46 protein-coding genes (1 of these 46 running past the window's edge) are annotated in these 44,018 nt (G+C 70.5%); 15 read left to right on the top strand and 31 right to left on the bottom strand.

Going from position 1 to position 44,018, the window contains the following annotated elements; genetic code table 11:
* The 5 genes from IE096_RS28730 to IE096_RS28750 form a co-directional block, all read right to left on the bottom strand.
* Positions 1-211, bottom strand: partial view of a TetR/AcrR family transcriptional regulator gene (locus IE096_RS28730; RefSeq protein WP_189456637.1) — the beginning only. 437 nt of this gene lie to the left of the window's left edge; the window shows 211 of its 648 coding nt (coding positions 1-211); it begins with the start codon at positions 209-211; its stop codon lies off the left edge, out of view.
* Positions 212-477: 266 nt separating this feature from the next.
* Entirely contained in the window at positions 478-1,815 is a 1,338-nt protein-coding gene (locus tag IE096_RS28735; protein ID WP_189456639.1) for a dicarboxylate/amino acid:cation symporter, read from the bottom strand.
* Between the two features lie 164 nt (positions 1,816-1,979).
* The gene (locus IE096_RS28740; protein WP_189456641.1) at positions 1,980-2,270 is read right to left on the bottom strand and encodes a DUF4229 domain-containing protein; all 291 of its coding nucleotides are present in this window, start codon (positions 2,268-2,270) and stop codon (positions 1,980-1,982) included.
* 71 nt (positions 2,271-2,341) lie between these two features.
* Complete coding sequence (gene mqnE, locus IE096_RS28745) at positions 2,342-3,505, bottom strand: aminofutalosine synthase MqnE (RefSeq protein ID WP_189456643.1); 1,164 nt, start codon at positions 3,503-3,505, stop codon at positions 2,342-2,344.
* Positions 3,506-3,564: 59 nt separating this feature from the next.
* Entirely contained in the window at positions 3,565-4,020 is a 456-nt protein-coding gene (locus IE096_RS28750) for an Lrp/AsnC family transcriptional regulator (RefSeq protein ID WP_126914801.1), read from the bottom strand.
* A gap of 138 nt (positions 4,021-4,158) precedes the next feature.
* Here IE096_RS28750 and IE096_RS31915 point away from each other — a divergent pair, with 138 nt between their 5' ends.
* Positions 4,159-4,293, top strand: a complete 135-nt coding sequence (locus tag IE096_RS31915) for a hypothetical protein (RefSeq protein ID WP_268248362.1) — start codon at positions 4,159-4,161, stop codon at positions 4,291-4,293.
* On the opposite strand, the gene IE096_RS28755 is transcribed toward IE096_RS31915, so the two are convergent.
* The gene (locus IE096_RS28755) at positions 4,290-4,982 is read right to left on the bottom strand and encodes a UbiX family flavin prenyltransferase (RefSeq protein ID WP_229820672.1); all 693 of its coding nucleotides are present in this window, start codon (positions 4,980-4,982) and stop codon (positions 4,290-4,292) included. The genes IE096_RS31915 and IE096_RS28755 overlap by 4 nt on opposite strands.
* A gap of 483 nt (positions 4,983-5,465) precedes the next feature.
* On the opposite strand from IE096_RS28755, the gene IE096_RS28760 reads away from it, so the two are divergent.
* Positions 5,466-6,347: a hypothetical protein gene (locus IE096_RS28760; RefSeq protein ID WP_189456646.1), complete on the top strand. Its 882-nt coding sequence runs from the start codon at positions 5,466-5,468 to the stop codon at positions 6,345-6,347.
* 61 nt (positions 6,348-6,408) lie between these two features.
* On the opposite strand, the gene mqnP is transcribed toward IE096_RS28760, so the two are convergent.
* Positions 6,409-7,305: a menaquinone biosynthesis prenyltransferase MqnP gene (mqnP, locus tag IE096_RS28765; protein ID WP_189456648.1), complete on the bottom strand. Its 897-nt coding sequence runs from the start codon at positions 7,303-7,305 to the stop codon at positions 6,409-6,411.
* Positions 7,302-8,753 carry a menaquinone biosynthesis decarboxylase gene (locus tag IE096_RS28770; protein WP_189456650.1) on the bottom strand — a complete coding sequence of 484 codons (1,452 nt, stop codon included), beginning with the start codon at positions 8,751-8,753 and terminating at the stop codon, positions 7,302-7,304. The genes mqnP and IE096_RS28770 overlap by 4 nt, the downstream gene beginning before the upstream one ends.
* 87 nt (positions 8,754-8,840) lie before the next feature.
* Between IE096_RS28770 and IE096_RS28775 the strand changes: the two genes are divergently transcribed.
* Complete coding sequence (locus IE096_RS28775; RefSeq protein ID WP_126914806.1) at positions 8,841-9,122, top strand: PLD nuclease N-terminal domain-containing protein; 282 nt, start codon at positions 8,841-8,843, stop codon at positions 9,120-9,122.
* 25 nt (positions 9,123-9,147) lie between these two features.
* Here the strand turns inward: IE096_RS28775 and IE096_RS28780 are convergent, their stop codons facing one another.
* From IE096_RS28780 to IE096_RS31655, 9 genes are all read right to left on the bottom strand, one after another.
* The gene (locus IE096_RS28780; RefSeq protein WP_189456652.1) at positions 9,148-9,666 is read right to left on the bottom strand and encodes an SRPBCC domain-containing protein; all 519 of its coding nucleotides are present in this window, start codon (positions 9,664-9,666) and stop codon (positions 9,148-9,150) included.
* Between the two features lie 84 nt (positions 9,667-9,750).
* Complete coding sequence (gene ccsB / locus IE096_RS28785; protein WP_189456654.1) at positions 9,751-10,833, bottom strand: c-type cytochrome biogenesis protein CcsB; 1,083 nt, start codon at positions 10,831-10,833, stop codon at positions 9,751-9,753.
* Entirely contained in the window at positions 10,830-12,632 is a 1,803-nt protein-coding gene (resB, locus tag IE096_RS28790; protein ID WP_189456655.1) for a cytochrome c biogenesis protein ResB, read from the bottom strand. Before resB ends, ccsB begins: the two co-directional genes overlap by 4 nt.
* Positions 12,633-12,635: 3 nt before the next feature.
* Positions 12,636-13,400, bottom strand: coding sequence for a cytochrome c biogenesis CcdA family protein (locus IE096_RS28795; RefSeq protein WP_229820679.1), 765 nt, complete (start codon positions 13,398-13,400; stop codon positions 12,636-12,638).
* 37 nt (positions 13,401-13,437) lie between these two features.
* Positions 13,438-14,064 carry a TlpA family protein disulfide reductase gene (locus tag IE096_RS28800; RefSeq protein ID WP_189456657.1) on the bottom strand — a complete coding sequence of 209 codons (627 nt, stop codon included), beginning with the start codon at positions 14,062-14,064 and terminating at the stop codon, positions 13,438-13,440.
* 23 nt (positions 14,065-14,087) lie between these two features.
* Positions 14,088-15,521 carry a polysaccharide deacetylase family protein gene (locus IE096_RS28805; protein WP_229820673.1) on the bottom strand — a complete coding sequence of 478 codons (1,434 nt, stop codon included), beginning with the start codon at positions 15,519-15,521 and terminating at the stop codon, positions 14,088-14,090.
* 195 nt (positions 15,522-15,716) lie between these two features.
* Positions 15,717-16,364: a histidine phosphatase family protein gene (locus tag IE096_RS28810; RefSeq protein WP_189456712.1), complete on the bottom strand. Its 648-nt coding sequence runs from the start codon at positions 16,362-16,364 to the stop codon at positions 15,717-15,719.
* A 32-nt stretch (positions 16,365-16,396) separates the two neighbouring features.
* Positions 16,397-17,722, bottom strand: coding sequence for a glutamate-1-semialdehyde 2,1-aminomutase (hemL, locus tag IE096_RS28815; protein ID WP_189456660.1), 1,326 nt, complete (start codon positions 17,720-17,722; stop codon positions 16,397-16,399).
* A 4-nt stretch (positions 17,723-17,726) separates the two neighbouring features.
* Positions 17,727-17,990, bottom strand: coding sequence for a hypothetical protein (locus IE096_RS31655; protein ID WP_229820674.1), 264 nt, complete (start codon positions 17,988-17,990; stop codon positions 17,727-17,729).
* Between the two features lie 30 nt (positions 17,991-18,020).
* Here IE096_RS31655 and IE096_RS28820 point away from each other — a divergent pair, with 30 nt between their 5' ends.
* The 5 genes from IE096_RS28820 (at position 18,021) to IE096_RS28840 (ending at position 21,082) form a co-directional block, all read left to right on the top strand.
* Complete coding sequence (locus IE096_RS28820) at positions 18,021-18,458, top strand: hypothetical protein (RefSeq protein ID WP_229347866.1); 438 nt, start codon at positions 18,021-18,023, stop codon at positions 18,456-18,458.
* A gap of 37 nt (positions 18,459-18,495) precedes the next feature.
* On the top strand, positions 18,496-18,846 hold the full coding sequence (locus tag IE096_RS28825) for a YnfA family protein (RefSeq protein ID WP_189456662.1): 351 nt from the start codon (positions 18,496-18,498) through the stop codon (positions 18,844-18,846).
* Positions 18,847-18,914: 68 nt separating this feature from the next.
* Positions 18,915-19,667 carry an SDR family NAD(P)-dependent oxidoreductase gene (locus IE096_RS28830; protein ID WP_189456664.1) on the top strand — a complete coding sequence of 251 codons (753 nt, stop codon included), beginning with the start codon at positions 18,915-18,917 and terminating at the stop codon, positions 19,665-19,667.
* A gap of 83 nt (positions 19,668-19,750) precedes the next feature.
* A complete protein-coding gene (locus tag IE096_RS28835; RefSeq protein ID WP_189456665.1) occupies positions 19,751-20,161 on the top strand; it encodes a VOC family protein in 411 nt (136 codons plus the stop codon).
* A gap of 117 nt (positions 20,162-20,278) precedes the next feature.
* Positions 20,279-21,082: an LAGLIDADG family homing endonuclease gene (locus tag IE096_RS28840; RefSeq protein ID WP_189456667.1), complete on the top strand. Its 804-nt coding sequence runs from the start codon at positions 20,279-20,281 to the stop codon at positions 21,080-21,082.
* A gap of 47 nt (positions 21,083-21,129) precedes the next feature.
* On the opposite strand, the gene IE096_RS28845 is transcribed toward IE096_RS28840, so the two are convergent.
* Positions 21,130-22,323, bottom strand: a complete 1,194-nt coding sequence (locus IE096_RS28845) for an RtcB family protein (protein WP_189456669.1) — start codon at positions 22,321-22,323, stop codon at positions 21,130-21,132.
* Between the two features lie 184 nt (positions 22,324-22,507).
* On the opposite strand from IE096_RS28845, the gene IE096_RS28850 reads away from it, so the two are divergent.
* Positions 22,508-23,353, top strand: coding sequence for a hypothetical protein (locus IE096_RS28850; protein WP_189456671.1), 846 nt, complete (start codon positions 22,508-22,510; stop codon positions 23,351-23,353).
* A gap of 138 nt (positions 23,354-23,491) precedes the next feature.
* Positions 23,492-24,211 (top strand): DUF3558 domain-containing protein, encoded by a 720-nt coding sequence (locus tag IE096_RS28855; protein WP_189456673.1) that lies wholly within the window; start codon positions 23,492-23,494, stop codon positions 24,209-24,211.
* Positions 24,212-24,282: 71 nt separating this feature from the next.
* Here the strand turns inward: IE096_RS28855 and lysS are convergent, their stop codons facing one another.
* Positions 24,283-26,001: a lysine--tRNA ligase gene (gene lysS / locus IE096_RS28860; RefSeq protein WP_189456675.1), complete on the bottom strand. Its 1,719-nt coding sequence runs from the start codon at positions 25,999-26,001 to the stop codon at positions 24,283-24,285.
* Positions 26,002-26,160: 159 nt separating this feature from the next.
* Here lysS and argS point away from each other — a divergent pair, with 159 nt between their 5' ends.
* Complete coding sequence (gene argS / locus IE096_RS28865; protein ID WP_189456677.1) at positions 26,161-27,915, top strand: arginine--tRNA ligase; 1,755 nt, start codon at positions 26,161-26,163, stop codon at positions 27,913-27,915.
* Positions 27,916-27,919: 4 nt separating this feature from the next.
* On the opposite strand, the gene IE096_RS28870 is transcribed toward argS, so the two are convergent.
* The 6 genes from IE096_RS28870 to IE096_RS28895 form a co-directional block, all read right to left on the bottom strand.
* On the bottom strand, positions 27,920-28,351 hold the full coding sequence (locus tag IE096_RS28870) for an ATP-binding protein (protein WP_126914822.1): 432 nt from the start codon (positions 28,349-28,351) through the stop codon (positions 27,920-27,922).
* A gap of 285 nt (positions 28,352-28,636) precedes the next feature.
* Positions 28,637-29,629: a porphobilinogen synthase gene (gene hemB / locus IE096_RS28875; RefSeq protein WP_189456679.1), complete on the bottom strand. Its 993-nt coding sequence runs from the start codon at positions 29,627-29,629 to the stop codon at positions 28,637-28,639.
* Positions 29,626-31,275 (bottom strand): bifunctional uroporphyrinogen-III C-methyltransferase/uroporphyrinogen-III synthase, encoded by a 1,650-nt coding sequence (locus tag IE096_RS28880; RefSeq protein ID WP_189456681.1) that lies wholly within the window; start codon positions 31,273-31,275, stop codon positions 29,626-29,628. The genes hemB and IE096_RS28880 overlap by 4 nt, the downstream gene beginning before the upstream one ends.
* Positions 31,272-32,243: a hydroxymethylbilane synthase gene (gene hemC / locus IE096_RS28885; protein ID WP_189456683.1), complete on the bottom strand. Its 972-nt coding sequence runs from the start codon at positions 32,241-32,243 to the stop codon at positions 31,272-31,274. The genes IE096_RS28880 and hemC overlap by 4 nt, the downstream gene beginning before the upstream one ends.
* Entirely contained in the window at positions 32,240-33,631 is a 1,392-nt protein-coding gene (locus IE096_RS28890) for a glutamyl-tRNA reductase (RefSeq protein ID WP_189456684.1), read from the bottom strand. Before IE096_RS28890 ends, hemC begins: the two co-directional genes overlap by 4 nt.
* Positions 33,628-34,410, bottom strand: a complete 783-nt coding sequence (locus tag IE096_RS28895; RefSeq protein WP_189456686.1) for a redox-sensing transcriptional repressor Rex — start codon at positions 34,408-34,410, stop codon at positions 33,628-33,630. Before IE096_RS28895 ends, IE096_RS28890 begins: the two co-directional genes overlap by 4 nt.
* Positions 34,411-34,758: 348 nt before the next feature.
* On the opposite strand from IE096_RS28895, the gene IE096_RS28900 reads away from it, so the two are divergent.
* From IE096_RS28900 to IE096_RS28915, 4 genes are all read left to right on the top strand, one after another.
* Positions 34,759-35,046, top strand: a complete 288-nt coding sequence (locus tag IE096_RS28900; RefSeq protein ID WP_373298219.1) for a glutaredoxin family protein — start codon at positions 34,759-34,761, stop codon at positions 35,044-35,046.
* 127 nt (positions 35,047-35,173) lie between these two features.
* The gene (locus tag IE096_RS28905) at positions 35,174-36,118 is read left to right on the top strand and encodes an HAD family hydrolase (protein WP_189456690.1); all 945 of its coding nucleotides are present in this window, start codon (positions 35,174-35,176) and stop codon (positions 36,116-36,118) included.
* A 464-nt stretch (positions 36,119-36,582) separates the two neighbouring features.
* Positions 36,583-37,383 (top strand): ECF subfamily RNA polymerase sigma factor, BldN family, encoded by an 801-nt coding sequence (locus IE096_RS28910; protein WP_126914830.1) that lies wholly within the window; start codon positions 36,583-36,585, stop codon positions 37,381-37,383.
* A 286-nt stretch (positions 37,384-37,669) separates the two neighbouring features.
* Positions 37,670-38,860, top strand: a complete 1,191-nt coding sequence (locus tag IE096_RS28915) for a DUF5667 domain-containing protein (RefSeq protein ID WP_189456692.1) — start codon at positions 37,670-37,672, stop codon at positions 38,858-38,860.
* Positions 38,861-38,930: 70 nt separating this feature from the next.
* On the opposite strand, the gene IE096_RS28920 is transcribed toward IE096_RS28915, so the two are convergent.
* The 6 genes from IE096_RS28920 to IE096_RS28945 all read right to left on the bottom strand — a co-directional run bounded on the left by IE096_RS28920 (position 38,931) and on the right by IE096_RS28945 (position 43,925).
* Complete coding sequence (locus tag IE096_RS28920) at positions 38,931-39,989, bottom strand: lysophospholipid acyltransferase family protein (protein ID WP_189456694.1); 1,059 nt, start codon at positions 39,987-39,989, stop codon at positions 38,931-38,933.
* Between the two features lie 14 nt (positions 39,990-40,003).
* Positions 40,004-41,050, bottom strand: coding sequence for an NAD-dependent epimerase/dehydratase family protein (locus IE096_RS28925; protein ID WP_189456696.1), 1,047 nt, complete (start codon positions 41,048-41,050; stop codon positions 40,004-40,006).
* 214 nt (positions 41,051-41,264) lie between these two features.
* Positions 41,265-41,363: a 30S ribosomal protein bS22 gene (locus tag IE096_RS28930; RefSeq protein ID WP_003948845.1), complete on the bottom strand. Its 99-nt coding sequence runs from the start codon at positions 41,361-41,363 to the stop codon at positions 41,265-41,267.
* A gap of 110 nt (positions 41,364-41,473) precedes the next feature.
* Complete coding sequence (locus IE096_RS28935; RefSeq protein WP_067299677.1) at positions 41,474-41,683, bottom strand: helix-turn-helix domain-containing protein; 210 nt, start codon at positions 41,681-41,683, stop codon at positions 41,474-41,476.
* A 128-nt stretch (positions 41,684-41,811) separates the two neighbouring features.
* The gene (locus tag IE096_RS28940) at positions 41,812-42,627 is read right to left on the bottom strand and encodes a phosphatase (RefSeq protein ID WP_189456698.1); all 816 of its coding nucleotides are present in this window, start codon (positions 42,625-42,627) and stop codon (positions 41,812-41,814) included.
* Between the two features lie 104 nt (positions 42,628-42,731).
* Positions 42,732-43,925: an acetoin utilization protein AcuC gene (locus IE096_RS28945; protein ID WP_229820675.1), complete on the bottom strand. Its 1,194-nt coding sequence runs from the start codon at positions 43,923-43,925 to the stop codon at positions 42,732-42,734.
* Between the last annotated feature and the right edge of the window lie 93 nt (positions 43,926-44,018).

Genomic DNA, 44,018 nt, shown 5'->3' on the forward strand with positions numbered 1-44,018 from the left:
CGGCCCGCACCGCGGCCTTCAGGGCCTCGGCCTCGCGGCGGACGCAGGCGCCGAAGAGGTCTTCCTTCGAGTTCAGATAGAGGTAGACCAGCGGCTTGGAGGCCCCGGCCAGTTCGGCGATCTCGTCCATGGACGCGGCGCGGTAGCCGCGCCGGGCGAAGACCTCCACCGCGGCGTCGAGCATCTGCCGCTCGCGCACCTCCCGTGGCATCCGCCGGATCTTTCCGGTGCCACGCTTGCGCTTCGGGGCCGGATCCTGCGGTGGCGGCGCCCCGCCCCCGGACCCGGTGGCGCCCTCCCGGGTGGTGTTCTCCGTGGCCCGTGGGGCCCTTGCGACCTGTGCGTTGCTCACGACCGTCACGACAAAAAATCCCTCCCCCCCGTCACACTACCGGCAGGTAATATCACGGGGAGGAGGGACGTCAAGGGCCGGGAACGAGCCTCCGGGGGGCCGTCCGGCCCTTTCCTGCCGGTCCGTCAGGCGGCGACGGGCGCGGTGCGGACCTCGGCGACGGGCTCGTCCTCCAGGTGGGAGCCGTCGGCCGTGTCGTAGGCGGCGCGGTCCAGGATCTTCTCCCGGGAGGCGACGATGATCGGGATCACCGACTGCCCGGCCACGTTCGTGGCGGTTCTCATCATGTCCACGATCGGGTCGATCGCCAGGAGCAGGCCCACGCCCGCCATCGGCAGGCCCAGCGTCGAGAGCGTCAGCGTGAGCATCACGGTGGCGCCGGTGAGGCCGGCGGTGGCGGCCGAGCCGATGACGGAGACGAAGGCGATCAGGATGTAGTCCTTGACCTCCAGCGGCACGTCGAAGACCTGGGCGACGAAGATCGCGGCGATGGCCGGGTAGATCGAGGCGCAGCCGTCCATCTTGGTCGTCGAGCCGAAGGGCACCGCGAAGGACGCGTACTCCTTGGGGACGCCGAGCCGCTCGGTGACCTTCTGGGTGAGCGGCATGGTGCCGACGGAGGAGCGGGAGACGAAGGCCAGCTGGATGGCGGGCCAGGCGCCCTTGAAGAAGCGCAGCGGGTTGACCTTGGCGACGGTCGCGAGCAGCAGCGGGTAGACGCCGAACAGCACGATGGCGCAGCCGACGTAGATGTCGGCGGTGAACGTCGCGTACTTGCCGAGCAGGCCCCAGCCGTAGGTGGAGATGGCGGTGCCGACCAGGCCGAGCGTGCCCAGCGGGGCGAGCTTGATGACCCACCACAGGGCCTTCTGCAGCAGCTCCAGCACGGAGTGGCTGAAGGTGAGGACGGGCTGGGCCTTCTCGCCGGTCTTGAGGATCGCGATGCCGACGACCACGGCCATGAAGACGATCTGGAGGACCTTCAGCTGGGTGAAGGGCGTGACGATGTCGGTGGGGATGATGCCGGTGAGGAAGTCGAGCCAGGAGCCGTGCTTCTTGGGCTCGGCGCCGTCGGCGGCGGTGAGGCCGGTGCCCGCGCCCGGGTCGGTGAGGAGGCCGATCGCCAGGCCGATGACGACCGCGATCAGCGACGTGATCATGAACCACATCAGGGTGCGGGTGGCCAGCCGGGCGGCGTTGGAGACGTTCCGCAGATTGGTGATCGAGACCAGGATCGCGAAGAACACCAGCGGCGCGATGACCAGCATCAGCAGCTGGACGAAGGTGTCACCGATCCTGCCCAGCGTGCTGCCGAGCCAGCCGATGTCACCGCTCTTGGCGGCCCAGCCGAGCAGGGCGCCCAGGGCGAGGCCGAGCAGGATCTGGGCCCAGAAGGGCACGCTGAATATGCGGGATATGCGCCCGCGCGAGGCGGCCGCCGTGGGGGACGGTGACGTCGACATGCGAATTACCGTAACACTCATGCTTTGAGCAACCCAAAGAACTTCTTTGAGGCGCACGCACATCAGAACGCGCCGGAACATGCCGGAACGCGCCTGCGCCCCGCGCCGGAACGGGAGTTCCGGCGCGGGGCGCAGGTAGAGGTATGTCGTATATGTGAGGAGTGTTACTGGACCGCGTCCTCCTGGCCCGCGTTCGCGGCCATCTTGGCCTTCGCGCGGTCCACCCGCTCCACGATCTGCTCGGACATGGCGTCCCGCTGCTTGCGCAGCAGGACCCAGCTCAGCGGCGCGGAGAGGATCAGGGCCAGCAGGATCATCCAGACGAGGTTGGAGTTGCCGACCCCGAGCGGGATGACGTGGACGTAGCACAGCACCCAGACCACGGCGAAGCAGCCGACCAGCAGGCCGAGCCGCAGGGCGGTGTAGCGGAGCGACGCGAACTTCTGGCTACTCACGGACGGGACCTTCTTCTCGACGACAACCGAAACGTGCAATTCCAGTAGTACAGCACGCCCAGAAGTGGATCTCAGACCCGCATCGGCTGCGGCGACTCCCGCAGCGAGGCGTCCGGACCCGGGTACTCACGGATGATCTCGTAGCGGGTGTTCCGCTCCACCGGGCGGAAGCCGGCGTCGCGGATCAGCTCCAGCAGATCGTCACGGGTGAGCTTGTTCGGCGTGCCGTAGTTGTCGGCGTCGTGAGTGATCTTGTACTCGACGACCGAGCCGTCCATGTCGTCCGCGCCGTGCTGGAGGGCGAGCTGGGCGGTCTGCACGCCGTGCATCACCCAGAAGACCTTGACGTGCGGGACGTTGTCGAACAGCAGCCGGGAGACGGCGAAGGTCTTCAGCGCCTCGGCGCCCGTCGCCATCGTGGTCCGCGCCTGGAGCCGGTTGCGGATCTTGCCGTCCTTCATGTCCACGAAGTCGTGCTGGTAGCGCAGCGGGATGAAGACGTGGAAGCCACCGGTCTCGTCCTGCAGCTCACGCAGGCGCAGCACGTGGTCCACGCGGTGGCGCGGCTCCTCGATGTGCCCGTAGAGCATGGTGCAGGGGCCCTTGAGGCCCTTGGAGTGGGCGAGGCGGTGGATGCGCGACCAGTCCTCCCAGTGGGTGTCGTGGTCGACGATGTGCTGCCGCACCTCCCAGTCGAAGATCTCCGCGCCGCCGCCGGTCAGCGACTCCAGACCGGCGTCGATCAGCTCGTCGAGGATCTCCTCGGCGGGCATCCCGGAGATCTTCTCGAAGTGCTGGATCTCGGTGGCGGTGAACGCCTTCAGGGAGACGTTCGGCAGCGCCTCCTTGAGCGCGCGCAGGGAGCGCGGGTAGTAGCGCCACGGCAGCGTGGGGTGGAGGCCGTTGACGATGTGCAGCTCGGTGAGGTTCTCGCTCTCCATGGCCTTGGCCAGGCGGACGGCTTCCTCGATGCGCATCGTGTACGCGTCCTTCTCGCCCGGCTTGCGCTGGAACGAGCAGTACGCGCACGACGCCGTGCACACATTGGTCATGTTGAGGTGGCGGTTGACGTTGAAGTGGACGACGTCGCCGTTCTTCTTCGTCCGGACGTGGTGCGCCAGACCGCCCAGCCAGGCCAGGTCGTCGGACTCGTAGAGGGCGATGCCGTCCTCGCGGGTGAGCCGCTCGCCCGCGTAGACCTTCTCCTCGAGCTCACGCTTGAGTCCAGCGTCCATGCGTCCGCCCTCTCCGATACATCCGATTTCGAGACCCCGTCGAGCCTACTCCCTGGGCCTCAGACGTCCTCGGGCAGCTCGCCCACGCGGTTCTCCCACTTGGTGGAGAGGACGATCGTGGTGCGGGTACGGCTGACGCCCTTGGTGCCGGAGAGCCGGCGGATGGTGCGCTCCAGCCCGTCCACGTCGCCGACCCGGACCTTGAGCATGTACGAGTCGTCGCCGGCGATGAACCAGCAGTCCTCGATCTCCTCCAGGTCGCGCAGCCGGCGCGCCACGTCCTCGTGGTCGGCGGCGTCCGAGAGCTGGATGCCGATCAGGGCGGTGACGCCCAGGCCCAGCGAGGCCGCGTTCACGGTCGCGCGGTAGCCCGTGATGACGCCCGCCGCCTCCAGCCGGTTGATCCGGTCCGTGACGCTCGGCCCCGACAGGCCGACCAGCCTGCCGAGCTCCGCGTACGACGCCCGGCCGTTCTCCCGCAGCGCCTGGATGAGCTGCCTGTCCACCGCGTCCATAGCCTGGCACCTTTCAATAATCAGCGAACTCGCCGGTTTCAGTGTAGAATCTAAGGCGTACGGGGTTCCAGACCCCGAAAATCTTTCACCAGATCAGCGAATCATCGACGATCCTTCGATCTCAGGAGTGAAGACCTCGTGTACTCGATCGAGATGGCCTACGCCCGCATGCGCGAGCTCCAGGACCTGGCCAACCGCTCGCGTGCCCACCAGTCCACCCCGGCTCCGCGCCTCGCGGCGAAGATCCGCCTGCCGCGCGCCAAGAAGCGCTAGCCCTCCCCACGAGCGCTCGCCCCACCGAGCTCTCCTTCCCAGCGGCGGTACAGCCGGTGCGGCACTTCCGCCGCGTCCAGCGCCCGCCCGGCGACGAAGTCCACCAGATCCTGGATGTGCGTCGCCCCCGCGTAGAACGCCGGCGAGGCGGGCAGCACCACGGCTCCCGCGTCGTCGAGCGCCACGAGCTGCCGGAGCGTCTGTCCGCTGAGCGGGGTCTCGCGCACCGCGACGATCAACGGCCGACGTTCCTTCAGCGTCACGCTCGCCACGCGCTGGAGCAGATCCTTCGACAGTCCCAGCGCCACTCCGGCCACACAGGCGGTGCTCGCCGGGACGATCAGCATCCCCTTGGCGGGGTACGAACCGGAGGACGGTCCGGCGGCGAGATCCCCGGCCGCCCAGTGGCGGACATCGGCCAGGGCCGCCTCGTCGACGGCGAAATGCTCCTTGCCGTCCGCGCCCAGCGCGAGCCAGCTCGCCAGGTCCCGCTGCCAGTGCCCGTCCCGGAAGCGGATCCCGGTCTCGTCCAGCAGCGTCAGCCGGGCGGCCCGGCTGACCACCAGGTCCACGGCCTCACCGGCGGCCAGCAGGCCGCGCACCACGGCGGCGGCGTAAGGCGTCCCGGACGCGCCGGAGACCCCGACCACCCAGGGCCGGCGTCGCGTCGTGTGTTCGTACGGCTCCACGGGATCGAGCCTATCCGGACACCGCGGGCGGTCCGCCCGCCGTCCCGGACGGGGCCCACCCGCCGCGCGTCTTGACGACGTCTTGGCGGAATAGTCCTTTGACATGCCTATTCGTCCTCGACTTAAGTGACCTTCATATAAACGGAACGGTCCAGGGGGAACGTCATTCACACCACGCGCAAGGGTCTGGCCGCCGCCGGCTGCGTCGCTCTCGTCGCCGCCGCCTCCGTCGCCTGCGACCCCACCGAGAAGCTGAGCCCCGAGGCGAAGGTCGAGCGGGCCTTCGACAAGCTGAGCGGCCAGAAGGCCGTCTCCGCCGACTTCGGCTTCGACGCCGGCGCCGACAAGCTCTACGAGGCGCTGAAGGGCGAGGACGACTTCCAGCGCTCCGACGCCGACACGCTGGCGAGCCTGCGGCTCTCCTTCGCGATCAGCAACGACAAGCCGCTCAAGGACGTCAAGGACGGCGACAAGAACGGTGCAGTGACGTTCAAGCTGGCCAAGAAGGACGCCGACAAGCCGCTCGTCGAGCTCCGCGGCGTGGCGCAGAAGATGTACGTGCGTGGCGACCTCAAGGCCATCGCCGAGCTCGGCGGGAAGAGCGAGAAGAGCAAGAGCGCCAAGGGCGCCAAGGGCAAGCAGGCCCTCGACGAGCTGCTGAAGAAGGCCGACCAGCTCCCGCCGTCCCTGGACGCCGTCAAGGGCGCCATCAAGGGCGACTGGGTCTCCCTGGACACCAAGTCCTTCGAGGAGTTCGGCAAGTCCTTCGGCAAGGACAAGGGCACCTCGGGCAAGGCGAACGGCTCGCTGAGCGACTCGCTCGACCCGAAGGCCCAGAAGCAGGCCCTGGAGGCCATGCGCAAGGCCCTCATGGACAACGCCAAGTTCGTCGACGCGGGCTCCAAGGACGGCGCCGACCACGTCAAGGTCACCGCCAACGCGAAGACGGTCGGCAAGCAGGTCGTCGAGGGCCTCAAGCCGCTCAAGGACAAGCTCGGCGACAAGCGCTTCGACAAGTTCTCCAAGTGGGAGGACGCCCCGGACAAGGACGTCACCGTCGACGTGGCCGTCAAGGACGGCATGCTCTCCGCCCTCTCCTTCGACGCCGCCAAGCTCGACAAGGAGGCCAAGGGCGAGCTGCCGGTGACCATCGGCTTCAAGGGCGGCTCCGAGAAGATCGAGGCCCCCTCCGGCGCCAAGGAGCTCAAGCCGCAGGACCTGATGGGCGCGGCCATGTTCGCCTTCATGGGCGGCGGCGGTCAGGGCGGCGGCGCGAAGAGCCCGTTCGGCAGCGACGCGAACAGCCCGTTCGGCGGCGGCCCCCTCGGGGGCGGCGCGCAGGACCCGTTCAGCAAGTCCGTCTGACAGCTCGTACCGACGCGAAAGGGCGGCCCACCGTGTTCGGTGGGCCGCCCTTCTGCTGTGTTCAGACCGTCAGGCCGCGCACCAGCAGGTCCAGCAGGGCGCACAGGAAGAGCGCGATGCCGATGAAGCCGTTCACGGTGAAGAACGCCCGGTTCAGCCGGGACAGATCGTGCGGCTTGACGATCGTGTGCTCGTAGAGGAACGCCACGGCGACGACGACCAGGCCCGTCCAGAAGAAGACGCCCGCGTGCGTCGCCAGCGCGTACCAGACCAGCAGCGCCGTGGTGACGACGTGACAGACCCGGGCCCCGTACAGGGCGGCCGGGATGCCGAAGCGGGCCGGGGTGGACTTCACCCCGTGGGCGCGGTCGGCGGCCACGTCCTGGCAGGCGAAGATCAGGTCGAAGCCGCCGATCCACACGCCGACCGCCAGCCCCAGGATCACCGCGTCCCAGGACCACTCCCCCGTCACCGCCAGCCACGCGCCCACCGGGCCCATGGCCTGGGCGAGCCCCAGGATCGCGTGCGGGAAGTTGGTGAAGCGCTTGCCGTACGGGTAGACCACCATCGGGATCACGGCGATCGGCGCGAGCGCCAGGCACAGCGGGTTGAGCAGCGCGGCGGCGCCGAGGAAGACGACCACGGCCACCCCCGCCCCGGTCCACGCCGAGCGCACCGACACCGCGCCCGTGACCAGCTCCCGGTTGGCCGTGCGCGGGTTACGGGCGTCGATCTCGCGGTCGATGATGCGGTTGCAGGCCATCGCGAAGGTGCGCAGGCCCACCATGGCGATGGTGACGAGCAGCAGCCGCGCCCAGTGGATGTTCCGGTCGAGCTGGAACATCGCGGTCAGGGCGGCGATGTAGGCGAAGGGCAGCGCGAAGACCGAGTGCTCGATCATGACGAGGCGCAGGAACGCCTTCGTCCGGCCCGGCTGCGCGACGGCGGCCGTGGTCACAGCCCGTACTCCTTCCACCGGCGGTCGACCTTCGTCGCCGTCTCCGGGTCCGACTCGACCATGTTCGGCCAGCCACCGTCGCGGGTGTAGCCCTCCTCGGGCCACTTCGCGGTCGCGTCGATGCCCGCCTTGCCGCCCCAGAACTGCTGATAGGAGGCGTGGTCCAGATGGTCCACGGGGCCTTCGACGACGGTCAGGTCGCGGGCGTAGTCCGTGTTGCCCAGCGCGCGCCAGGCCACCTCGTGGAGGTCGTGGACGTCGCAGTCGGAGTCCACCACGATGATCAGCTTGGTCAGCGACATCATGTGCGCGCCCCAGACGGCGTGCATGACCTTCTGGGCGTGCTTGGGGTACTTCTTGTCGATCGAGACGATCGCGCAGTTGTGGAAGCCGCCGGCCTCCGGCAGGTGGTAGTCCACGATGTCCGGGACGATCACCTTCAGCAGCGGCAGGAAGAACCGCTCCGTGGCGCGGCCCAGCGGGCCGTCCTCGGTCGGCGGGCGGCCGACGACGATCGACTGCAGCAGCGGGCGCCGCCGCATCGTGACGCAGTCGATGGTGAGCGCCGGGAAGTCCTCCTGCGGCGTGTAGAAGCCCGTGTGGTCGCCGAACGGGCCTTCCGGCAGCATCTTCCCCGGTTCCAGCCAGCCCTCGATGACGACTTCCGCGTTCGCGGGGACCTGGAGGGGGACGGTCTTGCAGTCGACCATCTCGATCCGCTTGCCCTGGATGAAGCCCGCGAAGAGGTACTCGTCGATGTCGCCGGGCAGCGGCGCGGTGGACGCGTACGTCACGGCCGGCGGGCAGCCGAAGGCGATGGCGACCGGCAGCCGCTCACCGCGCTTGGCGGCCACCTGGTAGTGGTTGCGGCTGTCCTTGTGGATCTGCCAGTGCATGCCGATGGTGCGCTTGTCGTGGCGCTGGAGGCGATAGAGGCCGAGGTTGCGGACGCCGGTCTCGGGGTGCTTGGTGTGGGTGAGACCGAGGTTGAAGAAGGAGCCGCCGTCCTCGGGCCAGGTGAAGAGCGCCGGGAGCTTGTCGAGGTCCACGTCGTCGCCGGTGAGGACGACCTCCTGGACCGGCGCGTCCTTGACCTTCCGCGGCGGCACGTGCGCCATCGCGCCGAGCTTGCCGAACGCCTCGCGCATGCCGACGAACCCCTGCGGGAGCTCGGGCCTGAGCAGCCCGCCGATCTTCTCGCTGATCTCGTCGTAGGAGGTCAGGCCGAGCGCCTTGAGCATCCGGCGGTCGGTGCCGAAGACGTTCATGGCGAGCGGCATGGCCGCGCCCTTGACGTTCTCGAAGAGCAGCGCGGGCCCGCCCGCTTTGTTCACTCTGTCGACGATCTCCCCGATCTCCAGGTACGGGTCGACTTCGGCCTTGATGCGCTTGAGATCGCCATCGCGCTCCAGTGCCCGGAGGAACGAGCGAAGATCGTCGTAAGCCATACGTTCCAGTATCGAGCACGCACTACCCTGGAGCGGTCACGGGGGCCGCGAAGCGGCTCCGAGCACCGCACTCCGGGGGCCGCCGCCATGCTCAGGTATCTGCCGTTCCTGCTGGTCCTGGCGCTGTGGATCTACGCCTTCATCGACTGCCTCAACACCCCCGAGAACGAGGTGCGGGGCCTGCCGAAGCTGGCGTGGGTGTTCGTCATCCTGCTCTTCGGCGAGGTCCTGGTGGGCCCGGTGGCCTGGCTGGTCGCGGGGCGCCCCCGCGCCCGTACCCGCCCGGCGCCGCGGCGGTGGGTGGCCCCGGACGACAACCCGGAGTTCCTGCGCTCGCTCCGGCCCGACGAGGACGGCCCCAAGGGCTGACAAGGGCTGAGGACGGCCCGAGGGGCTAGCGCCCCTTCCCGTACTCCTCGCGCAGTTCCCGCCAGCGCTCCAGGGTCCACGCGGACCAGTCCGCGGGCTGCCCGGCGAGGGCCTGCAGCAGGTACTCGAAGTGGTGGTGCCAGCCGGCCAGGCAGTCCAGGCGTACGTCCTCCGGCCCGGCCAGCTCGTTGGTGAAGTGCAGCAGCGTCCCGCCGACGCCCAGCGGCCCGGGCTCCAGCTCGAAGCGGACCCGCCCGTGGATGTCCACGGTGTACTCCACCACCCGCTTGGGCTCCCAGGCCGTCACCCGCCCCGGGGCGACCGTGGCATGCCCCCGGGCGTCCTTGTTCTGCCACCGCAGCGTGATCGCCCCGCCCTCCCGCTGCTCGAAGGGATCGGCGACGGCCAGCCACGTGGGCAGCCCGTCGGGCGTGGCGATCGCGTCCCACACCTCGTCGACGGGGTACGGGATCGACAGCTCGTAGCGCAGGGTGTGGACGTCACCCTGGGACTCGGACGCGCCGTAGGGGGAGGGGATCTCCATACGTCCACGTCTAACACGACGGCCCGCCTCCCGCGCGCTGGAAGCGGCGGGAGGCGGGCCGTCACAGAGCCGCACCGTGCGGGCTCACACCCCCGCGTAGGAGTGCTTGCCGCTCAGCAGGATGTTCACGCCGTAGTAGTTGAAGAGGTAGCAGGCGAAGGCCAGCAGGGCCAGGTAGGCGGCCTTGCGGCCCTTCCAGCCGGCGGTGGCGCGGGCGTGGAGGTAGCAGGCGTAGGCGACCCAGGTGATGAAGGACCAGACCTCCTTGGGGTCCCAGCCCCAGTAGCGGCCCCAGGCGGCCTCGGCCCAGATCGCGCCCGCGATGATCGTGAACGTCCACAGCGGGAAGACGGTCGCGTTGATGCGGTAGGCGAACTTGTCGAGCGTGGCGGCCGAGGGCAGGCGGGAGAGGACGTTGCCCCAGGCGCCGTCCGCGTCCCGGCCGGCCGCGAGCTTGGCCTCGTAGGAGTCGCGGAAGAGGTAGAAGAGCGTGGAGCACGCGCCCACCCACAGCGCCGCGCCGGAGATGATGGCGCAGGAGACGTGGATCCACAGCCAGTAGGAGTGGAGCGCGGGCACGAGCTGGTCGCTGCTGGTGTAGAGGACCGAGACGGCGAGGCCCAGGTCGAGCAGGATCGACGTGGTCAGCGGCAGGCCCAGCCAGCGGACGTTCTTCTTCGCGGCGAGCAGGCCGAGGTAGACGGCCACGGCGGTCATGCCGAAGGTCGTGGAGAACTCGTACATGTTGCCCCACGGCGCCCGCTGCACGGACAGCGCGCGGGTGAGGACGCCGCCCGCGTGGAGCGCGAAGGCCAGGACGGTCAGCGAGACGGCGATGCGGCCGTACAGGTCGCCCTTCTCGCTGCCGCCGGCCGCGCCGGGGCCGTCGGGCACGTCACGGCTGCCGGGGGCGGCGCGGGTGACGACCTCGGGGCGCTCCAGGACGGCCGTGCCGCCGCCCTGCTTCTTGACCGTGACGCTCACGGACGACGAACGGGCGGCCTCCGTGGTGAGCGCGGCGGCGGTGCGGGCGACGGTGCTGCGGCTGCCGAAGACCCACTCGGTGATGTGCGCGAGGAAGGCCAGGGTGTAGACGGCCATGGCCGAATAGATCAGCACATTGCTGATGTTGGCCAGGTTCTCGTTGGTTGCGGCGGCGAGATTCACGCGCGCGCTCCTTCGGACGGTTCGACGGGGTCGGAGGCGGCTTCGTCCGCTTCGACGGCTTCGACGGCCTCGGCCGTGGCGGTGCCGGTGGCGGGCGGGGCGTCGGGCTGGAGGGCGGCGGCGAGGGAGGCGAGCTCCTCGGGCAGCCGGGCGGACTCGCTGCGGGCGAGGCCGGCCAGCTCCACGACCGTACGGCCGTCGGCGCCGGCCGTGGCCCGCACCCAGACGCGGCGGCGCTGGATGAACAGCGAGCCGGCCAGGCCCAGCAGGGCGGCGACGGCGCCGCTCAGGGCGAGCTCGTTGCCGGGCTTCTGGGAGACCTGGAAGGTGGCCCACTCCTTGATGGCGTCGAAGTGCAGCGAGCCGCCGTCGGGGAGCGTCATGGTGTCGCCGACCTTGAGCAGCTTGGCGAAGGGCGAGCCGTCCTTCTCCGTGAACTGCTTCATCTTGGTGACGTCGAGCTGGTAGACGTTCTGCGGCATGCCGGAGTCGGTGCCGAGGCTGCCGTGGTAGGCGGTGAGGACGAGGGCGGGGTTGTCCAGGGCGGGGAACTGGGACGCCATCATCCCGGTCTTCAGGTCCAGCGTCGGCACGAAGTTGCCCTTGAAGCCGATCTGGGTCTTCTCGCCGTCCTTGTCCCGGTAGTCGCCGACCTTGGCGACGGCGGTCTCGGTGACGTTGCTGTCCAGCGGCAGCGCGGACATGGGGCCCCGGAAGGCGATGTTCCCGCGGCCGTCCTTGACGGTCACCATCGGAGCGTAGCCGTGGCCGATGAGGTAGACCTTCGAGCCGCCCGTCTCCAGCGGCTCGTTCACCTTGATGGTGGCCTTGCGGGCCGGGCCGTCGGCGCCCTCGTAGTACGTGATGTGGGCGGCGTAGTCGCGCGGGGTGCCCTTCTGGGGGCCGGTGCGCTCGTAGCTGCCGGAGAAGCGGTCCAGGTAGAAGCTGAACTTGTCGAGGTCGTCCGGGCGGAAGAGGGAGCCGGACTTGAAGTCGTCGTACTGGGTGAGGGTGTTCGAGAAGCCGTCGCCCTCGACGACGAGCTTGCCGCCCTCGGACTTCCACAGCTGGCCGGAGGCGAAGGCCACGAGCAGGGCGATCAGCGAGACGTGGAAGAGGAGGTTGCCGGCCTCGCGCAGATAGCCCTTCTCGGCGCCGACGGAGCCCTTGCTCCGCTCGACGCGGAAGCGGCGGCGCTTGAGGAGCTTCTCGGCCGCCGCGACGACCTGCTCGGGCTTCGCGTCCGTGTGCCAGGTGGCGTGGGCGGGCATCCGGGTGAGGTTGCGGGGGGCGGCCGGCGGGCGGCCGCGCAGCTGGCCGACGAACTGCCAGGTGCGCGGGACGATGCAGCCGATCAGCGAGACGAACAGCAGGATGTAGATCGCGGAGAACCACACCGAGCTGTAGACGTGGAAGAGCCCGAGCTTGTCGTAGACGGACGCCAGGGTCTCGTGGTCGGCCTTCCACTGCTCGGCCTTGAGCGCGTCGACGCTGGTCTGCGGGACGAGCGAGCCGGGGATGGTGGCCAGGGAGAGCAGGAAGAGCAGGATCAGCGCGACCCGCATCGAGGTCAGCTGCCGCCAGACCCAGCGCACCCAGCCGGTGATCTCACGGGCGGTCCAGGCGAGCGCGCCGAGCGGGCCGGCCTTGCGGACGCCGCCGAAGGAGCCGGGTACGGCCTGGCCGTCACCGGCCCTGTCCTCGGCGGGGGCCGTGGAGAGGTCCGATGCCGCCGCCGAGTCGTCCGTCACGGCGGTGTCGGTCTCGGCGGTATCGGTGGAGTCGTTGGTCTTGGCCATTGATCAGATCCCGGGGGTGTAGCGCGACGACCACGTCTGAAGGTCCTGGACCATGCTGTCCCACAATCCTGTGACCAGGAGCAGGCCGACCACGACGAGCATGCCGCCGCCGACGCGCATGACCCACACGTAGTGCTTCTTGACCCAGCCGAAGGCGCCGAGCGCGCGCCGGAAGGCGATCGCGGCGAGGACGAACGGCAGGCCCAGGCCGGCGCAGTAGGCGACGGTGAGCAGGGCACCGCGGCCGGCACTGGCCTGGTTGATGGCGAGCGAGTTCACGGCGGCGAGGGTCGGGCCGATGCACGGGGTCCAGCCCAGGCCGAAGAGCACCCCGAGCAGGGGCGCCCCGGCCAGGCCCATCGTGGGCCGGGTGTGGAAGCGGAACTCGCGCTGGCCGAAGAGGTTGAACACGCCCATGAAGCCCAGGCCGAGCACGATCGTCAGCGTGCCGAGGACGAGGTTGATCGTCCCCTTGTAGCTCTGCAGCGTGTTGCCGAAGAAGCCGAACAGCGCGCCGGTGGAGACGAAGACGGCCGAGAAGCCCAGGACGAACAGCGAGGAGCCGGCGAGCATCCGGCCCCGCCTGGCCTCGGCCAGGTCCGCGCCGGTGACGCCGGTGACGTACGACAGGTAGCCGGGGACGAGCGGCAGGACGCAGGGGGAGAAGAAGGAGACGAGCCCGCCGAGCATGGCCACGGGCAGGGCCAGCAGCAGGGCGCCGGTCAGGACGGTCTGGTTGGTGTCGCTCGCCGCGGCGAGGGCGGTGATCGCGTGCGCGGCCGTGGGGGTCCCGGTGGTCACGGGGTCACTTCTCCGCGACCAGCGGGTCGAGGGTGTCGCGCAGCTCGTCCTCGCCCAGCGCCTTGATCGCGCGGGCGGCGATCTTCCCGTCCCGGTCGATGAAGACCGTGGAGGGGATCGACTGCGGGTTGAGGCTGCCCTTGGGGAAGCGCAGCAGGAGCTTGCCCGCGGAGTCGTAGAGGCTCGGGTAGGGAACCTTGAACTCCTTCTCGAAGGCGAGCGCGGGGGCCGGGTCGGGGTCGCGGGTGTCGAGGCCGACGAACTCCACGCCCTTGTCCTTGTAGGCGTTGGCGGCCTGCACCAGGTACTTGGCCTCGGCGCGGCACGGCGAGCACCAGGAGCCCCAGACGTTAAGGACGACGATCTTGCCCTTGTAGTCCTTGGCGACGTCGAGGTCCTTGCCGTCCAGCGTCTTGCCGGAGAGGTCCGGGGCGCTCTGCCGGCTCGCGCGGTCCTTGACCACGTCGACGCCGCCGGTGCCCTGGACGAACTGGGTCTGGCCCCCGCCGCCCGAGCTGCCGCCGGAGCCGCAGGCGCTGAGCGTCAGCGCCGCCGTGATGGCGACGACAGCGGCCGGCACGGGGAGACGACGGCGGGAAAGTGGGCGTCGAAAGGCGCGGCGGGCACTCATGTGAAAAGTTTCGCATGGGCGGTTTAGGGATCTTCCGCACCCCCCTCGGAGTCGTCGTGCCCCTTGTTGCCCGTGGGAGCCGTGTTGTTGCCCGCGGGAGCCGTGGGAACGTCGCCGCCCCTGGGCCCCACGGGCACCTCTCCGGCCTTCGGCCCGACGGGCGCCTCGCCGCGCGGCGCGGGGGGCTCGCCCCGGTTCCACGGCCTGCTCGTACTGCCGCCGCCACCGCCGCCGCCCGCCCTGCGGTGCCATTTCTCGCCCACGTCGAGCTGGCGCAGCTGCGCGAGGACCGCCGGGCTCTGCACGTCGAGCCAGTCCACGAACTGCCGGAAGGAGACGACCCGGACGTCCTTGCGCTTGTCGTCGGCGATGTATTTGAACGCCTCCTCGACGGCGTCCATGTAGATCCCGCCGTTCCACTCCTCGAAGTGGTTGCCCACGAAGAACGGTGCCCGGTTCGTCTCGTACGCCCGGTCGAAGCCGGCGATGTACGACTCGATGGCCTGCCGGCGCCAGCCCGCGTAGTGGGCGGGCACGCCGCGCGTCGTGTTCTTCGACTGGTTGGCGAGGATGTTGTAGTCCATGGACAGGACCTCGAAGGAGTGCCCCGGGAAGGGCATCTGCTGCAGCGGCAGGTCCCACAGGCCCTGCTTCTTGCGGGGCCACACCTGCTCCCCGCCCGAGGAGCTCGCGTCGTAGCGCCAGCCCAGCCGCCGGGCGGTGGGCAGGAGACCCTCCTGGTTCAGCAGACAGGGGGTGCGGCCGCCGATGAGCTCCTTGCGGTAGTCGAAGGGCAGCGGCTCCAGATCGGTGAAGCCGGTGTGGGTGCGCCAGCGGGTGACGAAGGAGACGGCCTGCTCGATCTCCGATTCCCAGTCCTCGGGCGTCCAGTGCGCCACCGAGCCGTGGCCCGAACAGAAGTGCCCGTTGAAGTGGGTGCCGATCTCATGGCCCTCCAGCCACGCGGCGCGGATGTTCTTCAGCGTCGCCCGGATGTGCTCGTCGGAGAGGTAGCCGATGTCGGAGGCGCCGGGCGCGTTGTTCGGCGGCTCGTACATCCGCTGCTTGGACTCCGGCAGGAGGTAGATGCCGGAGAGGAAGAACGTCATCCGGGCGCCGTGGTCCCGGGCGAGCTTGCGGAAGCGGGGGAAGAGACCGTTGCCGACCTCGCCCGCCCCGTCCCACGAGAAGATCACGAACTGGGGCGGCTTCTCCCCCGGCTCCAGCGGCACCGGCTTCGGCGGCTGATTGGGCTGCGGCCCGGTGTCGGCGGTGGAGCCGTCGCCGATCAGCTTCGCCTTGGCCTTCGCCTCCACGTGCGCCCGCGCCTTGGGACGGCCGCCCGTGCCGGCGGTGCCGGACGGCCCGTCGGAGCAGCCGGCCATCGCTCCCAGGGCGGTGGCCGTGCCCAGGCCCACGCCCAGTCCGAGCAGGCTGCGTCGGCTCAACTCGCGCATGTCGGCTCCGTCCGTGCTTGCGGCCCCATACCATACGCCGTCCATATAAATGGACATTAGGTGTGACGGCACGGCGGATTACGGCGCTTGCGTTGTTTTACCGCTCTCAACGGGTGCATTCGGGCGGAAACGACGGCGCGGGTGCGCCGGAGCACAAGCCCCGGCGCACCCGCGCCACCCCATATGCGTCCGGACTCAGGCGCCGAACGCCTTCGACCCGCCCTTGACCGGCTTCGCCCCGGCCAGCAGGTGCTTCGGCACCAGATCCCGCGCCGGCTCCGAGTACCCCACCGAGACGATCTTGTCGCCCCGGTAGGTGAACGTCGTCAGGCTCGCCAGCGTGCACTGCCGCTTCCGCGGGTCGTGCCACAGCCGGCGCCGCTCCACGAAGCTCCGCACGATCCAGATCGGCAGCTGATGGCTGACCAGCACGGCCTCATGGCCGCGCGCCGCGTCCTTCGCCGCGTCCAGCGCGCCCATCATCCGCACCACCTGCTCGACGTACGGCTCGCCCCACGACGGACGGAACGGATTCGTCAGGTGCTTCCAGTTCGCCGGCTTGCGCAGCGCGCCGTCGCCCACGCCGAAGGTCTTGCCCTCGAAGACGTTCGCCGCCTCGATCAGCCGCTCGTCCGTCGCCAGGTCCAGACCGTGCGCCTTCGCGATCGGCGTCGCCGTCTCCTGCGCCCGCTCCAGCGGCGACGCGACCACGTACGTCACGTCCCGCTCCGCCAGGTGCTCCGCCACCCGGTCCGCCATCCGGTGCCCCAGCTCCGACAGGTGGTACCCCGCACGGCGCCCGTACAGCACGCCCTCCGGGTTGTGCACCTCGCCGTGCCGCATCAGATGGACGACCGTGATGTCAGCCTTGCCGCTCACTTGCCCTCCTCCGTCGCCTCGGCCGCCGCGCGCGCCGCCGCCGGCAGCGCCGCCGCGACCCGCTCGATCGCCGCCGCGTCGTGCGCCGTCGAGACGAACCACGACTCGAACGCCGACGGCGGCAGGTACACACCCTGCGACAGCATCGAATGGAAGAAGGCGTTGAAACGGAACGCCTCCTGCGTCTTCGCCTCGGCGTAGTTCGTCACCGCGTCCTCGGTGAAGAACACCGAGAACATGTTGCTCGCCGTCTGCAGCCGGTGCGCCACACCCGCCTTCGTCAGCGACTCCGTCACCAGGGAGCCGATCTCCGCCGCGACCGCGTCCACCCGCTCGTACGCCGCGTCGTCCAGCAGCCGCAGCTGCGCCAGGCCCGCGGCCGTGGCCACCGGGTTACCGGAGAGGGTGCCCGCCTGGTACACCGGGCCCGCCGGCGCCAGGTACGCCATCACATCGGCGCGACCGCCGAAGGCCGCCGCCGGGAAGCCGCCGCCCATGACCTTGCCGAAGGTCATCAGGTCCGGCTCGACGCCGTCGACGCCGAACCAGCCCGCCCGGCTCGTCCGGAAGCCCGTCATGACCTCGTCGGAGATGTACAGCGCGCCGTTCTCGGCGCACAGCGCCTTCAGGCCCGCGTTGAAGCCCGGCAGCGGCGGGACCACGCCCATGTTGCCCGGCGACGCCTCCGTGATCACACAGGCGATCTCGCCCGGGTGCGCCCGGAAGGCCTCGCGCACGGCCTCCAGGTCGTTGTACGGCAGCACGATCGTCTCGCCGGCCTGGGCGCCGGTCACGCCCGGGGTGTCCGGCAGCCCGAAGGTCGCCACCCCGGAACCCGCCGCGGCCAGCAGCGCGTCCACGTGACCGTGGTAGCAGCCGGCGAACTTCACGACCTTGGCGCGGCCCGTGAAGCCGCGCGCCAGCCGGATGGCCGACATCGTCGCCTCGGTGCCCGAGGACACCAGCCGCACCTGCTCGACCGGCGCGATCCGCGCGACGATCTCCTCCGCCAGCGCGACCTCGCCCTCACCGGGCGTGCCGAAGGACGTACCCCGCGCCACGGCCTCCTGCACCTTGGCGATCACCTCGGGGTGGGAGTGGCCGAGAATCATCGGCCCCCACGAACACACGAGGTCCACATATTCCCGGCCATCCGCATCGGTCAGATACGGACCGGTGCCGGAGACCATGAACCGGGGCGTACCGCCCACGGCGCGGAACGCGCGCACCGGAGAGTTCACGCCACCGGGCGTCACGACCGACGCACGGTCGAAGAGCGTCTGCGAGACTGGGGCCGTGTATGGGTAGCTCATGCTAGCCATGGTCTCAGAGCCCCCCGCCGACTCGTGCCCGGGCGTTTCGCACGCCGTCTACGGGGGAGGTCTCTGAGACGATGATCGGGTTGCGCGGCGGGGGCTGTGCTGCCTCAATGTGCGGTCGGGCAATGTGCGGTCGGGTGGAGATATGCATCGCGGTGGCGGACTGGGCGAAGGCACGGACGACCTGGGCCCCGAGCGAGCCGAGCGCGCCAACAAGGGGCGGCACCGGCGCCGGGAAGAACGACGCGACGAACGGCGCGAAGAGCGACACGAAGAGAACGGTGCGAGCAGGAGTGGCCGGGTGGGGGTGACCTACAAGTACTTCGGGGCCCCGAACGGCGCGACCGCCGCCCGCGTCCCCATCTCCATGCGCCCCGAGGAGCTCGGCGGTGACGAGCTGGGCATGGGCGGAATGTTCACCAGGATCAAGCCGGAGACCGTGGCCGCCATGGTTCTCACCGGCATCGAGGGCATACCCCTGCACAAGGTCCCCCCGCTCGAACTGGTCGTTCTCCACCCCGACTACGCGGTCGTCAAGCTCCCCATGACCGTCGTCGACCCGCTGCGCGGAATTGGCGAGGAATCGGTGGGCGCGGCGGCCTTCATCTGGTCCACGGTCCCCGACCGCGGCGGCCCGCGCGACGCCTTCGAGGTCTACCAACTGCTCCACGAATGGCAGGACTTCTCCCACCGGCTGCACGAGGCCGGCCACCAGCCGTACTGCCTGGTCTGGCCGTAACCGCACCCCCCCCCACACCACGCATAACCTGACATCCATGCTCAATCTCCGCTCCATCGCCCTGTTCGTCCTCGCCGCGCTCCTGGAGATCGGCGGGGCCTGGCTCGTCTGGCAGGGCGTCCGCGGCAGCGTTTCCGGGCATGGGCGGGGCTGGGCGTGGATCGGCGCCGGGATCGCCGCCCTGGGCGCGTACGGCTTCGTCGCCACGCTCCAGCCGGACGCCCACTTCGGCCGGATCCTCGCCGCGTACGGCGGCGTGTTCGTCGCAGGCTCGCTGGCCTGGGGCATGGTCGCCGACGGCTACCGACCCGACCGCTACGACGTCATCGGCGCCCTGGTCTGCCTCGCCGGCGTCGCCGTGATCATGTACGCCCCCCGGGGCCGCTGACCGCCCGGGCGCGGGCCCCTATGCTGCGGATAGACCCCAGCAGCCCCGGCCGTCCCAGGAGGCCCATCATGAGCACCCGCACCGCAGTCATCACCGGCGCGAGCAGCGGCATCGGCGCCGCCACCGCCCGCCGGCTGGCCACCGACGGCTACCGCGTCGTGCTCACCGCCCGCCGCGAGGACCGTCTCACCGCCCTCGCCGAGGAGCTGACGGCGGCGGGTCACGACGCGCTCGTCCACGTCCTCGACGTGACCGACCGCGCCGCCGTCGACGCCTTCGCCCGCACCCTGGACCGCGTCGACGTCCTCGTCAACAACGCCGGCGGCGCCATCGGCACCGAGACCGTCGCCACCGCCGACCCCGCCGACTGGCGGACGATGTACGAGACGAACGTCCTGGGCACCCTCAACACCACCCAGGCCCTCCTCCCCCGCCTCGTCGAGGCCGAGGGCACGATCATCGTCCTCTCCTCCACGGCGGGCCTCGCCACCTACGAGGGCGGCGGCGGCTACGTGGCCGCCAAGCACGGCGCCCACGTCATCGCCGAGACCCTCCGCCTGGAGCTGTGCGGCCAGCCGGTGCGCGTCATCGAGATCGCCCCCGGCATGGTCAAGACCGACGAGTTCGCCCTCACCCGCTTCCGCGGCGACAAGGACCGCGCCGAATCCGTCTACACGGGCGTCGCCGAACCCCTCACCGCCGACGACATCGCCGACACCATCGGCTGGACCGTCTCCCGCCCCGCGCACGTCAACATCGACCTCCTCGTCGTCCGCCCCCGCGCCCAGGCGTCCAACTACAAGGTCCACCGCGAGGTCTGACCCCGACGGGCGCCGCGGCCCACTAGCGTCGTACGCACAGCCGCCCGCCCCCGGGCGGCCCGTACGAAAGCAGGAGGCAGCCCATGCGTGTCACCGCCTTCGACCACCTCGTCCTCAACGTCTCCGACGTCGAGCGCTCCCTGGCCTTCTACACCGGCCCCCTGGGCCTGGAACCGGTCCGCGCCGACGAATGGCGCGCGGGCGAGGCGCCCTTCCCCTCCGTCCGCGTCTCCCCCACGACGATCATCGACCTGGTCGCCCGCGAACGCGGCGGTGACGGCGGCGGCGGCGGGTCCAACGTCGACCACATCTGCCTGGTCGTCGACCCCGTCGACTGGCAGGAGATCGCCGCCTCCGGCACCTTCACCATCGTCGACGGCCCCGGCCCCCGCTTCGGCGCCCGGGGCATCGCCGAGTCGATCTACGTCCTGGACCCGGACGGCAACACGATCGAACTGCGCTGGTACCCACAGGACAGCGAGCGAGGCGCGTGACGCGGTCCTGGCAGTAAGCGGAATCGGCGCGTTTGCGCGCGTTGCGCGCTCGCCAGTTCGAGTGACGCTCTGCCGTTTCGAATAACGGAGCGACGGAGGCGGCCGACGATCGGGGACATGACCTTCATGGACCTCGAAGATCCGCGATATGCGTACATGTTCGGTTTTTTACAGGCCGATGGGCACATGCACGCGGACACTCGGCAAAGGGGACGTCTGGCAGTCGAGATCAGCTACCGCGACATCGACATACTCCATGCCTTCCAGGAGCTGTGCCCGTACAACAGCACCATCAGCGAGCGCACCCGGGCGACCAACTTCTCCGAGAGCCATCGATCGGCGATCTGGACCGTACACGCGCTGGAAGCCAGAAACCGCCTCGTGGAACTCGGGCTCCCGTACGGGAGGAAGTCCACGAGAATCACGCCGCCGCGTGTTCCGTTCTCCCGGCGGGACTACCTCCGAGGAATCATCGACGCCGACGGCGCCGTGGGCTTCACAGCCGAGGGTCTCCCCTTCATCAGCCTCGCCACGACCAGCACCGCGATCGCCACCTACCTGTGCCGCTACACCAAGCTGGCACTCGGCATCCCGAAAACGACCAGCCGTAACGCGCGTGACCGTGCGTACAACATCATGTACATGCGGGAGCTGGGAGTGACGGTGACGGATCACCTGTACTACCCGGGGAGCCTGGCCCTGGAGCGCAAGCGCTCGGCTGCCGCCGAAGTGAGCGTCTGGGTCCGCCCGGCAGATATGTCCCCACCCCGGCCACGCCGCAGTTGGACACAACTGGAGGACCGCCTCCTGCTCGACGCGCCGACCATCGCAGAGGCAGCGGAGAAACTCGGCAGGTCAGAGCAGTCCTGCAGCCTCCGGCGCTGGCGCCTGCGCAAGAAACAACAGGCCCAGGCCGAATAGCCGGATCAAGGGGGGCGGGCGTCCGACGCCCGCCCCCCTTTCGCTTGTCAGCCCTTCACACAGACGATCTGCTTGAGCTTGGCCACGACCTCGACGAGGTCCCGCTGCTGCTCCATGACCTGCTCGATCGGCTTGTAGGCGGCCGGGATCTCGTCGACCACGCCACGGTCCTTGCGGCACTCCACGCCCCGCGTCTGCTCCGCCAGGTCCTGCTCGGAGAAGCGCTTCTTGGCCTGGTTGCGGCTCATCCGGCGGCCGGCGCCATGGGAGGCGGAGTTGAACGACGCCTCGTTGCCCAGGCCGCGCACGATGTACGAGCCGGTGCCCATCGAGCCCGGGATGATGCCGTACTCGCCGCCGCCCGCGCGGATCGCGCCCTTGCGGGTGACCAGCAGATCGACGCCCTCGTAGGTCTCCTCCGCCACATAGTTGTGGTGGCAGGAGATGACCGGCTCGAACATCGGCTTGGCCTTCTTGAACTCCTTGCGGACCACGTCCTGGAAGAGGGCCATCATGATCTCGCGGTTGTGCCGCGCGTACTCCTGCGCCCAGAACAGGTCGTGCCGGTAGGCCGCCATCTGCGGGGTGTCGGCGATGAAGACCGCCAGGTCCCGGTCGACCAGGTTCTGGTTGTGCGAGAGCTTCCGCGCCTCGCCTATGTGGTACTCCGCCAGCTCCTTGCCGATGTTCCGGGAGCCGGAGTGGAGCATCAGCCAGACCGAATTTGTCTCATCGAGACAGAACTCAACGAAGTGGTTGCCCGATCCGAGCGAACCCATCTGCTTCAGTGCCCGACTCTGACGGAATTTGACCGCTTCCGCGACCCCGTCGAACCGCCCCCAGAAGTCGTCCCACCCGGCCGTCGGCAGCCCGTGCAGCCGGCGCGGGTCCACCGGGTCGTCGTGCATCGCGAAGCCGACCGGGATGGCCTCCTCGATCTTCGACCGCAGCCGGGACAGATCGCCCGGGAGGTCGTTGGCGGTCAGCGACGTCTTCACCGCCGACATGCCGCAGCCGATGTCGACGCCCACCGCCGCCGGGCACACCGCGCCCCGCATGGCGATCACCGAACCGACCGTGGCGCCCTTGCCGAAGTGGACGTCGGGCATCACGGCGAGGCCCTCGATCCACGGCAGAGTGGAGACGTTCCGCAGCTGCTGCATGGCGACGGGCTCGACCGTGGCCGGGTCGGCCCACATACGGATCGGTACCCGGGCGCCGGGCACCTCGGTGTACGTCATAACTACCTCATTCCCCCGAAAAGCGTGGATAACGCAAAAGCCGGACCTCTCATCTCATCCACGACAGCGGGACGGCGGGCGCGGCAGCGCTTGCGGTACACATTGTGTCCAGTCGCCACCCAGCGGCGACAACCGGTTTTCCGGTGGACGCGGGCGAGATTTTCGGTGAGAGGAGCCACGGACAGTGCAGCGAAGGGCATACGCACCGGCAGCCGCACTGGCCTCGGCGGCGGTGTTGTCGACGGTGCTCACCGGGTGCGGCGGAGGGTCCGGGTCCGGTGGCGGGGCCCAGGACCCCAAGCCGGGACAGGCCGGATCGTCGACGGCCGCGGCCGAGCCCGGGAAGTACCACAGCCTCCCCGAGCCGTGCGGCTACGTCAGCCGGGACACGCTGCGGCGGATGCTGCCCGGCGTGGGCGACGGCGACGAGGAGGAGGCCAAGCGGCTCCTCCAGGGCCAGGCGGCGATCACCTATGACACCGACCGCCGCGTGGGCTGCCGCTGGAAGCTGGAGACCCCCAACGGCACCCGCCACCTCTCCGTCGACTTCGAGCGCGTCGTCTCGTACCAGCCGGGGATGAGCGACGAGAACCGGGCCAAGCAGCTCTACCAGCGCCAGGCCACCGCCGCGCACATCCCCAACGCCACCCCCTCCCCCACGACGTCCGCGAGCCCCGGCGGCAGCCCGTCCGCGAGCGCCCGCACCGCCGATCCCGGCCCCGGGCCGCAGCTGGCGGACGCCTCCGTCGCGCCGATGACCCCGTCGGCCGTCCCGTCCGCCGACCCCAAGCTGGCCCCGCGCGTCCTCGACGACCTGGGGGACGACGCCTTCGTCGACGACAAGCTGGCGACGACGGGCTCGGGGGTGCACCGCGATGTGAAGGTGGTCTTCCGCGCCTCGAACGTGCTGGTCACCATCGCCTACGACCAGTGGACGACGGACGCCCTCCACATCCCCAGCAGCCAGGACCTCCAGGGCAAGGCCCATGGCCTCGCCCGTGAACTCGACGCGGGCCACTTCGGGAACTGACACAAGCAGCGGGGGCGCGTTTCGGCGTGGCAGCCGCGTGCGGGCCGCGTACCGTGCCCGTAGGCAAGCCCCCGAGCCCCCGCACCGCCCCCGCCCCGCACCGCCCCCGCGTCACCGACACGAATGAGCGAAGGACCCATGCACCGACCCACAGCCCCGCGACTCGCCCGAATCCTCGCCTGCGCCGCAGTACCGGTGATGCTCGTCGCCACCGGCTGCTCGGACTCCGACTCGGGGTCCAAGAAGAAGGAGTCGGGCAAGCCCTCCGCCCCGGCCACCCCGAGCTCCGCCGCCCCCTCGGTCAAGGCCGCGACGTTCGGCAAGCTGCCGGAGGTGTGCAAGACGCTCTCCGAGAAGACCATCGACAAGCTGGTGCCCAAGGCGGAGAAGAAGGAGGGCAAGGCCCTCCCGTCGAGCGACACCAACGACTCGGCGAGCTGCTTCTGGAGCGGCCTGAACGACGAGGACGTCAAGGACCTCCAGTTCCGCACCCTGACCGTCTCCCTCAAGCGCTTCGCCTCCGACCCGACGCTGGGCACCGGCGAGAAGCGCGCGCAGGACTTCGTGGCGAAGCAGACCTCGGTGGCCACCACCGCGGACGGCGCCAAGGACGCGAAGACGGACAAGGCGTCGGGCATCGGCGACGAGGCCAACGTGGTGGGCACGACCACGAAGAAGGACGACAACGACCACAAGAACGAGACCGTGGTGGCCCGCACGGCGAATGTCGTGATCACGGTCAAGTACAGCGGCGCGGGGCTCCAGGGCGCGAAGACGCCGGACGCCGACGCGCTGAAGAACGGCGCCCAGGACGCGACGAAGGAAGTAGTGACGGCGGTCGCCGCGGCGAACAAGTAGGCGGGAAACAGAGAGGGCCCCGGCCCGGTGACGCTCAGGTCACCGGGCCGGGGCCCCTTCCCGTATGGGCGTTACGCCGCCAGCAGCTTGCGCACCCGGTCCGCCCCGACCGCGAGCAGCAGCGTGGGCAGGCGCGGGCCGGTGTCGCGGCCGACGAGGAGCTGGTAGAGCAGGGCGAAGAACTCGCGCTGCGCGACCTTGAGCTCCGGGGTGGGCTTGGCGTCGGGCTCCAGGCCCGCGAGGACCTTGGGCACGCCGTAGACCAGCGTGGTCAGGCCGTCCAGGGACCAGTGCTCGTCCAGGCCGTCGAGGAGCAGGCGCAGCGAGGCGCGGGACTGCTCGTCGAGCGTGGCGAGGGTCTCGTGGTCGGGCTCGGTGCGGACGACGGTGCGGGACTCGGCGGGGACCTGGTTGTTGATCCAGTGCTCGGCCTTGTCGAGGCGCGGCCGGGTCTCGTCCAGCGAGGTGACCGGGTTCTCGGGGTCGAGGTCGCTGAGGATGCGCAGGGTCTGCTCGTCGTGGCCGGCGGTGATGTCGACGACCGAGGCCAGCGTGCGGTAGGGCAGCGGGCGGGGGGTGGTGGGCAGGTCGCCGGCGGCGGTGCGGACGGCGCGGCTGTGGGCGGCGGCGTCGGCGGGCAGGGCGGTGCCGTCGGCGACCTTGCCGCAGAGCTTGTCCCACTCGTCGTAGAGCCGCTGGATCTCCTGGTCGAAGGCGATCTTGAAGGACTGGTTGGGCCTGCGGCGGGCGTAGAGCCAGCGCAGCAGCGGGGCCTCCATGATCTGGAGGGCGTCGCCGGGGGTGGGGACGCCGCCCTTGGAGGAGGACATCTTGGCCATGCCGCTGATGCCGACGAAGGCGTACATGGGGCCGATGGGCTGCTCGCCGCCGAAGATCGGGCCGACGATCTGGCCGCCGACCTGGAAGGACGAGCCGGGCGAGGAGTGGTCGACGCCGGAGGGCTCGAAGATCACGCCTTCGTAGGCCCAGCGCATGGGCCAGTCGACCTTCCAGACCAGCTTGCCGTGGTCGAACTCCTTGAGGAGGACGGTCTCGGCGTGGCCGCAGGCGGTGCAGGTGTAGGAGAGCTCGGTGGTCTCGTCGTCGTAGGACGTGACCGTGGTGAGGTCCTTGTTGCAGCTGGTGCAGTACGGCTTGTACGGGAAGTAACCGGCGGTGCTCGCGCTGCCGTCGTCCTCGGCGGCGGCGCCGGAGCCCTCGGCGGCTTCGAGCTCGGCCTCGTCGAGGGGCTTCTGCTGCTTCTTGGCCGGCTTGGCCTTGGTGCGGTACTGGTCGAGGATCGCGTCGATGTCGCCGCGGTGCTTCATCGCGTGGAGGATCTGCTCGCGGTAGGCACCCGAGGTGTACTGCTCGGTCTGGCTGATGCCGCGGTACTCGATGCCCAGCTCGTCCAGGGCCTCGATCATGGCGGCCTTGAAGTGCTCGGCCCAGCTGCCGTAGGGGCTGCCGGGGGGCGCCGGGACGGCGGTGAGCGGCTTGCCGATGTGCTCGGCCCAGGACGGGTCGATGCCGGCGGGGACCTTGCGGTAGCGGTCGTAGTCGTCCCACGAGAGGACGTGGACGCACTCGTGGCCGCGGCGGCGGATCTCGTCGGCGACCAGGTGCGGGGTCATGACCTCGCGGAGGTTGCCGAGGTGGATCGGGCCGGAGGGCGACAGGCCGGAGGCGACGACGATGGGTTTGCCGGGGGCGCGGCGCTCACCTTCGGCGATGACCTCGTCGGCGAAACGGGAGACCCAGTCGGCCTCGGTGCTCTGAGCCTGAGCCACGGCACTTCCTTCCTTACGGTCCTGGCATGACCATTGTCCCAGACGACCAGGGTGGCGGTCGGGTTGCCCGAGGGCGAGCGAATTCCGTGGGGCTCTGTGATAGGCGCGTGGGATACTCGGGGGGTTCGAAATGCCGCCTACCGGAATGGCTCCCATCCCATGGCTTCGGTTCCCTCGCTCGCTTCCACGCTCCACCAGCGCATCACGGACGCCCTTTCGGCCGCTCTGCCGGAGGCCGGGGTCGTCGATCCGCTGCTGCGACGAAGCGACCGGGCGGACTTCCAGGCCAACGGCATGCTGGCGCTGGCGAAGAAGCTCAAGGGGAACCCGCGGGAGCTGGCGACGAAGGTCGTCGAGGGGCTGCCGGCGGGCGATGTGATCCAGGACGTCGAGGTCTCGGGCCCGGGCTTCCTCAACATCACGGTGGCCGACGGGGCGATCACGCGGACGCTGGCCGCCCGTGCGGCGGACGACCGCCTGGGTGTCCCGTTCAAGGAGCACCCGGGCACCACGGTGATCGACTGGGCGCAGCCGAACGTGGCGAAGGAGATGCACGTCGGTCATCTGCGTTCCGCGGTGATCGGCGACGCGACCGTGAAGATCCTGGAGTTCACGGGCGAGAAGGTGATCAGCCGCCACCACATCGGTGACTGGGGCACCCAGTTCGGCATGCTCATCCAGTACCTGATCGAGCACCCGCACGAGCTGGACCACAAGGACGGCGCTTCCGGTGAGGAGGCCATGTCCAACCTGAACCGTCTGTACAAGGCGGCGCGGGCGCTGTTCGACGCGGACGCGGAGTTCAAGGAGCGGGCCCGCCGCCGGGTGGTGGATCTGCAGGCCGGGGACGAGGAGACGCTCGCCCTGTGGCAGAGGTTCGTGGACGAGTCGAAGATCTACTTCTACTCGGTCTTCGACAAGCTCGACATGGAGATCCGCGACGAGAACGTCGTCGGCGAGTCGGGTTACAACGACATGCTGGCGGAGACGTGCCGGCTGCTGGAGGAGTCGCGCGTCGCGGTCCGTTCGGAGGGCGCGCTGTGCGTGTTCTTCGAGGACGTGAAGGGCCCGGACGGCAACCCCGTGCCGCTGATCGTGCAGAAGTCGGACGGCGGTTACGGCTACGCGGCCACCGACCTGTCCGCGATCCGCGACCGGGTGCAGAACCTCGAGGCGAGCACGCTGCTGTACGTGGTGGACGCCCGGCAGGCGCTGCACTTCAAGATGGTCTTCGAGACGGCCCGCCGGATCGGCTGGCTGAACGAGGACGTCCACGCGGTGCAGCTGGCGTTCGGCACGGTGCTGGGCAAGGACGGCAAGCCTTTCAAGACCCGTGAGGGCGAGACGGTCCGGCTGGTGGACCTGCTGGACGAGGCGATCGACCGGGCGGGTGCCGTGGTCCGGGAGAAGGCCCGGGACCTGACCGAGGAGGAGATCGCCGAGCGTGCCGCGCAGGTGGGCATCGGCGCCGTGAAGTACGCGGACCTGTCGACCTCGGCTGCCCGGGACTACAAGTTCGACCTGGACCAGATGGTGTCCCTCAACGGTGACACCTCCGTGTACCTCCAGTACGCGTTCGCCCGTATCCAGTCGATCCTGCGCAAGGCGGGCGAGGCGGGCCCGGTCGCGCACCCGGAGCTGCCGCTGGCCCCGGCCGAGCGTGCCCTGGGTCTGCACCTGGACCAGTTCGCGGCGACGGTGGCGGAGGCGGCCGAGGAGTACGCGCCGCACAAGCTGGCCGGGTACCTCTACCAGCTGGCTTCGCTGTACACGACGTTCTACGACCAGTGCCCGGTGCTGAAGGCCGAGTCGCCGGAGCTGGTGGAGAACCGTCTGTTCCTCTGCGATCTGACGGCCCGTACGCTCCACCGGGGCATGGCGCTGCTCGGTATCCGTACGCCCGAGCGTCTCTGAGGCATCAGCCGGCCCCGAGCTCGAACCAGATGAGCTTGCCGACCAGCCCCTGGGGCTGGTCGCGCAGGGCGAAGCCGCCCCAGCTGTCGGCGCACCACTGCACCAGGCCCAGCCCCCGGCCCTGCTCGGCGCTGTTCTCGGCGTCGGGCAGGGTGACGCCGTCGAGGGCGGGGAGGCGGGGGTTGGTGTCCCAGACGGCGACTCTGACGCGGTCGCCCTCGCGTTTGACGCGTACGGAGGCGGGTCCGTCGGAGTAGCGGTAGGCGTTGGTGACCAGCTCCGAGGTGAGGAGCTCGGCGGTGTCGGCGAGTTCCAGGAAGCCGTGTTCCTCGAAGATGGTGCGCAGGGTGCGGCGCGCGATGCACGGCGCCATGGGGTCCGAGGGGACCTGAAGCGTGTACTCCCAGTCGTCCGTGAGTTCGGGGTCATGGCTCATGCACGCCTCCGGGGGATGAGCGCCGCGATAAGCGCCGGGGTAAGCGACCTGACACACACGGTAGTCATGGTCGGATCGTGTACGCCGCGCCTCCGTCATTTCGCCAAGACTCGACCTGTGTGGGTGACGATCGTGAACTATGCGCCTCCTCTCGCGTGAGCTGCGCAAACGCGAGGCAAAGGCGAGTGGTTCGCAGGCCGGGTACGACAATGGCGGCGTTCCGGGGCCTCGTCGGCCGGGGAACGCCGCCATCGCGCTGTGTGACGGACCGGGTGGTGGGGGCGGCTAGAGCTGCCGCGCGACCTCCGTGGCCCAGTAGGTGAGGATCATGTTGGCGCCGGCGCGCTTGATGCCCGTCAGGGTCTCCATGATGGCGCGGTCGCGGTCGATCCAGCCGTTGGCGGCGGCGGCCTCGACCATCGCGTACTCGCCGGAGATCTGGTAGGCGGCGACGGGCACGTCGACGCTCTCGGCGACCTTGGCGAGGACGTCGAGGTAGGGCAGGGCGGGCTTGACCATGACCATGTCGGCGCCCTCGGCGAGGTCGAGCGCGAGCTCGCGCATCGACTCGCGGAGGTTGGCCGGGTCCTGCTGGTACGTCTTGCGGTCGCCCTGCAGCGAGGAGCCGACGGCCTCGCGGAACGGGCCGTAGAACGCGGAGGCGTACTTGGCGGTGTAGGCGAGGATCGACACGTCCTCGTGACCGGTCTGGTCGAGGGCGTCACGGATGACGCCGACCTGGCCGTCCATCATGCCGCTGGGGCCCACGACGTGGACGCCGGCGTCGGCCTGGACCTGCGCCATCTCGGCGTAGCGCTCCAGCGTCGCGTCGTTGTCGACGCGGCCGTCGGCGTCGAGGACGCCGCAGTGGCCGTGGTCGGTGTACTCGTCCAGGCAGAGGTCGGACATGATGACGAGGTCGTCGCCGACCTCGGCCTTCACATCGCGGATGGCGACCTGGAGGATGCCGTCGGGGTCGGTGCCGGCGGTGCCGAGGGCGTCCTTCTTGGCCTCCTCGGGCACGCCGAAGAGCATGATCCCGGCGACGCCCGCCTCCAGCGCCTCGACGGCGGCCTTGCGGAGGGTGTCGCGGGTGTGCTGGACGACCCCGGGCATGGCCGAGATCGGCACCGGTTCGGCCGCGCCCTCCCGCACGAAGGCGGGGAGGATCAGGTCGGACGGGTGCAGCCGGTGCTCCGCGACCATCCGGCGCATGGCCGGGGTGGTGCGGAGCCGCCGGGGCCGGGACCCCGGGAACGTGCCGTACGTGGTGCTCAACTCCGTGCCCTTCTGCGCGATCCGGGCCGCCGCTCGCTCGGGCGGGTGACCGGGTCGCCGGCCTCCAGGGCCGCGTCGCGCCGGGCCGCGCCGAACTCCGCGAGCGCCTCGGCCAGCTTGTGCACCGAGGGCTCGGGCGACAGCACGTCCACCCGCAGGCCGTGTTCCTCCGCGGTCTTGGCGGTGGCGGGGCCGATGCAGGCGATGACGGTGACATTGTGCGGCTTGCCGGCGATGCCGACGAGGTTCCGCACGGTGGAGGACGAGGTGAACAGCACGGCGTCGAAGCCGCCGCCCTTGATCGCCTCGCGGGTCTCGGCCGGCGGCGGCGAGGCGCGCACGGTCCGGTAGGCCGTGACGTCGTCGACCTCCCAGCCCAGCTCGATCAGGCCGGCCACCAGGGTCTCGGTGGCGATGTCGGCGCGGGGGAGGAAGACGCGGTCGATCGGGTCGAAGACCGGGTCGTAGGGGGGCCAGTCCTCCAGGAGGCCGGCCGCCGACTGCTCGCCGGAGGGGACGAGGTCGGGCTTCACACCGAACTCGATCAGCGACCTGGCGGTCTGCTCGCCGACGGCGGCGACCTTGATGCCGGCGAAGGCGCGGGCGTCGAGGCCGTACTCCTCGAACTTCTCGCGGACGGCCTTGACGGCGTTGACCGACGTGAAGGCGATCCACTCGTAGCGGCCGGTGACCAGGCCCTTGACCGCGCGCTCCATCTGCTGCGGGGTGCGCGGGGGCTCCACGGCGATGGTGGGGACCTCGCTGGGCACGGCGCCGTAGGAGCGCAGCTGGTCGGAGAGCGAGGCGGCCTGCTCCTTGGTGCGCGGGACGAGCACGTTCCAGCCGAAGAGCGGCTTGGACTCGAACCACGACAGCCGCTCGCGCTGCTCGGCAGCGCTGCGCTCGCCGACCACGGCTATGACGGGCTGGGCGCCGTCGGCGGTGGGCAGCACCTTGGCGGCCTTCAGCGTCTGCTGGAGGGTGCCGAGGGTGGCCGTCCAGGTGCGCTGGCGGGTGGTGGTGCCGGCGACGGTGACGGTCAGCGGGGTGTCGGCCTTGCGGCCGGCGGCCACGAGCTCGCCGGCGGCGGCGACGACCGAGTCGAGGGTGGTGGAGACCACCGCCGTCACCTCGCTCGCGCCGACCTCGGCCCAGCAGGTGGCGGAGGCGGTGCGGGCGTCCACGAAGCGGACGTCGCCGCCGCGGCCGTCGCGCAGCGGCACGCCGGCGTAGGCGGGCACGCCGACGGCGGTGGCGACGCCGGGCACGACCTCGAAGGTGATGCCCTCGTTGGCGCAGGCCAGCATCTCCTCGGCGGCGTCGCCGTCGAGGCCGGGGTCGCCGAGCACCGCACGGACGACCCGCTTGCCGCCGCGCGCGGCCGTCATGACAAGATTGGCGGTGTCCCTGAGAACGGAGACGTCAGCGGTTTTTGACGCCTCGTCGGTCACTGTCTGGACAGGCATGTCCACGGTGCTGCGGGCGTGCGTACGCACCACGTCGAGCACCTGCGGATCGGCGATCAGGACGTCCGCGGCCGCCAGCGCCTCCACGGCACGGAGCGTCAGCAGGCCCGGGTCTCCGGGGCCGGCACCGAGGAAGGTGACGTGCCCGTGCGCGGGGTGGTTCGGGGCGGTGGGGTTCAAAGTGCTCGCTCCCCCATAAGACCGGCCGCACCCTTGTCGAGCATCTCGGCGGCGAGAGCGCGGCCGAGGGCAAGGGCGTCCTGGTGGGACGCGGGTACGGGACCGGTGGTGGACAGCTGCACCAGCGTGGAGCCGTCGGTCGTGCCGACGACGCCGCGCAGGCGCATTTCGGTGACAGCCCCCTCGTCGCCCCGGAAGTCGGCGAGCGCACCCACGGGTGCGCTGCATCCGGCTTCCAGAGCGGCGAGCAGGGACCGCTCGGCGATGACGGCGAGCCGCGTGTGCGGATCGTCGAGCTCGGCGAGCGTGGCGGCGAGGGGTGCGTTGGTCACGGCGCACTCGATCGCCAGGGCCCCCTGGCCGGGGGCGGGCAAAACGGTGTCGGGCGTAAGGAACTGGGTCGCCTCGTCGATCCGGCCGATCCGGTTGAGCCCGGCGGCGGCCAGCACGACGGCGTCCAGCTCGCCGTTGGTGACGAAGCCGACGCGGGTGTCGATGTTCCCGCGGATCGGCACGGTCTCGATCCGGCGGCCGAGCGCGCGGGCCCAGGCGTTGAGCTGGGCCATGCGGCGCGGCGAGCCGGTGCCGACCTTCGCACCCTCGGGGAGGGTCTCGAAGGTCAGGCCGTCGCGGGCGACCAGCACGTCGCGCGGGTCCTCGCGGAGCGGGATCGCGGCGAGGGCGAGGTCGTCGGGCTGGCTGGTCGGCAGGTCCTTGAGCGAGTGGACGGCGAAGTCGATCTCGCCCGCGAGCAGCGCGTCGCGCAGCGCGGAGACGAAGACGCCGGTGCCGCCGATCTGGGCGAGGGCCTCGCGCGAGACGTCACCGTAGGTGGTGATCTCGACGAGCTCGACCGGGCGGCCGGTGAGCCGTCGTACGGACTCGGCCACCATCCCGGACTGGGCCATGGCCAGCTTGCTGCGCCGGGTGCCCAGTCGCAGGGGCGCCGTGGCGGTGGTGTCGTTCATGCCGACTCCCGTGCTGTGGTGGGGCGACCGTGTTGCGGGTCCGCCTTGCTGACGGCGGCGACCGCCTGCGGGTCGAGGTCGAAGAGCTCCCGCAGGGCGTCGGCGTAGCCCGCGCCGCCGGGGGTCGAGGCGAGTTCCTTGACCCGCACGGTGGGTGCGTGGAGGAGCTTGTCGACGACGCGGCGCACGGTCTGGGTGATCTCCGCGCGCTGCTTGTCGTCCAGGTCGGGCAGCCGGCCGTTGAGCCGGGCCATCTCCCCGGCCACGACGTCGGCCGCCATGCTGCGCAGGGCCACCACGGTGGGCGTGATGTGCGCGGCGCGCTGGGCGGCGCCGAAGGCGGCGACCTCGTCGGAGACGATGGTGCGCACCTGGTCGACGTCGGCGGCCATGGGGGCGTCGGCGGAGGCTTCCGCCAGGGTCTCGATGTCGACGAGCCGGGCGCCTTCCAGGCGGTGGACGGCGGCGTCGATGTCGCGGGGCATGGCGAGGTCGAGCAGGGCGAGGTCCTCGTCGGCGCGCGCCTCCACGGCGCCCTGGCCGGCGCGGCCCGCGAGGGCTTCGCGGACGACGTCGATCGTCAGCACCAGGCCCGTCGCGCCCGTGCATGACACCACGATGTCGGCGATCGCCAGCTCCGCGGGCACGGCGGTCATCTCCACCGCCTTCGCCGTGACGGCGCCGGGGGCGCCCGGGGCGGTGAGGATCTCGGCGAGCCGCTCCGCGCGCTCGACCGTGCGGTTGGCGATCGCCACGTGGGCGACGCCCGCGCGCGCGAGCGTGGCGGCCGCGAGCGAGGACATCGAGCCGGCGCCGATGACCAGGGCGCGCTTGCCCGCGACCCAGTCGGCCACCGGGGCGCCGGAGGCGAGGCGCTCCAGGCCGAAGGTCACCAGCGACTGGCCGGCCTTGTCGATGCCGGTCTCGCTGTGGGCGCGCTTGCCGACCCGCAGGGCCTGCTGGAACAGGTCGTTCAGCAGCCGGCCGGCGGTGTGGAGCTCCTGGCCGAGGGCGAGGGCGTCCTTGATCTGGCCGAGGATCTGGCCCTCGCCGACGACCATGGAGTCGAGCCCGCACGCCACCGAGAAGAGGTGGTGGACGGCCCGGTCCTCGTAGTGCACGTAGAGATACGGAGTGAGCTCGTCCAGGCTGACGCCCGAGTGCCGGGCGAGGAGCGTGGACAGCTCGGCCACACCGGCGTGGAACTTGTCCACGTCGGCGTAGAGCTCGATGCGGTTGCAGGTGGCCAGCACCGCCGCCTCGGTGGCGGGCTCGGCGGCCAGCGCGTCGTGCGCGAGACGGGCCTGCGTCTCGCGCGCGAGCGCGGCGCGCTCCAGCACGCTCACCGGCGCGCTGCGGTGGCTGAGGCCGACGACCAGGAGACTCATGCCGGCATCACGGCGGGGACGTCCCCCTCCGGTCCCTTTCCGCCGCCCGCGGCGGGGGCCGAGGCGCGCGCGGGCGCGCCGGGGCGGGCCGCCGCGGCGGCCGCGGGGCCGCTCTCCTCACCGGCCTTGCGCTGCTCGTGGAAGGCGAGGATCTGCAGCTCGATGGAGAGGTCGACCTTGCGGACGTCCACGCCGTCGGGCACGGACAGCACGGTCGGCGCGAAGTTGAGGATCGAGGTGATCCCGGCGGCGACGAGCCGGTCGCAGACCTGCTGGGCGGCGCCGGCCGGGGTCGCGATGACGCCGATGGAGACGCCGTTGTCGCGGATGATCGACTCGAGTTCGTCGGTGTGCCGCACGGGCAGCCCGGCGACCGGCTTGCCGGCCATCGCGGGGTCGGCGTCGATCAGGGCCGCGACGCGGAAGCCGCGGGAGGCGAAGCCGCCGTAGTTGGCGAGGGCCGCGCCGAGGTTTCCGATGCCGACGATGACGACCGGCCAGTCCTGGGTGAGGCCGAGCTCGCGCGAGATCTGGTAGACGAGGTACTCCACGTCGTAGCCCACGCCGCGGGTGCCGTACGAGCCGAGGTAGCTGAAGTCCTTGCGCAGCTTGGCGGAGTTCACGCCCGCCGCGGCGGCCAGCTCCTCGGAGGAGACCGTGGGGACCGAGCGCTCGGAGAGCGCGGTCAGCGCGCGCAGATACAGCGGTAGCCGGGCGACGGTGGCCTCGGGGATCCCTCGGCTTCGGGTCGCCGGTCGGTGAGTTCGGCCAGTTGCCACGGTGCTCCTGCGGGTAGAGCGGGGCTGCGGGCAGCGCCTTGTCCCAGAACCGCCCTGTTGAACGCAGGCTATGCCTTTGTGAACGCGTGCACAAAGATGGTGTCCGATTTGCCCGGCCAAAGTGATGGGTGTCACGCGGTGATTCCCGTCAAGGCGGGAACCATGGACGACGACACCACGACTGCCACTGCGGCCACTCGCGCACCAGGAGCGGACCGACGGGGTCATGACCGTCCACCCCTTTCCCCGGCCGGGCCGTTTCCTCCCGGACGTCAACAAAACGCCCACGATGGTAGTCGACTCAGGCATCCATCACGCCCACGCGCGGGAGCGCGGCCGCCTGCCAGAATGGCCGGCATGAGTCCGCTCCTGCGCCGCGGCGCCCGCAAGAACCCGGCCGACAGCGTCGTGACGCTGATCGGCAAGCCCGGCTGCCACCTGTGCGACGACGCCGAGGCCGTGATCGCCGAGATCTGCGGCGAGCTGGGCGCCCGCTGGGAGAAGAAGGACATCACCCAGGACGAGGAGCTCCACCGCAAGTACTGGGAGCAGATCCCGGTGATCCTCGTCGACGGCGCCCAGCACGACTTCTGGCGGGTGAACCCGGCCCGGCTGCGCAAGGCCCTCGGCGCCTGACGACCCTCCGCGCACCCCCGGCGACCAGCGCGGCCGCCCACTCCGTCACCGCCCCGACGCACAGAGTTCACGCCATCACGGCGGAGGGGACTCCGGTTACCCCGAACAAACTGGCTATGCTCGCGGCATGGCCGTACTCGGATGGCTCACTTACCGCAGGCGTTCCGCCACCGCACGCAGCGTGCTGGCAGGCGAGGCGGCGGCGGAGGCAGCCCGCAAGTCCGCCCAGGAGAACGAAGAGGCCCTGGCCGGGGGCCCCACCGCGCCCCCGGAGCCCGAGCCCGAGTTCCCCGTCGTGGGCGACGAGAAGGCCGCCGCGTTCTTCGACCTGGACAATACGGTCATGCAGGGCGCCGCGATGTTCCACTTCGGCCGCGGCCTCTACAAGCGCCACTTCTTCGGCAAGCGCGAGCTCGCCCGCTTCGCCTGGCAGCAGACCTGGTTCCGGCTCGCGGGCATCGAGGACCCCGAGCACGTCCAGGAGGCCCGCGACAGCGTCCTGTCGATCGTGAAGGGCCACCGCGTCTCCGAGCTGATGACCATCGGCGAGGAGATCTACGACGAGTACATGGCCGAGCGCATCTGGCCCGGCACCCGCGCCCTCGCCCAGGCGCACCTGGACGCGGGCCAGAAGGTGTGGCTGGTCACCGCCGCCCCCGTCGAGACCGCGACGATCGTCGCGCGCCGGCTGGGCCTGACCGGCGCGCTGGGCACGGTCGCCGAGTCGGTCGGCGGCGTCTACACGGGCAAGCTGGTCGGCGAGCTGCTGCACGGCCCGGCCAAGGCCGAGGCCGTCCGCGCCCTGGCCGCCGCCGAGGGCCTGGACCTCGCCCACTGCGCCGCCTACAGCGACTCGGCCAACGACATCCCGATGCTCTCGCTCGTCGGCCACCCCTACGCGGTCAACCCCGACGGCCGGCTGCGCAAGCACGCCCGCGAGCACGGCTGGCGGCTGCGCGACTACCGGACGGGCCGCAAGGCCGCGAAGATCGGCATCCCCGCCGCGGCGGGCCTCGGCGCCCTCGCGGGCGGCGCGGCCGCCGGCATCGCGCTGCACCGCCGCCGTCGCTGAACCCGGCCCCGCCGCACCCGAGTTGTCACCGCGACGCCGGGCCCGGATTCCGGGCCCGGCGTCCTCATGTGCCCACCCACGGCGGGGTGGGCCTCCATCACCGGTACGGGCGACGTTTCGGCGCGCCTCCTCGCCACTGCCCGTAACCGCCTTGATCGCACAGGCAATCCTTTTGTCATACCCCCACATGGCCCCCGACAGTCCTCGCGTGTCCGGATTGCCACAACACGCTGCCCAATCGGCCACACCCTCGCCAAATTCAGTCAACTACCGTTTGTAGTTCGATATTTGGTCGGCCATGAACCGTAAGAAGATCGAACGGAAACGATGATTTAGGCAACTCGGTGTAGCGCTGCCTGTACGAAGGGTTATTCTCCTCAGACGCAAGCCGGTACCCGCTTGTCCCTACGACGAGTGAACGGTCCCGCACTGCACGTGATGGAAGCTCTGCCTCTGGGAGTCCCGTGTACCCACACGTCGGGGTTGACGCCTCGGGCCTGGCTACGCTGCGCGCAGCGGTCCTCGACCGTCTGCGCGTCTTCGTCCCCACCGCGTACGCCGTCCCCGCCTTCGCCACGCTCGCCCCCGTAGCGGTGGGCGGTCATGCCGGCCCCTGCTACGCCCTCGCCGAGAGCGGCGCGGCCGTCGGCAGACGAACCCGCCGAGGAGCCGCCACCGCCACGTCCACCACCCCCCGCCGCCCCAGCGCCGACAGCGACAGCGCCCGCATGCTCGACCTGGTCGAGCGCGCCCAGGCCGGCGAGGCCGAGGCCTTCGGCCGGCTCTACGACCAGTACGCCGACACCGTCTACCGCTACATCTACTACCGCGTGGGCGGCCGGGCCACCGCCGAGGACCTGACCAGCGAGACCTTCCTGCGCGCCCTGCGCCGCATCGGCACCTTCACCTGGCAGGGCCGCGATTTCGGCGCCTGGCTGGTGACCATCGCCCGCAATCTGGTCGCGGACCACTTCAAGTCCTCCCGCTTCCGGCTGGAGGTGACCACCGGCGAGATGCTCGACGCCAACGAGGTCGAGCGCAGCCCGGAGGACTCGGTCCTCGAATCCCTTTCCAACGCCGCCCTGTTGGAGGCGGTCCGCAAGCTCAATCCACAGCAGCAGGAATGCGTCACCCTCCGCTTCCTCCAGGGCCTCTCGGTCGCCGAGACCGCCCGGGTGATGGGCAAGAACGAGGGCGCGATCAAGACCCTCCAGTACCGGGCCGTGCGCACCCTGGCCCGGCTCCTCCCGGACGACGCCCGCTGACGCCCACCGCCCCTCGCCGGGCCCCCGCCGGGGCCCTTGCCCGGACCCCCTGACCGGACCGACCGACCGGACCCCTCACCGACCCGATGTCTGGATTCACTCACCGGCGGCCACCTCTCTCCGGCCGCGTAACCCGACTGCCGCGCCACTCGTTGTCCGGGATGCAGACTTCCCCAAGGCGCTTCATGACCGTATTCACTCACTCGATCGAGTGGATGCGCTCATGTCGTGCAACCCTTCAGGTGCCCCGGGGAGTCGACCGTCATGACGAGAGGAGGTGCCGCCTGTGATCGCGAATGTATCGGCGCACCGGCGGGCGAACGCCTTCGCCCAGGCCCTGGAGGACCAGGAAGTCCAGGGTGCTGCGGCCGCACAGTCCGACCCATCGCTGGAAGACACCGAGCACGCAAGGCTGTTGGCGCTGACGGGCGGCCTCGGCGCGCTGCCGGCCCCCCAGCTGGACGCCGAGGTCAAAACCGTCCAGCGGGCGCAGCTGATCGCCGCCATGGAGGCGCAGTTCGCCGGGGGCGGCGCCGTTCCGGCGCAGCGCTCCGGGCGGGGTGCCCACCGGGCGCTGAGTCGGCTCAGGCCGCGCTCCCGCTGGTCCAAGGGGCTCGCCGCGGGCGGTCTCACGGTCGGCGTGGCGGCGGGGGCCTTCGGCGGCGTGGCCGCCGCGAGCTCCGGCGCCCTGCCCGGTGACACCCTCTACGGGCTCAAGCGCGGCATGGAGGACCTCAAGCTCGGCATGGCCGACGGCGATTCCGACCGCGGCGGGCTCTTCCTCGACCAGGCGTCGACGCGCCTGCAGGAGGCCAACCGCCTGATGGAGCGCGGCCGCTCCGGCCAGCTCGACCACGAGTCGCTGACGGAGATCCGCCGCACCCTCGCCGGGATGCAGCACGACGCCGCCGAGGGCCACCGGCTGCTGCACGGCGTCTACCAGCGCGACGGCTCGCTGGGCGCGATCCAGCGGCTCTCCTCGTTCACCGCCTCGCACCGCGAGGGCTGGAGCAGGCTGCGCGAGCGGCTCCCCGTCCAGCTCACCGACGTCGGCAACGGCGTCTCCTCCGTGCTCGACGCCATAGACGACGAGGTCGAGCCGCTGCGCGGGCTGCTCCACGAGAAGCAGGGCAAGCACGGCGGCGAGGCGGGCCCGTCGGGGGCCGCCCGCCAGGGCTCCCCCGGCAGCAGCGGGCAGGACAGCCCCGCGCCGAGCACCAAGGCCCCGGCCACGGCCGACGGCAAGCACCCCAGCGGCAAGCCGGCCCAGTCCTCCCCCAGCAACCGGGACGAGCACGAGGGCCTGCTGGGCGGCACGGGCCTGCTCCAGCCGTCGTCGGGTACGGAGGGCTCGGGCTCGGACCGGTCGGCGCACGGCAAGGACGGCAAGCCGTCCAAGCAGCCCGACATCACCATCCCCCCGCTGCTGCCGAACATCCTCCCGGGGCTCGGCATCCACGGGGAGGACGACAAGTAGTCCGGCCTTCCGGCGGCCTTCGGCGGTCGGTGCTCTTCGGCGGTCGGTGTTCTTCGGATCTCTTTCGGATCTAGAAGAACACCGACCGCCTTTGCACAAGCAGCTTGTAAAGCGTGTGCTGAATCGTTTCCCGGACCTGGTCCGTGAGGTTGAACATCAGCATCGGGTCGTCCGCGGCCTCCGGCGAATAGCCGTCCGTGGGGATGGGCTCCCCGAACTGGATCGTCCACTTCGTGGGCAGCGGCACCAGCCCCAGCGGCCCCAGCCAGGGCCAGGACGGCGTGAGCGGGAAGTACGGGATGCCCAGCAGCCGCGCGACCGTCTTGGAGTTGCCGAGCATCGGGTAGATCTCCTCCGCCCCGACGATCGAGCAGGGCACGATGGGCGCCCCGGCACGCAGTGCCGTCTGGACGAAGCCGCCCCGCCCGAAGCGCTGGAGCTTGTACCGGTCGGAGAACGGCTTCCCGATCCCCTTGAAGCCCTCCGGCATCACCCCCACCACCTCGCCGCGCTCCAGCAGCGTCTGGGCGTCCTCGGTGCAGGCGAGGGTGTGGCCGAGCTTCCGGGAGAGCTCGTTGATCAGCGGCAGCATGAAGACCAGATCGGCGGCGAGCATCCGCACGTTCCGCCCGGCCGGGTGGTGGTCGTGGACGGCGACCTGGAGCATCAGGCCGTCCACGGGGAGTGTGCCGGAGTGGTTGGCGACGATCAGCGCCGCGCCCTTCTCCGGGATGTTCTCGATGCCCTTCACCTCGACCCGGAAGTACTTCTCCTTGAAGGGCCGCAACAGCGACATGATCACCTGGTCGGTGAGCTCCTGGTCGTAGCCGAAGTCGTCGACCTCGTACTCGCCGGTGACACGGCGGCGCAGGAAGTTCAGCCCGTGGGCCAGCTTCCGCTCCCAGCCGCCGGCCCCGGCGGCCGCCCCTGCCGGGGCCCCGGCGGCGGCACCGTCCCCGGCCTGCTCCTGGCGGCCTTCCTGGCCGGTGCGGGCCCGCTCCTCCTCCCGCTGGGCGGGCACGGGCGCGAGCGCCGTCGGCACCCGGCCCGTCCGGCCACGGGCCGTGCGGCCCGGCCGCCGCTTGGCCCGGGGCTCCTCGCCGAACGGAATGACCTTCGCATCGGCCATGGTGCGTGCGCTCCTCAGTTCTGGCCGCTGCCGGCAGGCATCAGCGCGGCGATCCGGTCGACGGTACGGGCGAGGGTCTCGGGCGGCAGCAGACCCGGGCCGCGACTGCGCGCGAAGTCCGCGAAGGCCTCCGGGGTGGAGTACCGGGGACGGAAACCCAGGGTCTCGCGCATCTGCGTGGTCTCGACGACACGGCCGTGGGTGAGGAGCCGGACCTGCTCGGGCGAGAAGTCCAGGGCGCCGACCGACCGCAGCGCGGAGCCGACCCAGGTGACGGTCGGCAGGAAGAAGGGGAGCGTGGGGCGCCCGAGGCGCCTGGCGGCCTGTGAGAGCAGCAGGACGCCGTCCCCGGCGATATTGAACGTGCCGCTGTTGAGCGTGGACCTGGCGGGCTCCCCGGCGGCCATCCGGAGCACCTCGATGGCGTCGTCCTCGTGGACGAACTGCAGCCGGGGGTCGAAGCCCAGCACGGTGGGCAGCACGGGCAGCGAGAAGTACTCCGCCAGCGGCGAGTCGGCGCAGGGCCCCAGGATGTTCGCGAAGCGCAGCACGCACACGGCCACGTCCGGCCGGCGGCGGGCGAAGCCGCGGACATAGCCCTCGACCTCGACGACGTCCTTGGCGAAGCCACCGCTGGGCAGCGACTTGGGCGGCGTGGACTCGGTGAAGACCGCGGGATCGCGGGGGGCGGAACCGTACACGTTCGTGCTGGACTTGATCACCAGCCGCTTGACGGACGGGGTCTTCTGGCAGGCACCGAGCAGCTGCATGGTGCCGATGACGTTGGTCTCCTTGACCGAGGCCCGGCTGCCGCGCTTGCCCAGCGGGGTGCCGTTGACGTCCATGTGGATCACGGTGTCGACGGAGTGCTCCGCCAGGACCCTGCCGATCGTCGGGTGGCGGATGTCCGCCCGTAGGAAATCGGCCCCGCCGAGATGGTGCTCGGGTGGCACCGCGTCCACCCCGATGACGCGGTCGACGTCGGGCTCGCGCTGGACGCGGCGGACGAACCGTCCGCCCAGCTGCCGTGCGACTCCGGTGACGAGCACGACCTTGCCCAAGATCAGCGCCTTCCTTCCCACGTCTGTCCCACGCCTGGAGAGACGAGCGGTGCCCTGTCGCGGCCACCGTAGCGGGTCGTTGTTGCACTGTGACGACCGCCGGGAGGACCGGGCGTCATTTCAAGCCGTAGCGAAGGCTTCACTCACCGCAACGCACCGCAGCCCTCCCACCGTGACCGGTGGAAGGGCTGCGGGTCGAGCACAGCGGCGCTGCTTACTTCTTGTTGCGACGCTGAACACGCGTGCGCTTGAGCAGCTTGCGGTGCTTCTTCTTGGCCATCCGCTTGCGCCGCTTCTTGATAACAGAGCCCACGACTACCCTCGCTTACATCGATTCACTCGGTGCGGGGCGTCCGAGCCCACACGACCTACATCGGGCCAGCCTACCCGGCACCGGGCGATCAGCGTAATCCAGGGCCCCCGTCAGGCTGTTTCCACCCCCACGTAGGACTCTCGGAGGTACTCGTGCACCGCTTGTTCTGGGACCCGGAACGACCTGCCCACCCGGATCGCCGGCAGATGACCGCTGTGCACCAGCCGGTACACGGTCATCTTGGAGACTCGCATCACCGCGGCGACCTCCGCCACGGTAAGGAACACGACCTCGTTGAGAGGCCTTTCGCCAGCAGCCATGACACACCTGAACCTTCCGCACATGACGCGCACCGGCTTCCCCTCCGGTGACTCCTCGTCGCTGCGCGCTCACTCCCCAGGTTAGGGGCGGGTGATGCGAGTGGGGAAGAGGAGCAGCCATCGGCCGCCTACTGTGACAGACACGCTCGATTGAGTACATAGCGAGTAAGCGGTCGGTAGTAATCAGACCGCACAGTGTCATCAAGCGGAACGGCGACGGACACTCGCCCCTCGGCCTCTCCGACGAACAGCGCGGGGTCGTCCGAGTCCGCCAGCCCGATGGCCTCAATGCCCAGCTGACCTGCCCCGCAGACCCATCCGTGGTCCCCGATGACCAAGGCCGGCAACGGCCCGCCCGACCCCGCCGCGACGTCAAGCACGGTACGAACCGGGAGAGGTGAATGAGTATGCGCGCCGGGCTCACTTCCGGGAGCCCGTGCGCCGGGTTCGCGCACCATCGCGACTCCTTGGGCGTAGTGAAGGTTGTACGTGCGTACGCCGAACCGGGTCGTTATGTCGACACTTCGACCCTGCGCCGGGGTGAGGACATCGCATCCCGCCGCCGACAGGGCGGCGGCCAAGGAGGCGTAGAAGCCCAGGAGCGGGTGGGGGTGACCGGTGCCCAGGAGCACGGGAGCGCCCGACGCGGCCGCCGTCGCGAGCCGATCGGCGAAGGCATCGAGTGCCACCAGCGTGCGGTCCGGATCGATCGCATCCTGCCCGGAAGTGTGCTTGGGATCGGCCGAAACTCCACACCTTTGGGTCATGAGTTGCAACAACTCGGGGAAACGCCAGTCGGATTCAGGCTCCAACCCGATCAGCACCCGTGGGTCCCGGGCGGCGAACAACCGGTAGCGGCTCAGGTTCCGCTCCCTGGGCGTGGCGACGGCCCCCGCCAGGTGGGTGACGAGGAGATGATCGCGGAGCGCGTGACGGGTCAGCACGAGGCCGATGGTCGCGGACGGGAACGGTGGGGGGGCGGGAATTCGGGACGGCGTCCCACGCGAGGGCTAACGGGAGTTGGGGGGCGGGGGCGACCGAGTGAGACTCAGGGAAGGAGGCCGTGGGCGGGGAAGACCGCCTTGCGGGTGGCGAGGATCGCCTGGTCCAGCCGGTCGGCCGGGTCGTACCCCGACTCCTCGAACGAGCGCCACTCCGGCTCACGACCATCCGTCATCCTCATCGGCCCCAACTGCGCCGTGCGGCGGAACACTTCACTCCGCCACAGGTCCGGCACGGACGACGCGGGGTCCACCGGCCGGTCGGCGGCGATGGCCACCAGGTGGGTCCACGACCGCGGCACCACATCCGTCACGGCGTACCCACCGCCCCCGAGAGCCACCCAACGGCCGTCGGCATGACGATGTGCCAACTCATGGCAGGCGACCGCCACATGGCGCTGTGCGTCCAGCGAGACGGCCAGATGCGCCAGCGGATCCTCGAAGTGGGTGTCGGCCCCGTGCTGGGTCACCAGCACCTGCGGCCGGAAGGCCGCCAGGAGCTCGGGGACGACCGCGTGGAAGGCCCGCAGCCACCCGGCGTCCCCCGTGCCCGCCGGCAGCGCCACGTTCACCGCGCTGCCCTCGGCGCCCGGGGCGCCCGTCTCCGTCGGCCAGCCGGTCTGCGGGAAGAGCGTCTGAGGGTGCTCGTGGAGGGAGATCGTCAGGACGCGCGGGTCCTCCCAGAACGCCGCCTGGACGCCGTCGCCGTGGTGGACGTCCACGTCCACATAGGCCACCCGCTCGGCGCCGAGCTCGAGCAGCCGGGCGATCGCCAGGGCCGCGTCGTTGTAGACGCAGAAGCCGGATGCCGCGCCGGGCATGGCGTGGTGCAGCCCGCCGGCGAAGTTCACGGCGTGCGGCACCTCCCCCCGCCATACGGCCTCGGCGGCCCCCACGGACTGCCCGGCGATGAGCGCCGCGGCATCGTGCATCCCCGCGAACGCCGGGTCGTCGACGGTTCCGAGCCCGTAGGACATGTCGGCGGACGCCGGATCGGCCGAGGCGGCCCGGACAGCGGCGATGTAGTCGGGGCGGTGCACGAGCCGCAGAGTGGACTCGCCGGCGGGCGGCGCGGAGACGACACGCACGGCCCGGTCCAGCTCGAATGCCTCGACCAGCCGCATGGTCAGGGCGAGGCGTACGGGATCCATGGGATGCCCGGGGCCGAAGTCATAGCCGGTTACCGCTTCGTCCCACATCAGCTGTGCGTGACTGCTGCTCGTGCCGATCGTGCCGCTCATGGCGGCAACGGTATCGGGATCTCTGGCGTCGGTAAACGCAAGAAAGCCCTGGTGGGTAACCCCACCAGGGCTTTCTCTAAAAGGAGTTCGGCG

The sequence above is a fragment of the Streptomyces abikoensis genome (assembly GCF_014648775.1).
Taxonomy (GTDB): domain Bacteria; phylum Actinomycetota; class Actinomycetes; order Streptomycetales; family Streptomycetaceae; genus Streptomyces; species Streptomyces abikoensis.

Excerpts from the sequence above, each read along its gene's own strand:
- IE096_RS28920 (WP_189456694.1), bottom strand. The coding sequence starts at position 39,989 with ATGGCCGATGCGAAGGTCATTCCGTTCGGCGAGGAGCCCCGGGCCAAG.
- IE096_RS28830 (WP_189456664.1), top strand. The coding sequence starts at position 18,915 with ATGAGCACCCGCACCGCAGTCATCACCGGCGCGAGCAGCGGCATCGGC.
- hemC (WP_189456683.1), bottom strand. The coding sequence starts at position 32,243 with ATGAACGACACCACCGCCACGGCGCCCCTGCGACTGGGCACCCGGCGC.
- argS (WP_189456677.1), top strand. The coding sequence starts at position 26,161 with ATGGCTTCGGTTCCCTCGCTCGCTTCCACGCTCCACCAGCGCATCACG.
- IE096_RS28770 (WP_189456650.1), bottom strand. The coding sequence starts at position 8,753 with ATGGCTTACGACGATCTTCGCTCGTTCCTCCGGGCACTGGAGCGCGAT.
- IE096_RS28805 (WP_229820673.1), bottom strand. The coding sequence starts at position 15,521 with ATGCGCGAGTTGAGCCGACGCAGCCTGCTCGGACTGGGCGTGGGCCTG.
- mqnE (WP_189456643.1), bottom strand. The coding sequence starts at position 3,505 with ATGGACGCTGGACTCAAGCGTGAGCTCGAGGAGAAGGTCTACGCGGGC.
- IE096_RS28810 (WP_189456712.1), bottom strand. The coding sequence starts at position 16,364 with ATGCGGCACGGCGAGGTGCACAACCCGGAGGGCGTGCTGTACGGGCGC.
- IE096_RS28835 (WP_189456665.1), top strand. The coding sequence starts at position 19,751 with ATGCGTGTCACCGCCTTCGACCACCTCGTCCTCAACGTCTCCGACGTC.
- IE096_RS28800 (WP_189456657.1), bottom strand. The coding sequence starts at position 14,064 with ATGAGTGCCCGCCGCGCCTTTCGACGCCCACTTTCCCGCCGTCGTCTC.
- hemL (WP_189456660.1), bottom strand. The coding sequence starts at position 17,722 with ATGGCTAGCATGAGCTACCCATACACGGCCCCAGTCTCGCAGACGCTC.
- IE096_RS28845 (WP_189456669.1), bottom strand. The coding sequence starts at position 22,323 with ATGACGTACACCGAGGTGCCCGGCGCCCGGGTACCGATCCGTATGTGG.
- IE096_RS28840 (WP_189456667.1), top strand. The coding sequence starts at position 20,279 with ATGACCTTCATGGACCTCGAAGATCCGCGATATGCGTACATGTTCGGT.
- IE096_RS28870 (WP_126914822.1), bottom strand. The coding sequence starts at position 28,351 with ATGAGCCATGACCCCGAACTCACGGACGACTGGGAGTACACGCTTCAG.
- resB (WP_189456655.1), bottom strand. The coding sequence starts at position 12,632 with ATGGCCAAGACCAACGACTCCACCGATACCGCCGAGACCGACACCGCC.
- IE096_RS28855 (WP_189456673.1), top strand. The coding sequence starts at position 23,492 with ATGCACCGACCCACAGCCCCGCGACTCGCCCGAATCCTCGCCTGCGCC.
- IE096_RS28735 (WP_189456639.1), bottom strand. The coding sequence starts at position 1,815 with ATGTCGACGTCACCGTCCCCCACGGCGGCCGCCTCGCGCGGGCGCATA.
- IE096_RS28900 (WP_373298219.1), top strand. The coding sequence starts at position 34,759 with ATGGCCGGCATGAGTCCGCTCCTGCGCCGCGGCGCCCGCAAGAACCCG.
- IE096_RS28890 (WP_189456684.1), bottom strand. The coding sequence starts at position 33,631 with ATGAGTCTCCTGGTCGTCGGCCTCAGCCACCGCAGCGCGCCGGTGAGC.
- IE096_RS28935 (WP_067299677.1), bottom strand. The coding sequence starts at position 41,683 with ATGGCTGCTGGCGAAAGGCCTCTCAACGAGGTCGTGTTCCTTACCGTG.
- IE096_RS28775 (WP_126914806.1), top strand. The coding sequence starts at position 8,841 with ATGCTCAGGTATCTGCCGTTCCTGCTGGTCCTGGCGCTGTGGATCTAC.
- IE096_RS28825 (WP_189456662.1), top strand. The coding sequence starts at position 18,496 with ATGCTCAATCTCCGCTCCATCGCCCTGTTCGTCCTCGCCGCGCTCCTG.
- IE096_RS28905 (WP_189456690.1), top strand. The coding sequence starts at position 35,174 with ATGGCCGTACTCGGATGGCTCACTTACCGCAGGCGTTCCGCCACCGCA.
- IE096_RS28750 (WP_126914801.1), bottom strand. The coding sequence starts at position 4,020 with ATGGACGCGGTGGACAGGCAGCTCATCCAGGCGCTGCGGGAGAACGGC.
- IE096_RS28945 (WP_229820675.1), bottom strand. The coding sequence starts at position 43,925 with ATGAGCGGCACGATCGGCACGAGCAGCAGTCACGCACAGCTGATGTGG.
- IE096_RS28780 (WP_189456652.1), bottom strand. The coding sequence starts at position 9,666 with ATGGAGATCCCCTCCCCCTACGGCGCGTCCGAGTCCCAGGGTGACGTC.